This window comes from Mesorhizobium sp. WSM4935 (genome assembly GCF_029625735.1).
Classification (GTDB): Bacteria; Pseudomonadota; Alphaproteobacteria; order Rhizobiales; family Rhizobiaceae; genus Mesorhizobium.
On sequence record NZ_JARTVR010000022.1, the window covers coordinates 1 to 57671 of the forward strand.

Below are 57671 nucleotides of genomic sequence, written 5' to 3' on the forward strand. Positions count from 1 at the left end.
GATGGATGCTGAAGCGTGGTAACTCCAGTCTCCTCGGTCCGGTCCGAATGGACAACCTCTCGAAAGCTCACACCTAGGATGGGTGCTGCCACGCGGCTCGGACTCAGCGTGCATTATCACGTAAATGTTGAGAGAATGAATGGCGCCGCGAAGGGCAATTCCAGCCGTCCAAAGCGACAGGCGTGTCGCGGCCTCGACATTGCAGTGGCGCTTACCTAACACGGCCTCACACTGCCCTCTAAACGGCCCCGAATTTGAACTGACGGCCCCTGGCCGGTTCATCGGGCAGGTCAAGGGCTAGGTGTAGTACACAGGGCTCATAACTTTCAGTTTCTAGTTGGTACGATGGGCCGTGGACGGTCGATGCAGACTTCAAGATGGCGAACGAAGCTCTCCATGCGTGCGTTGTCGAGGCAAGTGCCTTTGCCATGCTCGCGACTGGAGAGATTTCAAAATGAGCCTTGTAAGCGGAGAATGCCGCCGACGCTGTTCGGCTTGCTCGTGCCCTTGACGGCGGTAGGCTCGGCAGGGCCGAGGCCAGAGTTGCCGTAGTGGTCGTAATCGACCTCGGCTGTGACCGTGAAGCCGGGAACGACCATGTAGGCGACGTTTGCAGCCACACCAGCATCCTTGAGCTGATCACCCGAGACCTGAAGGTTGAACGAAGTTTTCTCGTCAAACTCGTAGGTGGCGCCCGCCCAGAAAGCCCACTGGCCGTTCCAGATTTTGTACGAGCCGCGCCCATGATTGGCAATTGCGCCGTTTGAGTCCTCGTTGAGACTGGCATTGGAACCGTAGCCGAAGAGTCCAAACAGCGACAGCTGGTTTGTGACAGCGACGTCGACGCGGATCTTGCCGGCAAAAGCTTCGTAATTGCTGTCATAAGCCGCGACGCCGATGATCGAGCCCCAGCCTTGCGTGTATTTCAAGCCGGCGACAACGTGCGGAATATAGCTGTCGATAGTACCGGCTGAGCCCGATCCTTGTTCGAGCGAAATCACAGTCGAAATGCCGTTGCCGGCGTCGAAGTGGTACTGAGCCACGTTGGTGTCGAAGCCGGCCGACGGAACGAGCATACTATCGAGAACGTTGCCAGCGTAGCTTGCAAACGTATCGAAGGCCGACCCCTCCTTGCCAACTCGCAGGCCTCCCAGCTCGACCCAGGCAGAAGCCAGTGCGAGGCCGCTGTTGAAATCATAGTTCTGAGGACTGTCATGCGAGTTAGCGCTGTTGCCAAAATTCACCTGGGTTTCGGTATAGGTCGTCAACGCGCCGAGCTCGGTCTGCTGGCCGGTCCAAGTTTTGAACGTGAAGCGTGTGCTGTTTCGCCAAGTGCCTTGGTCCTCGCCAGTTCTCACGTCCGAGGTTCTTGCGCTGTCATACGATCGGACGTCACCCAGGCCGATATCGTAACGGACATAGCCGCCGATGCGCAGGCAGGTCTCGGTGTTGGGAATATAGGAATATCCCGAGCCGAGGACGTCGCAGATCTTGATGTACTCGGCCGGTTCCCGCTCGGCGCCAGCTGCTCGACCGACGGAAATGGTCATCAGAGCAGTTAAGCCGAGAAGAGGACTCTTGATGTACATGTCTAGATCTCCATGAAGGAATAAAAAGGATAGAGGCGAAAGAGCAAGCTTTTCCTCTAAATTTTGTGCGTGTTGTCTCCAATATGTGGACGCCAAAGCGCTTGACACGAGAGGTGAGCCAGCGTAAAAGCCACATGTACTTATAATAGTGTTTTCTGCTAGGAGATTCATTATCGTTTACATGTGAAACACTCCGGTCGGACCGCTGCAGCTCTCCGAATAGAGCAGCAAGCGACATGCCAACCTGAAGCGTAGATGCGGCCGACACCAAAATCGGGCCGACGCGCCTTCGTCTCGCTGGAATCACTTTTTTTGAGGGTCACTGCGAAAAGAAATGTGCGACACGGTTCGCCATGTTCGATATGTGACAGTCTCGTTTAACAGCGACGGCTTCCCGTCTGACCGCAACGGAGGCCGCGCCATCCGCTACCGAGAAGGATCACTGCGCGTACGCTCCGCAAGGGCTGCGCCAGGAACAGAGGGCGTGCACGTCCGAGGCGTCGCATGGTGGCCGCAGCACCTTTTCGCCGCTGTAAGTTCGCCGTGCAGGTACATTGCGCGGCCGGAAGCGAGAGGGAGCGCACCCTGAAACGGCTGCCTACGGCTCGCCTCGAGTAATTGGCGATGAACAGTATTCTCGAGAACTTAGTCTCGACGGAAAGAGCAACGAAAGGAAGCCGCTTGGACGAGCACGATCCGAAGGAAGAACCGATCGAGACCATTTTCCGCAACGGCACAATCACTGCCGTGGGTATCCTGCTTGCCTTTTCCCTCGGCTTCCTCACTCATTGGGCCGCGAACCCCTTGCCATGGCAACTCTACGATCTGTTCGCCGTAGTGCCGATCCTGCTCGGCATCGCACTGCAGATGAGAGCGCTGTCCATGCTGCTCGACATGAGTTCCTTGCGGCGCCCCATCTACGAACGCGCCAATCGCATTTTCATGGTCGGCCTCATCCAGACCGCGTGTGGCGTCGGCATGGCCATCTTGGTCGATCTTTTCGGGATATCGGTAGGGGGCACGCTGCCCGGCGCTTGACGACAAGCCACACCGCTCTTCGCTCGAAGCGACGTCAAGCCGGGGAACCTTGTGCACCCCCTAGCGGCGTCCTCCTTTCATCAAATGAGCCGACGTCAGCTTTAGAGCGTCTCGGTGGCTAAAGCCGGTATGGTTTTTCGGCCGGCAGGGAAGGCCGCTGGCTGGACCTGGATGGCGTCTGAACGAGGCTTGACAGGTCCGTTGCGTCGGACATGAATTTCGCATTGCAAAGTTCTTCCGCAGACGCCTCAAGCACACTGCACTGGCGTCACGTACTCAGACGTTGAATGCGGCACCGCACCATCACCTCAGGCGCAACCATGGCACGCGCGCTCCCCGGCGTGGTTGACCCCATCCTGTCCAAACGAGACTGCGACATAAGCGGGACGCACTGACTTAGGTCAGAGACCAGGACGAGCGCGCAACGAAAGAATGATGGATGAGCGACGTGGGATGACAGCTCCTTGCACACCTCAATCCTGACAAAGTACCGGGACCCCCGGCCGCCTTGGTATACCATCTATCCGACTGTGCCAGACTTCTCTGCGGCAGTTGGTGCTGACGATTATGAGGAATGGCTGGGGGGCCTCCCGGCCGACGAATCGGTGTCGCTCTATTTCCACATTCCGTTTTGCCGATCCATGTGCTGGTATTGCGGCTTCCCTACCGCGGTCATCCGTCGCAACGGCCCGATCCTTAATTATTTAGCGGTGCTGCGTCAGGAGATCAGTTTGGTGTCGGAGCAAGTGCGGCAAGGGCTGCCGGTGAGCGATGTGCATTTCGGCGGCGGAACGCCTCACCTTATCGGGCCAGCCGAGCACTTGGCGCTGATGGAATTTCTACGCCGCCACTTCGCTTTCAGCAAAACTGCTGCGATCGCCGTGGAGATCGATCCCCGAACGTTCACACCGGAAATGGCCGAAGCCCTGGCAGCTAACGGTGTCAACCGCGCGAGCATCGGATGCAGAGCTTTGATCCCGATGTGCAAAGGCGATCAATCGGATCCAGAGTAAGGTGCAGACGGCCGCTGCAGTCCAAAATCTCCGCCGGCATGGCGTTGGCCATATCAACTTCGACCTCATCTTCGGTCTACCGAAACAGACTGTGCAGTCCTGCATCCAGACCGCGATGGCTGCGGTCGCCATGCGCCCCAACCGGCTTGCGGTGTTCGGATACGCGCATATTCCTTCCGTGATAAAGAATCAGCGCCTAATCGAGCAGGCAGGTCTACCGGACGGCGATCTTCGCGCCGAACAGGCTGCAACTGTCGCCGAGACACTGGTTGGCGCTGGCTACCGGGAGATCGGGCTCGATCATTTCGCTCCGCCGGACGACGAACTTGCGCTAGCGCCAGAAGACCGGGCGCCTACGGCGTAATTCGCTGGGATACTCGGCCGATACTTGCAAAACGTGATCGGCTTCGGCGCGTCGGCTATTGGCCGAGTCCGCGAGGGGTATGTTCAGAACGAAGTAACACGGGATTCTTACGCCCGGCACATCGCAAGTGGACGTCTGGCGACATCAAAGGGTCACCGTCTGACCGACGATGACCGGGTGCGCGCAGCGATCATCGAGCGACTGATGTGCGATTTGGAGGCCGACGTGCCGACCATCTGTGCCGCCCACGAAATCGAACCAGCTCGTTTTCTCGATTCAGTTGAGAGTTTGGTGACGCTGGCTGAGGAGGGGATCCTGGACGTCGAAAACGGCTTCATCCGCGTGCGGCCGGAGCACCGCTTTGTTGTTCGCGCCGTTGCTGCTGCATTCGATGCTTTTCTCGCGAATCGATGAGTTGAGGCCACGACGCCGAAAGGCATCAGACCTTGTTTGGCGCTCGTCGGCATGGGCTCTCGCAGAAGACTCCGCAAGCGTATGCAGGGGACTTCCACTTGACGCCGCGTTCACCATCATCTCGCCTGGGTGCGCGCGAAAGCGCACAACCCGGAGCACGCTGCTCTCGGTGTGAGGCTGTGCTCTGCAAAGCACCGGTGATCCACCCTGTCCCTGGACAGCAGCTTGATGGCGTCATCTTGGAGGACGAGAAAAGATTGTCGAGGTACGGGTACGAATTGCCTCGGTCGTCCGTTCAATCGAAAGCACTGTCTGCGGAGGCACCTCTCCTTCATGCAGTGACAGGAGATGCTGGGCGACTTCCTTATCTGCTGCGGTGAGTCGATGATTTAGGCGGAGAAAGTCCATCCAGGTGGGGGTGCGGAATGTCTCCGTCCAAAGTGACGGTGTTTGCAGATTTCGCTGGAGCGTCCAGTTTCGTGCACCGGCACGGCTCTGGACGTGTCGCCGCGTGCGCATGGAGCCCAGAAAGGCCTCGATATTTTCCTCCGATATCAAATACTCGACCTTGGCCACGATAGGGCCACTTCTGGGTTTCAGATCGAGAGCCACGTCCGGCGGATGAAAAACTGAACTTTCTTGATCGGTTTCTTCCCAGGGACGGACCGGCAACACGATCCCCGCTGCTGCAACCAGCAACAGAGCGCCTGCGGCGCCCTCCAATGCTGAGGTCAAGGAATAGTTTTGCGCGACAGAACCCCAGATCCAGCTGCCAGCAGCCATACCGCCTGCGCTCAAGGCGTAGTAAATGGAGAGCGTGCGGCCTACAACCCACCTTGGGCTTGCCAACTGCACCGACACGTCAATGCCCGTCCAGGTGATAAGCCAACCCGCTCCGCCGAGCGCCAGCGAAATGGCCGCCACAGGAAGCGACGATGTAAGGGCAAGGGAGAGGCAACAGACTGCACAAGCCACAGAGGCGAAGGCCACCAGCCTGTTTTGAGACGTGACCTTCCTCAAGAAGCCGTTGCCCATACCCGCGATGAAAGCACCCATGCCGAAGCCGGCCAATAAGATACCGTAGACAATTGGCCCACTCTTCAACTGATCCCGGACGACGAGGGGGAGCAACGCCAGAATGGAGATGCTTGCCAACCCGAAAAGAGCGGCTCGGGCGGTCGCTGCCCTGATCTCCAAAGACATCGCCGTAAAGCGCACTCCGTCATGAATTGCCGTCGTCATTCTCTCACGAGGGAGAGGCGAAGAGCGGACCTCCCATTTGGTGCGCCATATCGCGCTTATGGGCGCCAGATCACTCACCGCAGCCAAGGCGAAAGCGGCCAGCGGCCCAAAGACGGCCAGGATCACGCCCCCCAAGGCTGGACCAACGCTGCGCACAATGTTGTATCCGACGGACATAAGCGTCACTGCGGCCGGAATGTCGCGTTTGTGAAGGATATCGCCGACCGAAGCGTGCCAAGCCGGATCATTCAAGGCAAAGCCGCAGCCGGCCAGGAAACCTAACCCGAGAATCAGCCAAGGACTGACAAATCCCAGACCCACAGAAATCATCAGCGTCGTCGACGCCGATGCTATCAGGCAGTGTCCCGCAAACATCACCCACCGGCGGCTGAAGTTGTCGGCAATGGCTCCGGCGAAAACTGAGAGGAAGAACACCGGCAATGTGGATGCGGCCTGGACGAGTGCCACCATGAGGTCGGACGCTGAAATCGTTGCCATAAGCCAACTGATGGCGACCGTTTGCACTAGCCAACCGAGGCTGGAAATCTGGGTGGCCGCCCAAATTGAGCGAAACACCTTGTTTCGAAATGGGGCGAGCGTCTTTGAAACGGGCGGTTGGGGATTTTCGCTCTGCATGAGGTATTGCTGGCCTTCGATGAGCGCTGCGATTTGAGCAAGCGGGTCGATACTTAGACATCGCGGAGCACCGCACGGACCCCAGCTCTATGGAGCTTGCCGGCGACTATTTGCGTATTGAGCCATTCTCATAGTCTCATTCATGAGCAGTCCTGTGCGCAAGCATTGCTTTGCTAAATTCCCACCACAAGCGCGCCGCCGCTGAGACCCGCACCCGCTGCCGCCAAGAGGACTTTCTCGCCAGGCCGAAACGGCTGCGCCCGATGGGCCAGCGACAATGAGAGCGGGATCGTCGCGGCGGAAGAGTTGCCATATTCGGCGATCGTCTTGACGATCGAGTGATCAGCGATGCCGAGGTTCCTGCCGACCGCGTCGAAAATGCGCGCATTGGCCTGATGCGGCACGAAACGATCGAGGTCTTGCGGCCTCAGTCGGGCAGCAGTGAGCGCATCTCTCGAGCAGGCGGTCATCATCTCCACGGCCTTGCTGAATACTTCACGGCCGTCAGTGATCGTCATCCGTGTCTGCGCGAGGTCGAGGTCGGCATGGAACGGAGTGTTGCTTCCCCCGGCGGGAATCTGGATTAGCCCGTAGCGCGAGCCGTCGGAATCCACCGAAGCGCCGAGAATGCCTCGATCCGGGTCATCGCAAGGACTGATCACCATGGCGCCGGCGGCATCGGCAAACAGCACGGCGCTGGCGCGCTCGGCCAAATTGATGCGGTGGCTGAGGATGTTGGCGGCGATGACAAGGCTCGCTTTGCCGTGCAGGCGGGTGAACCCGTCGGCGAACATCAGCGCATAGATGAAGCCGGCGCAGGCGCCGGTCAGGTCGATCGCTCCGGCGCGGCCTAGCCCCAGCCGATGTGCGACCAGCGGCGCGCTTGGCGGCAGAAGGTGATCGGGCGTCGACGTGGCGAGCAAGAGTAGACCGACGTCGCCGCGGTCGATACCGGCATTGGTCAGCGCCATGTCGCCGGCAGAGGCGGCAAGGCCCGACAGCGTGTCTTCGTCTGTTGCCCAGAAGCGCGAGCGAATTCCGGTGCGCCGCTCGATCCAGCCGGGCTCAAGCCCGAGCCGGTCTTCGATTTCCGGGTTCTCGACCTTGCGCGTCGGCGCATGATGGCCGAAGCCGAGAACGCGCGACGATAGGTTCATGGCCGCGAGCCGAAGCGTTCGCCGGCCTCCTCTATCGCGTCATAGAGCCCGTCCAATTCGTCGCTGGTGATGCAATAGGGCGGCAGAAGATAGAGGACATTGCCGAGCGGGCGCACCAACAGGCCGCGCTCAAGGAAAAAAGCGCGCAGTTTTGGCCCGATCTCGGCCAGATAACCGGCTGAGCCGGTGCGTAGGTCGAGTGCCGCGATGGTGCCGGTTGTCCGGCAGTCGGTGAAATATGGATTGTCCCGGAAGCGTTGCAGCCCCGCGGCCTGCCTCGCGCTCAAGACCGCGATCCGCTCGGCCACCGGCTCGTCACGCCAGATCTCGACATTGGCAAGTGCTGCCGCGCAGGCGATCGGATTGGCGGTGTAGGAGCTCGAATGGAAAAACGTCTTCTTGCGATCCTCCGAAAAGTGAGCGTGGAAGATGGCATCGGTGGCGATCGTGGCGGCCAGCGGGATGGTACCACCGGTCAGACCTTTCGAGGTGCACAAGATGTCGGGCGAGACGGACGCCTGTTCGCAGGCAAACATGGTTCCGGTGCGCCCCCAGCCGGTCATCACTTCATCGGCGATCACGAGCGTGCCGGAGGCTTCGGCGATCCTCTTCAATTCGGCAAGAACCCAGGCCGGATACATCAGCATGCCGCCGGCGCCAAGCACCAGCGGCTCGACGATCAGCGCGGCTGCGCGCCGGTCGCGGCTAACGGCCTCGAACCGATCCAGCGTTTCCTGCTCGCGCCCGGCGGCCGGGAAGGGGATGGTGTCGACCTCGAACAGCAAAGGCTCATAGGCGGCGTTGAAGACGCCACGGGCGCCGACGCTCATCGTGCCGATGGTGTCGCCATGATAGCTGTGCTCCATGACGGCGATGCGCGAACGCGACGCGCCGATGTTACGGAAATAGCCGAGCGCCATCTTCAGCGCGACTTCGACTGAGGTCGAGCCACTGTCGGAATAGAACACCCGGTGGAGGCCGGCGGGTGCGATGCCTACAAGCGCCTCGGCCAGCCGTTCGGCCGGCTCGTGGGTGAAGCCCGCGAAGATGATCTGGTCGAGGCTCGAGGCGGTCGTCTCGATGGCCTTCATGATGCGGGGGTGGCGATGGCCATGGGTGACGACCCACCAGGAAGAAATCGCATCGAGGATGCGGAAGCCGTCGGCCTTGTGGAGATAGGCGCCTTCAGTCAGCACGATTTCAGGGAGCGAGGGCTCTAGCGCGTGCTGCGTGAACGGATGCCAGACTCGAGACTCCGCCATCAGTCGCCTCCGGCAATCATGGCCAGGTCGAAGCCGGAAATCATTGCATCTCTCAACGTTTCACCCGTCAGCGGACCGAGGTGCGGCAGCCTGCCCAGCTGCGGCACGCCGCCGAATTCCACGATTGTCCTTTGTGTATCGGCCACCTCTTCGCCAATGAAGGCAATGCCGATGAGCGGGATGGAGCGGGCTCTCAGGGCCTCGATCGACAACAGCGTATGATTGATGGTGCCAAGCGCGGTGCGGGCGCACAGTATGACCGGCAGCCGCCATTGTTCGAATATGTCAATGAACCTTGTCTGTCGATTGAGCGGCACCATCAGCCCGCCGGCGCCTTCGATGACGAGCGGTGTCGGCAGGACCGGAAATGAAAGATCGTCGGCCTCGATCGCGACGCCGTCGATTTCGGCTGATCGATGCGGCGACAGCGGCATCGTCAGTCGATAGACTTCGGGCAGCACGCGTCCGTCGGGCAAGCCGGAAAGCCGGGCGACGACCTCGCTGTCGGTCTCCTCGTTGAGGCCCGATTGCACCGGCTTCCAGTAGAAGCCGTCGAGCAGCCCGGCAAGTCCGGCCGAAAACACTGTCTTGCCAATTCCAGTGTCTGTTCCGGTGACGACGATGCGTTTGGTCATGCTGTGGCCAACACTCCGACGAGAGCCTCGACCATGGCGGAAATGTCGGCTTCGTCGACGTTGAGAGTCAGCGAAATGCGCAGGCGCGACGTACCCTCAGGCACTGTCGGCGGGCGAATGCCGCGTATGTCGAAGCCGCGTGCCTGCAGTCCTGCCGCCACCGCCATGGTGCGGCTGTTATCGCCGATCACAAGCGGCTGGATCTGCGAGCCGCTGGGCATCACGCCGCAGCGTTCGGCCAATTGCCGGCTCGCGAAAGCGACACGCTCGTGCAACTGAGCACGACGCATAGGCTCGTCAGACAGAATAGTCAGCGCCTCACGTGCCGCGACTGCCATCAGCGGCGATGGTGCGGTCGCATAGATGAATGGCCGGCACCGGTTGATAAGATAGTCGCACAGTGTTCGCGGTCCGGTAACGAGCGCGCCGGATGCGCCAAGCGCCTTGCCGCATGTGTGGAGCGTGACGATGTTGTCGCGGCCTTCATACGCGGCGGCCAGTCCCCGGCCGTCCGGTCCCCAGACGCCGGTGGCATGCGCTTCATCGACGACGATGAATGCCTGGTACCGATCAGCCAGCGCGACCAGGCTCTCCATCGGCGCACGGTCGCCATCCATGCTGTAAAGGCTTTCGAAGGCGATCCACACCCGCCCCATGCCGCCTTCGGCGCGCCAGCGGGTGATTGCGTCCTCGACAGCGTCGACGTCGTTGTGCGCGGCCAGCTTGAACTCAGCGCGCCCGGCCTGGGCACCCTCATGCATGCTGGCATGAGCGAGCTCGTCGAGGACCAGCAGGTCGCCTTTCTGCGGCAGGGCCGTCAGCAGAGCGAAGTTGGCGATATAGCCGCTGCCGAAGAACAGTGCACGCTCGGCTCCGAAAAATGCCGCTGCGTCCGCCTCCAGTTGCTCATGTTCCGGTGCATTGCCGCGCAACAGCCGCGATCCGGTGGCGCCCACTGGCGTGCCCCGCGCAATCGCCGTCGAAACCGCATCGCCCAGTCTTTTGGAGGCGGCAAGTCCGATATAGTCGTTCGACGAGAAGTCGAGCCCGGCGCGCGGTGCGAGCGTCCGCAACCGGTCCTTGCGCCCCAGTCCCCGCAAGGTTGCGTCATAGCGGGCAAGAATTGCCTCCTTCATTGCGTGGCGAGTTCCATAGGCTCAATGCCGAGGCGCCGGAACAGAAGGGTATCCTTGTCCTCGCCGGGATTTCCCGCCGTCAGCAGCGTGTCGCCGACAAAGATCGAATTGGCGCCGGCAAAGAAGCACAGCGCCTGCGTTTCGTCGCTCATCGCCGTCCTGCCGGCGGACAGCCTTACATAGGATTTCGGCATCATCACCCGCGCGAGCGCAACGATGCGGACGAAATCGATCGGATCGATGGCGTCGGCCGCGGCAAGCGGCGTGCCTTCGATGGGAATAAGCATGTTGATCGGCACGCTTTCCGGCGGCTCGGGCAGGTTCGCGAGCGTGACCAGCATGTCGATGCGATCGGTCTTTTCTTCTCCCATCCCGACAATGCCGCCGCAGCAGACTTTCATCCCAACCGCGCGCACGTGCCCAAGCGTTTTCAGCCGGTCGGCAAAAGTCCTGGTTGAAATAACCTCGCCATAGTAGCGCTCAGAGGTATCGATGTTGTGGTTATAGTAGTCGAGACCGGCCTGCTTCAGGCGAGCAGCTTGCTCAAGATCGAGCATGCCGAGCGTCATGCAGGTCTCCATGCCGAGGGCCTTGACGCCCTCAATCATGGCGACCACAACGTCCATGTCGCGCTCCTTGGGACTTCGCCACGCCGCGCCCATGCAATAGCGCGTTGCGCCGCCATCACGCGCCTTGGCCGCTTCGTCGATGACATGCTTGACGTCCACCAGCTTCGACGCCTTCACACCGGTTTCGTAATGCGCAGACTGGCTGCAATAGCCGCAATCTTCGGGGCACCCGCCGGTCTTGATGCTAAGGAGCCGCGACAGCTGCACTCGGTTTCGATCGAAGTTCTGGCGGTGGATCGTCTGAGCCAGGAACAGCAGATCGTTGAATGGCATGCCGTAGATGGCCTCGGCCTCTTTGCGGTTCCATCGCGGAGGCGTTCCGTCGACCGATTGCATGGTCTGGTTCACGTCGAACTCCGAGTTCATTCCAATCGTCATCGTCAAACCTTTGTTTGCTAGTCCGGTACGCCTTCTTGGCTTTGGGGCGCACTCGCTAAAGGCGAGCTGCGGCACGTCTTTCCAGCACCTCCTACGCCTGCCGAGCTGATGTTGCTCCTCACGCCGTAATCCTCAGTTCAAGTGCTTGCAGATGTTCTGGTGGTCCGGCATGTCCAGGCCGATGTCGAGGATCGGGGCGCTGTGCGTCAGCCAACCCATGGAGATGAGATCGACACCGGTCGCCGCAATCGCCGCCGCCGTTTTCGGCATCACCCGACCGGACGCCTCGGTGATCGTACGGCCATCCACTATAGAAACCGCGCGGGCAAGATCCTCGACCGACATATTGTCGAGCAGCACCGCGTCAACACCAATCGCGAGCGCTGCATCGAGCTGCTTCAGCGTGTCGACCTCGACCTCGACCTTCACCATATGCCCTGCTGCGGCGCGCGCCCGCTCTATTGCTGTGCGCATATCGCCGGCGATCGCGATGTGGTTGTCCTTTATGAGCACGCCGTCATCGAGGCCGAACCGGTGATTGGCACCGCCGCCGACGCGCACGGCGTATTTCTCCAATGCCCGCAGCCCGGGCGTCGTCTTTCGCGTCGATACAATCCTCGCCTTGTGACCGCGCACGGCCTCAACCATGGCCGCTGTGGCAGTGGCAATGCCGCTCAGCCGGCATAAGAAATTGAGGGCCGTGCGTTCGGCCGTGAGCAGGCCTCGTGCGGGTCCGGACAATCTTGCAATGGTTTCCCCGGCCCCAACCTCGCTGCCATCAGGGCGCCAGATCTGGATGTTGATCGCCGGTTCCACGAGAAGGAAGGCATACGAGACCAGATCGAGCCCGGCAACGACGCCCGCCTGCCTCGCTTTGAGCACCAACGTGGCAGTGCAATCATACGGGATAACCGCATCGGTGGTCAGGTCGCCGGATCTGCCCAGGTCTTCGAGGAGCGCAACGCGCACAATCGGTTCGATCAGGGTCGCGGGGAGGGGGGAGAATGAAGTCATATCAAGTGCTCCGTATGGTAGCCCGGCAATCGAGTGCGGCCGCGGCCCGCATTGCGCTGTGCAGTGTCAGCCGTGATGGGCGCACGTTGGCATCGTGGAGCGGGAAATCGGACCGACAGTGCGCGCCTCGACTCTCTTCCCGCCTCAGGGCCGCCGCGGCGATCATCAGTGAGACCAAAGCCGGACCAGAGGCAGCGACACTATTGGCTGCGATCGGCAGCAGGGTCGCCACCGCTTCGCGCATTGCCTCGCCGTCGCGGATGATACCCAGGGCGGCGGAGACAATCGGGCGGACCACGGAAGCGTCTGGTCGTGGAGGGACGAATGTGGAGCATCTGCGCGGTCGCCGGGTATACGACGTGCCGGCAACGCTTTCGGCAACCCAGCTCGCGGTGACCGCCGCTTCGGTGAGCGAGTTGCTGGCCAGGCGGTTGGCGCCGTGCAGGCCGGTACAGGCCACCTCACCGCAGGCCCACAATCCCTCGATGGAGCTGCGGCCGGCGCTGTCTACGGCGACGCCGCCCATGTGATAATGTGCCGCCGGGCGCACCGGGATCAGGTCGGTCGCTGGGTCGATTCCTGCGCTCCGGCACAATTCGGCGATGCCTGGAAAACGCTTGCCAAATCTCGGGCCGAGACTTTGCCGTGCGTCCAGGAATACGCGGCGTCCAACGGCAAGCTGGTGCCAAATGGCGCGCGCTACGACGTCGCGAGGCGCAAGTTCACCGCCAGGTGTGTCGGCGAGGAAGCGCTCTCCTCGCTCATCGATGAGCACCGCGCCTTCGCCACGCACGGCTTCGCTCACCAGCGGCATCGGCCGGCGCGGACCGTCGAGCGCAGTTGGATGGAACTGTATGAATTCCAAGTCGGCGAGTTCCGCCCCCGCCCATGCGGCGAGCGCCAGCCCGTGACCCCATGAGCCAGCGGGGTTTGTCGTGTCGCAAAACAGCCCGCCGACGCCGCCGGTCGCCAGCACCGCGCGACGCGTGGGCAGAGCGAGCGCGCCGGCTCGTCCTGCTGCGACCACGGCGATGACCGACCCGTCCTGCACGACCAGCCGGCGGACCTCCACATTTTCGATAATGGTGATCGAGGCTGTACGCCGAACCGCGGCGACGAGCGCGCGCACCAACTCGCGACCGGTGGCGTCGCCGGCTGCATGCACAATCCGCCGTCGCGAGTGTGCCGCCTCGAGCCCAAGTCGCAACGCGCGGTCAGGGTGCTGGTCGAAGTCGACGCCGAACCTTTGGATCGTCCTAATCGCTTCGGGTGCAGCTCGTACCACTCGCCGCACCGTGGCCTCATCGCAGAGTCCGTCGCCGGCAGCTATCGTGTCGCAAAGGTGAAAATCTGGGCCGTCGTCGCCCCCGAGACTTGCCGCAAGACCGCCCTGGGCAAGTTCACTGCAGGCTCCGGTTCCAAGCGGCGCGTTGGTCAAAAGCACGACCGGTTCCGGCGCCAGATGAAGCGCCGTCATCAGGCCGGCAATGCCGCCGCCGATGACGACCGGCGCCCCCGCGATTTCGCGAACCTCCAGACTCATAGGGAAAGCATGCGCTCGACCGCGCGGCGGGCGGGGCCGGCAATTTCGGGATCAATCCGGACCTCATGCCGGTTCTGCTCGAGTGCGGCGCGAATGTTGGCCAGGTTGATGCGCTTCATGTGCGGGCACAGATTGCATGGGCGAACGAACTCGACGTCGGGATGCGCGACCGCGACGTTGTCGCTCATCGAACATTCGGTCAGAAGGACGACACGCTTCGGTTTCTCACGCTCGACATAATCCGACATCGCCGCGGTCGAGCCGGAGAACTCCGCCTCCGCGACAACGTCTGGTGGGCATTCTGGATGGGCCAGCACGATGACGCCTGGATGGGCATCGCGCAGTTCCCGGATGTCTGCTGCGGTGAAGCGCTCATGCACCTCGCAATGGCCTTTCCAGGCGATGATCTCGACGTCTGTATCGGCTGCCACGTTCCTCGCCAGATATTCGTCCGGGAGCATCAGCACACGCGCCACGCCAAGCGATTCCACCACCGCCTTGGCGTTGCCGGACGTGCAGCAGATGTCGGACTCCGCTTTTACGGCGGCGGAAGTGTTGACGTAAGTAACAACGGGGACCCCCGGATACCGCAGCCGCATTAGCCGCACGTCGTTTGCCGTGATCGATTCGGCCAGCGAGCAGCCGGCGCGGAGATCCGGGATGAGCACGGTCTTGTTCGGATTGAGCAGTTTTGCCGTCTCGGCCATGAAATGAACGCCGGCAACCACGATGATGTCGGCGTCGACCGTCACCGCCTTGTGGGCCAACGCCAGGCTGTCGCCGACGATGTCTGCCACGCAATGAAAAATTTCGGGCGTCTGGTAATTGTGCGCCAGCACCACCGCATTGCGCTCACGCTTCAGCGCTAAGATGGCTTCAATATCGCCGGCGAACGCGGGCCATTCAACGGGTGGGATCACCCGCCGGACACGCTCATACAAGGACGCAGCCATAGGTAACGCCCCAGTCATTGGCGCCTCGATTATATTCGGTTTGACAATAAGGGAATATATCTACCTTGACTATAAGTATGTCAAGCCCGCGCCAGCGGTAATTTTGTCCCGGCGATAGCCCTGTCGTCGAGGACGGCATGCCGGAAGCGATAAAGCTTCGCCGGTCGGCCGCCCGTGTCGAGGGAGGTCTCCCCGGTCTCCTCAACAAGTTCCTGCTGCTCGACCAATCTCCGGAAGTTCGGCTTGTTGATCAGCCTGCCAGCCAAAGCTTCCACGGTTCGCTGCAGTTGCAGCAGCGTGAAGGAAGGCCGCATAAGCTCGAACACGACCGGCCGGTATTTGATCTTCGAACGCAGCCGCGCGATCCCGGTTGCCAGAATACGACGGTGGTCAGCGACCATTGGTTTGCCAGCCGCGGCCGCAATCGCGTCCCTGCCGCCACCGGCCTCCTCAATCAGAGCAGCTTCATAGAGCAACTCGTAGCGTTGGAGCGTGAGTTCCTCGTTCCAATGGCGGTCGTCGAAGCCGAAGGCTATCGCAGCGCGCTGCCGGCGCTCGCGTTGAGTGGTCGGCTCGCTGGCGCCGCCGGCCCACTCAATCAGGCGGGGCCGCAATCTATCGAGCAGCACAGGCGGCGTGCCGAAGCGGTGGTCCTCCCAGGGAAAATATTCGTACCAACTTTGCCAGCCGCACGCGGCCGAGTTCGTTGCCTGTTCCTTCCTGGTCAATGCGAGATAGCTGATTGAGATGACGCGCTGGTGGCGCTCAGTGCCGATGCGATCGCGATCGGCGAAGGTGTAGAGTTGCTCGATGTATCCAAGTGCATGGCCGGTCTGCTGCTCCACCCACCCCCTCAAACCCGACTGCAGTGATCGATGCTCAAGGGCAAAAGGTCCAGAAGGGAGGGTGTCCGCATGACCGACTGTGAGGACACAGGGCTCACTGTCGTTTACGGCGACCACGACGGCAGTCAGGTCCACTTTGGCTTCGTCAGCTTTGACGGCGGCTTTGCCTTTCTTGGTTCTTCTTGTCTGAGGATCCATGTTTGCGAAAGCGGGTTGGCCCAACGGAGCGCCTTAATCGATTGAATGTAACCTTGGAAGCCAGCACGTCAACACCGGAGTACTCAAGCGCTGTTTTTAGCTCTTCGCAGTCGCACAAAAATATGCCAAACGCGACACCCGCTGTTGGTAACGTAAGGGAAGGGGCCTCGGTTGAGCGCGGCTGGTGAGATAAAAGGGATGACTCCTCCAGATATTCGATCGCGAAAAGGCCAGACGCCACTTGTATGCTTGACGGCCTACACCACGCCGGTCGCGAGGCTGCTCGATCGCCACTGCGACATCGTTCTTGTCGGCGACAGCGTCGGCATGGTGCTGCACGGCCTGTCGTCGACGCTGGGGGTCACGCTCGACATGATGATCATGCACGGACAGGCCGTTCGCCGCGGCCTTGAACACGCGCTGATGGTCGTCGACCTGCCCTTCGGTTCCTACGAGGAAAGCCCAGAGCACGCTTTCGGCAACGCTGCGCGCGTGATGGGTGAGACCGGTTGTTCAGCGGTAAAGATCGAGGGCGGCGAGACCATCGCGGAAACCATCCGCTTCCTTACCGCGCGCGGCGTACCTGTCATGGCCCATGTGGGCCTGACGCCGCAGGCGGTAAACACGTTTGGAGGCTATCGTGTGCAGGGCCGGGGAGCCGATGCAGAGCGGATCAGGCGCGACGCCAGGGCGGTAACTGAAGCTGGCGCCTTCTCCTTGGTGCTGGAAAAGATACCGGAGCAGCTTGCACGGCAGATAACCGCCGATATCGACATACCCACCATCGGCATCGGTGCCTCGCCAGCTTGCGACGGCCAGATTCTGGTGAGCCACGATATGCTCGGGCTCTTCACCTCATTTCGGCCGAAGTTCGTCAAACGCTATGCCGAGCTCGGTGAGCAGGCTGAGGCGGCAATCGCCGCTTACGCCACCGATATGCGGAACCGGCACTTTCCGGCGGTCGAACATCTCTATGTCAACGCCTTGAAGGCCGGTGACTTCACATGAGCGTGCCGATCGCTCGAACCGTGAGCGAGCTGCGCGGCGTCGTTGCGCAATGGCGTCGCTCGGGTGCCACGATCGGTATTGTGCCGACCATGGGAGCCTTGCACGACGGGCATCTGAGCCTCGTGCGGAAGGCGCTCGAAAGGGCCGAGCGGGTGATCGTGACGCTGTTCGTAAACCCCAAGCAGTTCAACAGCCCCGCCGACCTGATTGCCTACCCTCGGACGGAAAGCGACGATGCTGCCAAGCTCGCTCTGCTGGGCACGCATCTGCTCTATGTGCCGGACACAGAGGAAATGTACCAGGTGGGCTTCGCCACGGCCGTTTCAGTGTCCGGCATCAGCGAATGCCTTTGCGGCGCATTCCGGCTCGGCCATTTCAATGGCGTGGCGACGGTCGTGGCCAAGCTCTTCCTGCAGGCCGGCGCTGACTTCGCCTTTTTTGGCGAAAAGGATTTTCAGCAACTTCAGCTTGTCAGGCGCTTGGTCCGGGATCTCGACATTCCGATCACTATTGTGCCCTGTCCGACAGTCCGCGAAGCCGATGGTCTTGCGCTATCGTCGCGTAACGTGCGGCTCTCCCCAGCCCAACGCGCCATTGCCCCAAAACTAGCATCGGTCCTGCTCGATACGGCCGAGCGGCTTGCACGCGGCTCCCCCATCCTGCCTACGCTTGATGAAGCGCGTGCAGCAATTCTGGCTGCCGGCTATCGCGAGCTCGAATACCTGGAGCTTCGCGGAGAAACAGACCTGCAATCGTTAGCAAGCCTTGACCGACCGGCACGCTTGCTTGCTGCGGCTTGGCTTGGCGACACGCGGCTCATCGATAACGTCGCAATATCACCCATCGGTAGTTGGTCAGGTGGGCGGAGCTCTCTCCAATCGGAAGCAGCACAGCAATTGCGGTGATGACGGCGGCGCGTCGTATGCCCTGCAGGGACAGGCCATCATTTAGAACCACGTCTCCGTCGGCTTCCAGCAACCTCCGCGAGGTACGCTAAGCGCAGATGCATCGCGTATTTGAAACCTTGGTCGAGCAACTCTCTGCAAGCGTCGATGCCGTCGATCTCCATGAGGCAATGGCGTCCGCCGCAGCCGGGTTCGACTTTCCGCTCTTCGCTTATTTCACCTACCCATCCGCTTCCGGCGACAGGCCGCGATTGATCTCGAATTATCCATCATCATGGACATCACATTACCTGCAACAGCGCTACCACAGCGTGGATCCCGTGATCCTGCGGGGACTGCGGGGCTGGGATACCTTCGACTGGGGTGTGGACCGCGATCACCGTTATTTGCCGACCTCTCAGCAGGAAGTCCTGGAAAAAGCAGCTGAGTTCGGCATTCGCGGCGGACTGACCATGTCGATGCATGATCATCGCGGCCGGTTCGCCGCACTGACCTTCGCCTCCAACGAGGCGCATCCGCCATTTCTGAGGTCGCTGACGCGCTACGAAAAAGCAATGCAACTGGTTGCGATCAACGTTCATATCCATGCCCGGCGCAGGCTCGCCGAAGATTGCGTGGTAGATGGCATAATGCTCACCCGGCGGGAGTTCGAGTGCCTGAAATGGGCGGCGTGCGGCAAGTCGGCCTGGGATATCAGCCAGATTCTCGGTGTCTCGAAACGCACCGTGACCTTCCATCAGGAAAACGCCAAGGCGAAGCTTGGCGTGCGAACCATCAACCAGGCCGTAGTGCGGATGGCTGCTCGGGCGAGATCCTGATCCTCTCCAAGTCTAGCTGTAAAGGTCTACAGGCTGCATTCATGACGGCTTTGCCCTTCGATTGCGTGGACACATCCCGCACGGAGACGACAATGATGCAGCTGATAACACCCGACTGCTACGCCGAGTTTGCGAGCGAACTCAAGGAAATGCACGGACTTAGGTATCGGGTTTTCAAGAAGCGGCTCGATTGGGAAGTGCAGACCGAAGGCGAAATGGAAACGGACTCGTTTGACAGCCTGAACCCCGTCTACCTGCTTCTCAAGGGGTCCGATTGGCGAACTTGCGGCTGCGTCCGCCTTTTGCCGACCACCGGACCGACAATGTTGCGCGATACGTTTCCGACGCTGCTGGATGAGATGGTGGTCCCTGCGAGTGCCGATATCTGGGAGAGTAGTCGTTTCGCGCTCGATCTCCCTGCGACAGCGCCGAAGGCAGCTGGCGGCCTGGCCCAAGCAACCTACGAGCTCTTCGCGGGGATCATCGAATTCGGCTTGGCCAACAATCTCTCCGGGATCGTAACGGTGACAGATACGCGCATCGAAAGGATCCTTCGTCTCGCGACCTGGCCGTTGTCACGTATCGGACAGCCCAAGCAGGTCGGCAACACCGAGGCAGTCGCCGGCTTCCTCGATATTTCCTACGCCAGTCTCTTGCGCATCCGCTGGAGGGGACGCCTCAACGGGCCGGTGTTGTGGCAACCAGTTCTCATCCAATCGGCATAGCGCCTGCGGATGCTCAGCCGTGACTTGAGTTAAGTCTGCTCACGGCCGCCACCGCCGCCGTGAGGGTGAGCGGACCCGCCCCACGAGCTTTCGACTGTTCCGGTCGATTGGCTCGCGCGGCCGGACTTTGGATTTCCGTAGGCGCAACCCGCAGTCCAGCGTGAGCACGCCAAAATGGCGCCCCTCCGCTTCGTCCAAAGAAGCCAACGTGGCTTCTGAGGTCGTCTTAGAATATTGGACCGGCCGCCGTGAGCGATCGCAACCTCAAAGCTTTGCCGGTATGCCGGTTTGGCCGGACCGTCGGCCAGTCGGAGCAGTCCCCCGATAAGGACCCGAGCTGACGCGCGGTCCAACAGCGCCCGAGCCTATGCTTTGTGCATTACCGTTCGGTTGGCCATGTCGTCCAAGACCGCATGAAGAAGGCTTCCAACCTCCTGCGCAGCGAGCTCTGGCGCAATTCCTACATCGGACAATTGAATGAGCATTTTCTTGGCGGCACAGCGCCAGAACGCGCTCGCCGCCTCGCCGTTCTTGGTCTCGAGGGCCTGGGCGATACTTTCGACCAATATACGTCGCCGATGCAGCGGAAATACGCAAATGTTTGATTCATGCATCAATCACCTCACAGATTCAGTTCCACAAAGAAAAACACCGGCGTCTTCAAAAGAGCCCCGCTAGCGCGGTGACGGTTCGCGGCGACATGACGAGTTCCACTTCCCCATCGACAAGCCATTGGGAGATGAGCCGCCGGACCGCATATCCGGGACCGCACATAAGGTGAACCACCATTGCTCATCCGGCTGCATTTTCCTGGGCCGTTCGACGAGGCGTTCCAGCCGAATTGACGTCCAATGACTTGATCTCTGAAAGGGCAGGGCGGTACGAATCACCCGACTGTTCCGCTGCTTACATTCCTGCGAGCTTGTGTATGAACGATTAAAGCGTGCCCGAGCCGTTCTTGGTGGCCGCCGCAGAAGGGAATCATGTCATCCGCTGCCTATCGTAGGCGGCGCGACTTCTAGCATGACTGCACTGCCCCGACAGGGCTTTGCAATCGCGCGTTTCGAAGCCTATGCTTTGGCATCGGCCGGCATTTACTTCGGTGCAGCCGACAGTAAGACGTACGCGCTCTTGCCCCGTTGGAAGAGAGCCTTGCCCGATCCCTCTTTCGCGACCAGGTGCTGAAGCCCTCACCCCGCAGGACTTCGCGCTTTTGCGACCATCGCTGCATCACGTCGAACCGGGCATCAAGGACAAGTTGGAGGTCGCGCATCAGCCGATCAAGAACGTATATTTTCCCGAGAGGGGCATCGCGTCGGTGGTCGCCACCATGACCGGCGGGCGGCAAGGTGAAGTCGGCATTGTCGGCTATGACGGGATGAAAGGAATTGCCGTCATTCTCGGAAAGGAAAGCACTACCTGGCGCCTGCCGGTTGAAAACCTTCGCCCTGCGATTAGCCCGTCGCTTCGCACCTCAGTGCTGGACTATGCCCACGCGTTCCTCGTCCAATCATGCCGGACGGCACTGGTCAATGGCCACTCCAAGGTCGAAGAACGGCTGGCCCGCTGGCAGCTGATGGTCCACGACCGTGCGGAAGGAGATAAGATCCTCCCGACGCATGAATTTCTGGCGACCATGCTCGCGCCCACCGCCCGGGGTCACCACGGCCCTGCAAATGCTTGAGTATCGAGGACTGGTGCACGCCAAGCGCGGCGAGATCACGATCATCGACCGTGCCGGATTGATAAAGCTCACACATGGCGCTTATGACAAGGAGGAGCAGCGTTATTTCGGCCTGGCCGCTGCCTGAAGCATGTCGGTTGAAACGGGTTCAGCCGACGTCTCCTTGCCCCTCACCAGGTCGCCCAAAAGCATCAGCGGTTTTGAACGAATCGCAGCGATTGTCCGCAATCGGACATAGGCTTGAAGGCGGTCGAATTCGTGCCATAAGTCGGGTTGGTCAGGGTTCAGGGAGGAATTCGTCATGACCAATTCGTTTCACACCGTCACCGTCGAAAAAGCCGCAGAAGCCTATGTCCTTTCCAGGGGAAGGGTCCGCTTTCTCTCCATGGCGCAGGCGATCCGCGCCATCCGAACACTAATGCCGGCATGCAAGGCCACCGACCGCGAGTTGGAGGAACTGTTGGCGGCCGCTTCCTTCGTTCATGGCGTGCCCGTCGCCTTCGACACAAAAACAGCCGATGGTGTAGAACCACGGCTGCATTCCTAAGAGGGCATGCCGCGCCATGCAGACTGTCAGAGGGCATTCGTCAGATGGTAGTCCGCTAACTTAACTGCAGAGTCTAAAGGACGTGTTCCAGCATTGCGAACTCACCGATCGCTTTGTTGCCAAAGCTGCCAGCAAGCGATCGCCTCATCCAGCCGTTTGCACCATCTCATCACAGACATCATCGCGATGCTACCTGTCCAGCATATGTCCAGCATTTCGCAAGGCGGCCAGAAGGAGCCTCGCATAGCCTGTGACATCGATCTGGGCCTGCATCGAAAGGGGCATGCTGGTCCAGTTCTCCAACGGTGCAATGAAAGGTGAGAAGGTGCCATTGACAAGGCAACAACAGCTAACAAGGCCCTCTCGGTCCAATGCCACCACACCGATCTTGTCGCCTGGATATCCAATGGCTGCGACTCGCTGGACCTCCAGGTCACCGTCCACCCGCACGTCAAAAAGAAGGCTACCACGGCTCCTCGTGGCTATCTCAGCCGCCTTCTCATCAAAGCTTGAAGAGAGCAAGCGGACGCTTTCCACCGCCATCTGGAAAATCACCAAATCCAGTTCATTCACGGCCATATGGGCATTTCCGCGCAACGGGTGGTGATTGCAATGACACATACTGCTTGTTCACAGATGTCGGTCACGAACGATCATTCGTCGGGTTCCGGTTCCGACCAACGGTGTCGCCACCTGATCGTGCTGCGGTTCGAACCTTCCGAACGCGAGCCGAGCGCGCTATGAGGTTGGAGTCTAGGTCTCGGACCCTGCCTCGCGGCCTGCTCATCTTTGGCAGACCCGTTGCAACGCCGCCGCGATGGCGCAAACGCCAGATGACGCTGATCCATCGCTTGATCGTGAACTGAGCTTCTGAACACCATTGGGACAGCAGGGTGGAAGGGCTTGACCAACGCTGCCCCCGTTTTCCAAGAGGACCCGTCCTCGATTGAATCTTTCGAGCCCCGTGCAGCGCGCAGCCAAATGATGACCATCTGGACCCAGCTCGCAGACCGCAAGGCAAAGAGGGAACCTTCCAGGCAGCCAAGCTGCGTCGACGCAAAGAGCGGCCTTTGGAGTTCCCAGAATCGACCCTTCCATAGTTGCGACAGGCAACCACTGCACGAGTGTGGGAGAGCGAATCGCAAGCATTGCGTGAGGTCCTGCGCGTTTTCCCCTCTTGCTATTTGGCACATCGTTTGCGCCGAAGTGGGCGCAGCGTTCGACCGGAGCACTGCATGGGAGAGGGAGGAGCCCCACCCCGATCCGGTCAAGGAGAGAGACGGTGTTGGTTCCAAGAGTTCCCCGCGCGATCTTAGCGCCCCGCAAGCGCCATTTTGCCCGGACCTACGTGCAGGTACTTGCCGCCATAATCCTGGGTGCCGCAATCGGCTATTTCCATTTGGAGACCGGCCACAGCCTGAAGCCGCTCTGCGATGCCTTCGTCGATGTCGTCAAGATAATCACCGTACCTGTCATCTTCCTGACAATGGCGACCGGCATTGCCGGCATGAGCGATCTGCAGAAGGTCGGCCGAGTTGCCGCCAAGGCGATGGTTTATTTCCTTACCTTCTCGACGCTAGCACTCCTTGTCGGGCTGATTGTCGCGAATATCGTTCAGCCTGGCGCCGGCCTCAACATCGATCCGGCCTCGCTCGATGTCGAAGCCGTTAAGGGCTATGTGGCCACGGCTCACGAGCAGTCCGTGACCAGCTTCCTGATGAACATCATCCCGTCAACGATTGCCAGTGCCTTCGCGGAAGGCGACATCCTGCAAGTCTTGTTCCTCTCGGTCCTGTTCCTCTCGATCCTGTTCGGCGCGGTCTGCCGCTACAACGGCCGCTCGCTCTTCTCTCTCGTCCGATACATCAAGGACGAGCTGCTGCTCGCAATGTCCTCCTCAGAGGCCGCGCTGGCCTCGCTCATGGAGAAGATGGAAAAGGCCGGCGCCACGCATTCGGTCGTGGGTCTCATTCCATTCAATCTGGACGGCACGAATATGATGCTCGCCGCCCTTTTCATCGCCCAAGCGACGAAAACTGATCTCCCGATCGGCTGCCGGATCCTCATGCTGTTTGTCGCATTGTTCCCTTCGAACGGAACAACCCGCATTACCGGTGCAGGCCTCGTCACAATGGCTGCAACGCTCTTTCTTGTTCCGGCCGCACCGGTCACCTCCGTGGGGCTTATTCTTGGCGTCGATCAGCTTATGTCCGAATGCCACGCGCTGACGGTTTTTCTCCGCAGCGTAGCGGCAACGCTGGCTGTCACCCGGTCCGGGGCGAGCGGGATAAACGACGATTCGGGGAGCGCCTCACTAGCGGACCGTTCAGCGCTCTGGCGGTGGACGGTCAAGTCGCCCGGCGTGGTGAACACAATTCCCCGTGCGAACGACGCTCAGCTATTGGGGTGGACCCGATGGCGCAAAGCCGTATTTGAGAAACCGCCAGATCGCACCGGCACCTGTGCGCCTGTAGCAACTGCGGGGCACGATCAAAACTGACCCATTTTACACCAAAAAGGCGGCCGTTGCTGCCACGCCGTCCATGGATTGGAGACTCATGTCTAAGCCGACTGCCATCACTGTCGCAGCTCTTCTTTTACTCCTCGCCTTGCTGGCGAGCCAATATAGCGCGAACCTGCACCGGCAGGCGTGGTCGACCGACAGGCAAAAGTGGAGCGGCGCATTCGACAACGATCTCCTTCGCCAATCGCCGGCAACCCGCAAGGCGATGCCGTTCTGGTCATATTCAATGACTACCACAACTGTCCGCATTGCAGACTGGCTGATATCAACTACCAAAAAGCCTTCAAGCATGAGCCCAATCTGAAGCTTGTGATCAAACAGTTCCCGGTCCTGGGACCGGATTCCCAATTCCCAGCCTTCGCCGCACTCGCCTCGAGAAAACAGGGAAAGTTCGACGAATTCCACCGCGCCCTTATGATTTCCCCCAGTTGAAGGGTCACTCTCAAGATCGCAGCGCGTGTAGGCCTTGACGTTGAGCAGCTCAAGCGGGAATGCAAGATCCGGCCATCGCAGATGAAATGCGCGCGTCCGCGCACTCGCGAAAGGTCTGCACTTAGACGGTACGCCCGCGTTGGTGGTCGGCGATATAGTGGTCGCCGACCTTGTGGACATGGCCAGCTTGCAACGCTTGCATCGCCGATGCGCGCTCAAAGCGTGCTGGCTCTCGTGCGGGGCAGCATCTGTAGACCGGCCACGCTGTTGTTGCCGGAGCGTGCCGTTTGTGGCAGCTGGCTTTGCTGTCGCTCCTCGTAATCTTGTTGCGGTCATCCAGCTGCCGTGGGCGCCAACAACAATCCTGAGCGCCCGCGCCTGAAGTCGCTGGCCGGGTGCTCGTGAACCGAGCCCGCTTTTCTTCGGCAAGCTCAGGCGGTCTTGGCCCTGCGGCATCGCCCCCTGGCGCGGGGCAGCCTTCGGCTGCTGACGGTCGCCGGCCTGTCGGCCGGCGTCTTTCTATTGTGGCCTTCCCCCTGGCGCAGGGTGGGCAGCACTCCCTTCTAGGCCCGCCGCGGCGTCCCGCAACCCTTCGCTTGTCGCTTTCGGGTCCTCCACTCCGTTCCGGTCCTGCTGATGCAGTCCGCCTCCGACGGCGGGCCTTTCCGGTCGCTTTTGCCGCCCACCCCGCTTCCGGGGAGGGCGCGCGATTGTAGAGCGGAGGACATCACGATGCGTGCAAACAACAAACGTTGCGGCAGCCGACAGGCTGGCGCAGACAGCGGCGGGCGCACCGGCGCCAGCCTTTATCAGGAAATCACCGACCGCATCATTGCCGAACTGGAGCGCGGCACCGTGCCATGGGTCAAGCCGTGGGGCAGGGCAAGGACAGGCCTCGGCCTGCCGCGGAATGCGGCCACCCAGCGCCGATATTCCGGCATCAATATCCTGATCCTGTGGGGCGCGGTCATCGAGCGCGGTTTCCCCAGCCAGAACTGGCTCACCTTCCGGCAGGCGCTTTCGCTTGGCGGCAATGTCAGGAAGGGCGAGCACGGCACCACCATCGTTCACGCTGACCGCTTTGTTCCCAAGAACGAAAAGCAACGCGCCGACACCGATGGCGACGAACCGCAGGCGGTGCCCTTCCTGAAGCGCTTCACCGTCTTCAATGTCGCGCAGTGCGATAATCTGCCCGAACATCTTTACGCCGCCGGCGAGCCTCTGCCTGAGCGCGAGATGGTCCCGCAGGCCGAGGCGCTCATTCATGCAACCGGCGCTGATTTTCGCGTCGGCGGCGAGCGCGCCTTCTACATGCCCGGCAGCGACACCATACAGGTGCCGCCGCAGCCGGCTTTCTTCCACCAGATCGACTATTACCGGACCTGCTTTCACGAGCTTGGCCACTGGACCGGCCACCCGAGGCGACTCGCGCGCGACCTGTCCGGCTCCTTCGGGTCCAACACCTATGCGCGCGAGGAACTGGTCGCCGAAATCGCATCAGCCTTCATCTGCAGCAGTCTCGGCATCGAGCCGACCGTGCGCCATGCCGACTACATCGGCTCATGGCTGACGGTTTTGCGCGAGGACAACCGCGCCATCTTCCGCGCCGCAAGCCATGCCTCGAAAGCCGCCGATTTCCTGCTTGGCCGCAATGTCGATGTCGAAGGCGAGGCACATGCCGAAACCGCCTATGGGAGCGCGCAATCCTCACACGCGACCGCCTTGCGCCTCTGATGACGCAAAGCCGCGCGCAACCAACTCGACAGTTCTTTTGAGGTTGCCCTAACGCCGATGGCCGGCGTTGGCGTCGATCGTTCATCGGACCGAGGTTCGCAAAAAAAGAGGGCGGCATTGATGCCGCCCTCTCGTTGCGAAAGCTGCCAGAGCTGGATTAGAAATCCATGCCGCCCATGCCGCCCATGCCGCCGCCGCCCATGCCGCCAGGCATGCCGCCGCCAGCCGACTCCTTCTTCGGAGCCTCCGCGATCATGGCTTCGGTGGTGACCAGCAGGCCGGCGACCGAGGCCGCGTCCTGAAGAGCCGTACGGACAACCTTGACCGGATCGACGATACCCATGGCGATCATGTCGCCATACTCGCCGGTCTGGGCGTTGTAGCCGAAGGTCGCGCCCTTGTTCTCAAGGATCTTGCCGGCAACGATCGATGCTTCCGCACCGGCGTTGGCCGCGATCTGGCGGGCCGGAGCCTGCAGCGCACGACGCACGATGTTGATGCCGGCGGCCTGGTCGGCATTGACGCCGGTGGCCTTGATGTTGGCCGAAGCGCGCAGCAGCGCGACGCCACCACCAGCAACGATGCCTTCTTCGACGGCCGCGCGGGTCGCGTTGAGGGCGTCATCGACGCGGTCCTTCTTTTCCTTGACTTCGACTTCCGTCGCACCGCCGACGCGGATCACCGCAACGCCGCCGGCGAGCTTCGCCAGACGTTCCTGCAGCTTCTCCTTGTCGTAGTCCGAAGTGGTCTTTTCGATCTGCTGCTTGATCTGGGCAACGCGGCCCTGGATCTCGGCCTTCTTGCCGGCGCCGTCGACGATGGTGGTGTTCTCCTTGGAGATCGACACCTTCTTGGCGCGGCCGAGCATGTTGAGGCCGACGTTCTCGAGCTTGATGCCGAGGTCTTCCGAGATGACCTGGCCACCGGTGAGGATGGCGATGTCTTCCAGCATGGCCTTGCGGCGATCACCGAAGCCCGGCGCCTTGACGGCGGCGATCTTCAGGCCGCCACGCAGCTTGTTGACGACCAGCGTGGCCAGAGCCTCGCCTTCGACGTCTTCCGAGATGATGAGCAGCGGCTTCGAGGTCTGCACGACGGCTTCGAGAACCGGCAGCATGGCCTGGAGGTTGGACAGCTTCTTCTCGTGCAGGAGGATGTAGACGTCCTCGAGTTCGGCAACCATCTTGTCGGCGTTGGTGACGAAGTAGGGCGAGAGGTAGCCGCGGTCGAACTGCATGCCTTCGACGACTTCGAGTTCGGTCTCGGCGGTCTTGGCTTCCTCAACCGTGATGACGCCTTCGTTGCCGACCTTCTGCATCGCTTCGGCGATCATCTTGCCGACCGAAGCATCGCCGTTGCCGGCGATGGTGCCGACCTGGGCAACCTCTTCGGAGGTCTTGATCTTCTTGGCGTTCTTGATCAGGGTCGCAACGACGTCGGTTACCGCGAGGTCGATGCCGCGCTTCAGGTCCATCGGGTTCATGCCGGCGGCAACGGCCTTGTGGCCTTCCTGGACGATCGACTGCGCCAGAACGGTCGCGGTCGTGGTGCCGTCGCCAGCGATGTCGTTGGTCTTCGAAGCAACTTCGCGGACCATCTGCGCGCCCATGTTTTCGAACTTGTCCTCAAGCTCGATTTCCTTGGCGACGGTGACGCCGTCCTTGGTGATGCGCGGGGCGCCGAACGACTTGTCGATGACCACGTTGCGGCCCTTGGGGCCGAGCGTGACCTTCACCGCGTCAGCGAGGATGTTGACACCGCGCAGCATGCGCTCGCGGGCATCGCGGGAGAATTTTACGTCTTTGGCAGCCATTTTTAGCTCCTGGCAGGGGCTTCAATCGAGCCCGGGAATTCAGTTGACGAAAGGGCCTGATATGAGCCGATGATGCCCATGATGTCGGATTCCTTCATGATCAGAAGGTCTTCGCCATTGAGCTTGACTTCCGTGCCCGACCACTTGCTGAACAGGATGCGGTCGCCGGCCTTGACGTCCAGCGGGACCAGCTTGCCAGCTTCGTCACGAGCGCCGAAGCCGACAGCGATGATCTCGCCTTCCTGCGGCTTTTCCTTTGCCGTGTCGGGGATGATGATCCCGCCAGCGGTCTTGGATTCGGATTCGACCCGGCGAACGACCACGCGGTCATGCAGCGGGCGGAACTTCGACTTTGCCATTTTCGGATTTTTCCCTGGTGCGCTGTTGAGGGGTTTTTGTTAGCACTCGCGATGGACGAGTGCTAACGCGATAGTGAGGTAGGCTGTAAGCGGGCACTCGTCAAGACGGACGAGGGCAGGCGAGGAGCTCTGGCCCCCTCCCCGGTGGAACCCAACGCATACGCGGCATCCGCGTTGATGGCTGCGAGCCCCACATTTCCATTGAATTCGGCGTCATGACGCCAACTTGCTCGCGCCGCTTCCAAGTCGTCAGTCGTGCTGCCGTCAGCACGAACATAGGGCTGCGCTTCACTTCCCGTCGAAGCCGCGGCAAGCAGCGTCGCCGTCAGCACGCTCCTTTGCAGATGCTTGCCAAAGGTGGACAGTGAGCGCACCTGCGCCGGGCTGTTGGTGCGAACGTAAGACGTCATTGACAACTCCTTTTTGCAAGTCGAGCCCCTTCTCCACCTTCGGCCGCCGTCGACGCGAAGAAGTCCGCATCGCGTTGAAGACGAGCTGCGAAAAAGAGAAAGATGTGTTTGATGGCTGCGGCCCCAACGGTGCCTTCAGATTTGAGATCACTTCCGCCGCGAGCGGCTGAAGCTCCTCGCAACGTCAAATCGAATCTGCTGCCAAGCCTCCAGGAAAGGAGAGCATTGCTCATCTCGCGCTTGTGCATGCAGTCAACCTTCGATCCGTGTTGCCACATCAAGAGCAAATGCCGTGCCAAAGCTCACTGGGAAGTGAACGCATGGCTCTCCCTGAAAACCTCACAAATCCAGCATGGTCAATTGTGCGGAACCCGACATGCGTCTTCTGCCACTGTCAGCTTTCGGACAGGCATGACGCGTTTCGCGCCGACCACCGGTCGATCGGTTTTGGGGCCGGTCTGTTCGCCTCATAAGAGCGCGTTACATTGCGTAGCGGTTTCCCGAGCGCCGCCACATGACACTGGACCTGCAGGTAGCACCGGCTTCTCATCCAGCCTTACTTTGGCCCCCTCGCGTATCAAATTCCCGCTGGCGAGCCCTGCTTTCATAGATCGCACCATGCCGGATGTCTGCTCTGGCGCCCGACCCGCTGGCACGATCTCGATCCGGCATAAGGGCGCAGCATCTTTGCAGGCCGTTTCATCCCGGCGTCCTGCTTGGCTGACAGACCGCACTTGGCGAGCGGTCTCCATGCTCTCTCCAAGGACCATCCCTGCGGCTGGCTTGTCGACCTATGGGCGGGTCCGGCCGCCCGAAACCCTCGCGCCATCAGCTTTTTTCCCCGCCGCCTGCGGCGGCTTCCTCGCGCCGCTTCGCTCACAAAAAAGCTGCCCGCTCGGGTCCTTCACTGTCGCTGCGGCCCTGTCGGATTCAGGCGGTCCTGACGCGCCCATTACGGTGCGCCATCGCAGGGGATGGTCCCCGGCGAAACCACAAAAGGAGACTTCGAAATGACCGCGATCGGTTACGTCAACAAGCAGGAAAACGGCGCCTACAAGGGCCAGTTCAAGACGCTCAGCGTCCGCGCCGACATCGATATCGTCCCCAACCAGGCCAAGAGCGCCGATAACCATCCCGACTTCCGGGTGCTTACGCAAGGGGTCGAAGTCGGCGCTGGCTGGATCCGCACCGGCGAGACTTCCGGCAAGGATTATGTGAGCCTGTCGATTGCAGCGCCGGAGTTCGGACCGCGCAAGCTCTACGCCAATCTCGGCCGAGCCGCCGGCCAGGACGATCACGACACCTACGCCATCATCTGGAACCCGGCCGACTGACCGGCCGAGATAAGAGCCTCGCGCCGCAGCCCCGGCGCGGGGCTCATTCCCAGGAGTTCCACCCAAACCCCGTCCGCCCTAAAGGGCGGCGAAAACTCTCCCCCGACTCTTCGCCCGTCCCCGAGACGATCTCCCTCGCCCATCCTCGCCCTCGCTTGTCCGAAGCGAAACGAGGATCATCATGGACGACGAAAACGAACGCGCGGCCCGCGCGAAAAAGGGCAGCCCGTTTCTCAGCACAGCCCAAGCCGCCTTCTATATCGGGCTCTCCCAGCGCACGCTCGAAAAGATGCGGCTCAAGGGCGGCGGCCCGAAATTCCGCAAGCACGGCCGCTATGTCCGCTATCACATCGACGAACTCGACCATTGGTCGAAAGGACACCCGCAGCACTCCATCGCCGGCGATGGCAAGGCCGGTTCCGGCCAGGGCGGCACGGGAGGCCGTTCATGAGGCGGCGCCCTTCCATCCATCTGATCGGCAGCCGCCTGAGGCGTGTTCGAGCCCGTAAGACGGTCGCCTTGGCCGCGGCCGGTCTCGGTCTTTTGGGCTTCACGGCGCTGGGAAAGCCCGCCCCTTGGCTGGTCTGGAACGCCTCGGCCAGCGCGCCGATCGGCCTTTACCGCATCGCTGCGGGAGCGCTGGCGCGTGGCGATCTCGTGCTCGTGCGCCCGCCTGAATACGCGGCGTATCTCGCCGCCGAGCGCAGCTATCTGCCTCGCAATGTGCCGCTGGCAAAACGTCTTGCAGCGCTGCCGGACGATAATGTCTGCGCCTTCAATGACGCCATCATCATCGGCGGCGACATCGTCGCGCGCCGGCTCAAAATCGACGCCGAAGGCCGACCTTTGCCATGGTGGAACGGCTGCCGAGCGCTCGGGGATAACGAGGTTTTCCTGCTCGGCAGCGACAAAAACCGCTCCTTCGACAGCCGCTATTTCGGGCCTGTTCCCACTCAAAATGTCATCGGGAGGCTCGTACCACTATGGACCGAGTGACCCTCCTCTTGTTGGGCATGATCGCCATTGCGCCATGCGCCTGTTCCGCCTCGACCGGCGCTGAGCCGGTCGCCATCTCCCAAAGTCCGCAGCTGCGAAAGTGGCAGACGTTGGTATCGGAAGCAAGCCGGCGCTTCCATATTCCCCAAGCCTGGATCTATGCCGTCATGGCTGCCGAAAGCGGCGGCAAGACAATGCGCGGCGGCCGCCCCATCACCTCCCCCGCTGGCGCCATGGGCCTCATGCAGGTGATGCCCGGCACCTATGAAGAGATGCGGGTCGAACACGGCCTTGGGCCTAACCCCCACGATCCGCGCGACAATATCCTGGCCGGCACGGCCTATCTCAGTGCCATGTATGACCGCTTCGGATTTCCTGGCCTGTTTGGCGCCTACAATGCCGGTCCCGAGCGCTACGACGAGCATTTGAAGCGTGGCAAACCGCTGCCAGAAGAGACCGTCGAGTACCTCGACCAACTCAAGGCGGCCGGAGTTTCGGCGGCCGACATCGAGGCGTTCGAAAGCCAATCTGTCGCTCCAAAGGCGCAAATCGCTCCTCTCGGACGGTCGCTGTTCTTCATTCATGACGGTGTTCACTCAGGCGTGCGAAACGGCGATCTCTTCGTGCCGCTCGGCAAGGACGGCGCGCAGCCGAAGGAGCCGGTGCGTTAGCCATGGCGGACGGGGGCGCGTCTGGCGGGGCTGGGCGCGGAAGGCAAGATAAAGGTACCGCCTCCAGGAGGCGGTTAAATCTTTGTCTGCACATCGTTTTTCCGGGAGGCTGCCGCCGGTGCCAAGAGGGTTTGACGTGTAAGTGTCTGATTTTGCTTGATATGTCTGGGAGGCTCGCATTAAGGATGACGAGTTCAGGCCGAAGCTCGGCAAAATCGGGTCGCGCGGCTCGAAGGCCGGCAAACGCTATGCCGGCCAGGTTCGTGCGGCGATCAACCGGGCTGGCGGCCGGCCGCAACGCGGTGGTCGCTTCACAGGAAGCCGGACAGGGCGCGGCGGGGCGGCCGCCGCACTGCTGAAATCGCGCGACCGGTATGCCGCCTTCCGCCAGCGCCGGGTGATCGTCAAGGCGCGGGTCGTCAAGCTCGCCGGCAAGGGCGCGGACGGGGCGCGTGCCCATCTACGCTATCTTCAGCGCGACGGGGTCACCCGCGAAGGTGAACCTGGCGAGCTCTACGGCGCCGACAGCGGCCGCGTCGACGGCAAGGCGTTCATCGATCGCGCGGACGGCGACCGCCATCAGTTCCGCTTCATCGTCGCTGCCGAAGACGGCATCGAGTACGACGACCTCAAGGCGCTGACGCGGCGGCTCATGGCGCAGATGCAGGAAGACCTCGGCACGAAGCTCGACTGGGTCGCGGTCGATCATTTCAACACCGGCCACCCGCACAGCCACATCATCGTCCGTGGCAGGGACGACCGTGGCGAGAACCTGGTCATCGCGCGCGAATATATCTCATCTGGCATCCGCGAGCGGGCGGCCGAGCTGGTCAGCCTCGATCTCGGTCCGCGAACCGACCGCGAGATTGAGCTTCGCCTGCGCCGGGAAATGGAGCAGGAACGCTTCACCAGCATCGACCGTCGGCTGCTCAGCATGCGTGATGATGACGGCCTGGTCTCGCCGGGCGGTCCCGACGCCATTCGCCAGACGCTGCACCAGGGACGGCTGCGCAAGCTCGAGCGGATGGGTCTGGCCGCGGAGGTCGGCGCTGGCTCCTGGCGCCTCGACGATGAGCTCGAAGCCACGCTGCGCCGCACCGGCGAACGCGGCGACATCATCAAGACCATGCACCGCGAACTGACCGGCAAGGGGCTTGCCCGCAGGGCCGCCGACTGGGTGATCCACGATCGATCCGGCGAGCCCGTCCAGTCTCTCGTCGGTCGCGTTGTCGCGCGTGGACTGGCCGACGAGATCAATGACCGCCATTACATGATCGTCGACGCCGTCGACGGTAAGAGCCATTGGATCAACATCGGTAGAGGCGAGGCGATGGAAACGATGCCTAATGGCTGCATCGTGCGTGTCGCGCCAAGGAACACCGAGCCGAGGCAGGTCGATCGTACCATCGCCGAAATCGCCGCCGCGCATGGCGGCCGTTACGACGTCGATATGCACCTGAAGCATGACCCATCCGCCACCGAGAGCTTTGCGCGAACGCATGTGCGGCGGCTGGAGGCGATCCGCCGCGCGACCGGCGGCGTTGAGCGAGAGCCGAACGGCACCTGGCTCATCGCGCCGGACCATCTCGATCGCGTCGCGAATTATGAGGGCCAGCGGGCCAGGGCCGAGCCTGTCGTTGCCGACAAGCTCTCCTCAATGGCGCTGGAGCGACAGGTCAGCTTCAACGGCGCCACCTGGCTCGACCGGGAGCTGGTTGCCGATAGACCCGAGCCTTTGCACGGATCCGGCTTCGGCCGCGACGTGAGAGAGGCGCAAGCTCGCCGGCGGCAGTGGCTGATCGCGCAAGGCCTCGCGCATAAAGAACAGGATGGGATCGTCTATCGAGCCAACATGCTTTCGATCCTGCGCCAGCGAGAACTGAACCGTGTTGCTGGCCAACTGTCGGAGGAACTTGGCCTGCCCTATGCCGAAGCGCGATTCGGAGGACGAGTAGAGGGTACGCTCCGCCGCTCCGTCGAGCTTGCCAGCGGAAAATATGCCGTCGTTGAAAAGTCGCGCGAGTTCACGCTGGTGCCATGGCGGCCGGTGCTTGAGCGCCATGTGGGCAAGGAGGTCTCCGGTGTCGTGAGTGGGGAGGGGATTTCATGGACCGTCGGCCGGCAAAGGAGCGGACCTGGTGTTTCGTGAGATGGTGTACAGCTTTTTAGCCAGCGGCGCGGGCAGCCATGCGAGCCCGCGTAGACCTTATGGCCGCACGCCCGCAATCGGTCGCATGGACCTGCCAGGCGGGGCGGCTTTGGAGCGTTCGGACCCGACACGCTGCGTGAGTGGCCAGACTTCGAGCGCTCGAAGATGCGGACTGTTGTCTGCTGGCCGGCGTTATTCCGGCTGGCCTATGACCGCGGCGCAACAGTTCACCGCTGAAGTTGCCACGGGCGAACATCGACAAGAGAAAAAACACCATTGCGCGTTACAAATCGCCGTTGAAAGCGTTTAGGTTGCATGCGCTTCGCCAAGTAAACGGATACCCCAGAAGAGAGCCATGACCACGGCCCGCCATATCGTGACGCTGCTTAAAAGCCACATTGCCGGCGACGAGGATCGTTTCCTCTCTATCGCGATGCAGCTTGCTGCGCATGAGGCACGTCAAGGCCATGGCAAGCTTGCTCAGGAGCTCAAGGATCTGGTCGACGCAGCCAAGAGCAGGGACGCCCGGATTGCCAAGAGCAGTCGGCCGGTTCCCCTTTTTCAGCCAAAGGGCGAACTCGCAGGCCTCCTGCATGTGCGCTATCCGGACCTGCGACTGACGGACATGATTTTGCCGGACAGTCTGCGCTCGCGCCTGCACCGCGTGCTGGGAGAGCAGCGCCAACAAGCAAGCTTGCGCGAGCACGGGCTTGTTCCCCGTCGCAAACTGCTTCTGGTCGGCCCGCCAGGATCAGGCAAGACGATGACCGCATCGGCATTGGCCGGGGAGCTTCATCTGCCCCTTTTCATGATCGTCCTCGATGGTTTGATCACCAAGTTCATGGGAGAGACTGCCGGAAAGCTGCGGCTTGTTTTTGATGCAATGCAGGCGACGCGGGGCGTCTACTTCTTTGACGAATTCGATGCCATCGGCGCGCGTCGAGGCGAACGCCAGGATGTTGGCGAGATTCGGCGCGTGCTGAATTCGTTTCTGCAGTTTCTCGAGCAAGACGACAGCCACAGCCTGATTATTGCGGCAACAAATCATCCCGAGCTGCTCGACAGAGCTTTGTTCCGCCGTTTCGACGATGTCATCGAATACGCCGTGCCCGATCGGCCGATTATCGAGGCGCTGCTTCGGGCTCGACTCGACCGCTTCGACACCAGAGGGCTTGCCTGGAACGAGGCGATCTCTCAGGCAGAGAGACTGTCGCAGGCCGAGATCACCCGCGCGGCCGACGACGCTGCAAAAACCATCATATTGCGGGGGGGGAAGCGGATCACCTCGGAAGCGCTCATCGACGCTCTGAAGGAACGCCGGCAGGCTTCGCTGTCTGAGTAGCGACAGCACAGATCATAATGGCAGACGATTTTCCGCGCGACCGCGCCCATATCCACCTTCGCAACAACGGCATTCGGGAAGCCTATCGGCGGCCCAACCAACTTATACATGCACCGCCGCTGCCGGCGCGTGATCGGGCGTCGCATGCTGCGGCCTTGACGCAATCCATCGAACAAGCGGTCGAAAGTGCACGCCAGCAGATTGCGGCGCGTGACCCCCAGCTGTCGGTCGGCACGCCTGGCTTTTACCTCGAGATCGATCTGCCCATGTCCGGACGGGCGGCCCTCGACCAGTTGGCCGATCGTCGCCAGCACATGGAGCTGGTCGCCGTCCATGAGCCAACTCAACCCGGTGCTCCCATCACAGCGTCGGTGTTCCTGCCGCAAAGCGCGCAAGCCTATTATTTGCGGAAAGTCGAGGCGTATCGAGACGTTGACACTGACCGCGGCAGACCGCGCAACGAGCCGCTCGTCTCCCGCATGGAGACAGTCAGGCTGGCGACTGCACGATCGTTGTTTACCGACCACGACGACCTCTTCCCCCAGGCCGCTGACGAGCAGGTGTGGTGGGAAGTCTGGCTGCGCGACGGTCGCCGCGAGAACTTCGAGCACATTGCCGAAGCCCTGAACATCACTTTGCGCACGCATGCGGTCAGGTTTCCGGAGCGGGTGGTCATGCTGGCACTCGCCAGCACGGCAATGCTCGACCGCATGATTGCGCACAGCGATGTCGTCGCCGAGCTGCGGCGCGCGAAGGATACGCCGTCCTTCTTCATGGGCCTTGGCGGCGCGGAGCAAAGGGACTGGAGCGACGAGCTTCTCGGGCGCGTCAGACCGCCTCAATCCGATATTGCGGTCTGCATTCTCGACAGCGGCGTACGTCGCACCCACCCGTTGATCGAACCCGCACTTGCCGTTGAAGACTGGCACACCGTCAAACCGGCATGGGGCAGCGACGACACACCTGCGTGGAGCGGCCACGGGACGCGAATGGCAGGTGTCGGCCTGTACGGTGATCTGGTCCCGCTCCTGGTCGGAGGCGATCCAGTTCCATTGCCCTTTCGGCTGGAGAGTGTCCGTATCCTTCCGCCAGAAGACGAGGCAAACGATCCAGAACTCTATGGCTCGATCACCGCGGAAGCGATCGCCCGCGCCGAGGTGCAGGCGCCGGAGCGCCGCCGCGCGATCGCAATGGCTGTGACAAGCGCCAGTCCGGCGCGTGGAAGGCCCACATCGTGGTCTGCCGCTATCGACCAACTCTGTTTCGAAGAGGAGCAGCGACGCTTGATCGTTCTCTCTGCCGGCAACATCGGCGATGACCTCATGCCGGCCGAGCATTTGACGCGCAACGATCTGGAAGCAGTCGATGATCCTTCTCAGGCCTGGAATGCGCTGACGGTCGGCGCTTTCACAGAAAAGGTCGATATCATTGACACCGACTTTGCGGGCTACGCTCCGATCGCGCCGGTCGGCGAGCTCTCGCCGCGCAGTCGCACTTCGGTCGTTTGGGACAGGCAGTGGCCGGTGAAGCCCGAGGTCGTCTTCGAAGGCGGCAATCTCGCCCATGACGGTGTGTTGCCTGGCGAGCCGATCGACGATCTGCAGATATTGACCACTTTCTATCGACCCGAACTGCGCCACTTCACCACCCTCGGAGATACGAGCGCGGCAACGGCCCATGCCGCACGGATGGCGGGACTAATTCTATCAGCGCGCCCCGAGCTGTGGCCTGAAACGGTTCGCGCCCTGATCGTCCACTCGGCCGAATGGACTCCGGCGATGCGCGCACGCATCGATGCGTGCAACGGAGCGAAGGGCGAGATCCAGGCGCTCGTGCGGCGCTATGGTTACGGCGTGCCAGATCTTGGGCGCGCGCTTCTGTCAACGGTGAACGACCTCACGCTTATCGTTGAAGATGAGCTTCAGCCTTTCCAGCGCGAGGGCGGCGCGGCTGCCAAAACGCGTGACATGAAGCTGCATCGCCTGCCTTGGCCGAAGGAGCAGCTCGCGGCGCTCGGCGCTGCCCAGGTCGAGCTCCGCGTCACGCTGTCCTATTTCATCGAACCCAACCCCGGTGAACGCGGATGGACCCGCCGGCATCGTTACGCGTCCCATGGTCTTCGGTTCAGAGTAAAGTCAGCGACCGAGACAGTCGACGAATTCCGAGCCCGCATCAATCAGGCCGCTCGGGACGAGGAGGAAGGGGCGCCTGCTGGAGGCGGAGAAGAGTGGCTGCTCGGCACCTTCCGCGATCGCGGCTCGTTGCACGCCGATTTCTGGTCGGGCAGCGCCGCCGATCTCGCCGAGCGTGATGCGATCGGCGTGTTCCCGGTCGGGGGCTGGTGGAAGGAGAAGCCTTACCTGGAACGCGTCGACGCTCTGGCTCGGTACGCCCTGATTGTGACGATGCGGGCGCCTGGGGTCGATGTTGACATCTTCACACCCGTCGAAGCAGCCCTGACTGTCGAGACGTCGGTCGAGACCTGATGCAGCACTGTCCAAATCGGCCAACAACGGAGGTTTGACCAGCCTCTGGTGCCATGGCGGCTGGTGCTGGATCATCACGTCGGCAACAGGGATCATGCGCGGAGGACGATAGGCCGGCAAAGGAGCGGGCCAAGCGTGTGATAATGGCGCCCATGGTCACGCCCACAAGCCGCGCCCCCTGCGTCTACGGAGAGGTGCGCGTCTGTTTAGGCGGCCGAGACATCGCTTACCTGATCAACGCGCTCGCCGTATTTGCGCCTGTAAGCGGCAATGAAATCGTCGTCGCTACAGATGCAGCGGCCGCTGGAGTCCTTGGCCTTCGGATCGTGCAAGTGAGAGCCAAGGGGGCGCAGAAGATTCACCCGAGTGCTCGTCGTCGGGCTCATGGGAAACCCCGCACTATGTTTGACCAAATCCGCGGCAAGCATAATCCCGGCAAGCACCGACTGAAAGGCCATCGGAACCACAGTTCGAACGCGGCGACTTCCTTCGCTAAGCTGGAACACCAGACCGCCGCAGATAGCCTGCTGATAAAAGGAGCGCAGGGGCTGGCCGACAAACGGGGCTAGCGGTTCAAACGGCACAGCCATCGCTGTAGCCACGCGAACTACAAAGTCGTTGGGAACTCCGGCATTGGTCTGCAGGAGCGTTTTCACCTGCTCGTGTGCTTCCGGTATTCCGAGTTCCTCGGCAATCAGCTGGTGCTCGTCCTTGGATTTTCCGGATGGCAGGTACATGCAACAAAGGCAAGCCTGGCCGTCATCGAAACCATGCCGGGAGATACCGAGATCGTGCTCCTGCGTCCAAGCGTTTGCGATCCATCGCGGCAGTGCACCTTGGACAGCCAGACGGTCGGCGGCGGTGTCAAGCGCCACACCCACTTGGTCGAAGACCCAATTGCCCCGGCGCGCAACATATTCTGCCCACGTCAGAGGGTGCGCCTCGACCTCAAGGGCAGTCGATCTAAGGGCGGTGGCTGCAAGAACCGCTTTGGACATACCAATCTCCGCCTGGCCAGCCAATGCGTAGCGCTGCAGGTTTGAGAGTTCGATCGCTTCGTGATCGATTACATGCAGACGACCTTTGAGATCGGGTTGTCTCGCTAGCGCCCAAAGCGAGCCATGGCCTATCGCACCGAGCCCAACGAGGTGGGTTTCGCCAAGGTCGACTGGGAAGTCGATCGGGCCAGGCTCTCCGGCTTTGGTCTTGTCGTAGCTGCATAGCGAGAGGTCGATGGTTTCGTCCAACTCGGCGCCGGTCAACTGGGCAGCGAAGATAGTTCGAAAGACGTTGGCGGCGCCGAAGCAACTGGCGGCGCCAGCTCCATAAGGCAGCAGACTTGGGCCAGAGCCCACCGGGTCCGTACGCGACAGCTTTGCCGCCCAACCGTCCGATCCCACGAAAAAGATCGGGCACCGGAGTGATGGGCGCGTTACCCCTGCAACGACGCAGACGGTGGCAGACTTGCCGGAACGCCGGATGCCGACTTTTGGATTGATCGACTTTGCCAAGCGCTCCAGCGCTTGGGCTTGAGAGCTCGCCGCGCTGTCCAGCGGGAGTATCGCCAGAACCGGGTAGAGCCTAGCGAGCAATCTCACCGCAAGATCTAGTGTCGCCTGGCCTTCGGCGCAGGAAGCGGCCTGATGGTCGAAGGCGACTGCCACGACCTGCTTTTCAAGAGCTGCTTTGAAGTCTCCCAGATGAAAATCGGCCAGGACCTGAGATGCCGCCGTGGCGGCGCGATCGATGAAGTTAGCGAATGCCATTGTTCAACTCGATATCATGATCATTCGCGACAGTGCCGCGGGAGGGAGCGCATTCCATTTGGCCTTTTCGTCAAGCCGATAGGCGGCGACCCGAGCAAAATCGAAAGGCTCGCGGGCGAAATTCGGCACTACCAGCGACAGACACCCAACCGTGGTAGCAACCGCATAAGCGTCGTCCGTCGTCGAATGGTAGGCGCGGCCCGGATGGCTGTGAATCTGGGCCAAGAGTTTCAGGCCGCTTTTGTAGAGCCAGACATTGAGCCGGTGCAGTTCTTCGGCCGCAACGATCACGCAAACGCCATCGTTTGTCCGAATGTGACGCTGCGCCGGGATAACCGTCTCTGTTACGGCAAAGTGCCGCTCTTGCTGAACGCCGACCCAGAGCGCCATCCCCTCATTGCCCTCGCGACCAACTGAGCGCAGATGCCCATGCGTGGTCGAGATGCAGCCGCGCGGGAGAGTCACGATCGTTACATCTCTCAAACCAGTCATTCTTGTATCGCCTGAGGGGATACCACCATTCCTACGATTGTCGGTTGGAGTTGAATCTGCAACTGCTCTATAGGAACGATTCCGTACTTGATGATCTTGTCCAGGATGAAGGCCAAACAGCCTTCGCCAGAACCCCGATGAAGCAGCCATGGATCACCTGAATGGGCTGGATTGTCGTGGTATTCCCGGACGCCCGCCATGCACAGGAATGGTTCGTCCTCGGGACTGTTGGCCTGGATGAAGTCCGTCAGCGGCACGGCGTTCTGCTGGATGAGAGCTCCTATCATCTCCGGCGGCGTTCCGGGCAGCGGCGGACGTCTAAGCATTTTCAGGTATAGATCTTTCCGGGCAATCGGATGACGCGTAAACGGATCGACGAAGACCACGGACGGTGGTCTTAAGTCGTAGTCGGTGAAGTCGACCTCGCTCGCTGCGCTGACCACCCGTGGCTTTAACTTGGGGCTGGCGAAAATGAAGAAAGCGCGCGGAAAGGTCGCCTCGATCAAGAAGCAGCCCTGAGCCCGATAGACATCAGCATATGGCCGGAACCGGCCGATCTCCCGATCAAACTTCGCTCGGGAGACCTCCGGATCCACACTTTGGTGTTTAGGCACCTGCGACGCCCGCCTTCAGGCTGAGGAACAGGGTCACAGTATTCGGGAAACCGAAGTCGCCAAGCTTCTTGTCGACATCGAGCAAGTTGCCGGCCTCATCCTTGAATTCCCAATTCTCGGCTGGTTGGGCGACATTCTGCGTGTTCTCAAGGGCTTTGGTACGAATGACGTGAAGCGGCTGGTTGGGATTGGCTTCGACCTGCGTGGGCTGGCCGTTCACCACCACCGTGATCTCGATCTTGCCCGGTCCGCCGCCGTGATTATCGCCCTTACCCGAATCCTTCGACATTGTCCTACTCCTGTGGCTTGCCAACCGCCCCACGCCCTGGCGCCCACCTGCGAGTGAGACCGGCGGTCTTCAATCGTTCACCCGGCGCCACGGCCGCGAGTACGCGAAAGACAGGGGATAAGCTACCGAATCGGTGCTTGCCTTCTTTTATGGGTGACTTGAGCCGCAAGTAAATGGTCTCAAATTGCTCCTCACAACTATAATCGATTAGAGCAATGCAAAAATATTGGCGACACGCCTATTCATCTGCTCTCTCACTCGCCTGCTCCGTGCTTGGCAAGGGGAGCTTTGACTGCGTCACGCGTCCCCCAAGCAGCCGATTGCGCCGGCAGCGCCGTAGGAACCGTCGTTCAGAGTCTTCACCACTCAAGCAGCCGCATGGATGCAGCCGACGCTCGTCTCCACAAACAGCGCAAGTGGTGCCTTGTTGGATAAGGTCGCCTCGTCCCTGGTGCAGCATCTGTCGGAACGGGTCCGCTGCGAGACCATGCCTCATCATCGCGCATGCGCAGCAGCCGGCGGTCGATGCTCGTAAGGCGTTCTGCTCATTTCGTGGCGAAGGCGCTGCTCGACTCGCGGACATATGCGGGCACCGAGGCGGAGGCTGACCAGTCGGCGCCGCGTTCGCGGATGTCGCTTGCAATGTGCTCGCGTGCGTTTGCCGCCGGCGACCTTGCCGTCCTCGCCTGCTATGGCGAGCCGGCGCAAGCGGATTGCTCGATACTGCCGGCGAGGCTGCGGGCCGGTCCTAACGGCCGTTCACAAGAGCTTGCATCAGCAACTGGCAATCGGATCGATAACTTCGCGATCGCCGTTATGGCGCGGAGATGCGGTCTCGCCGGGTTGTGGCTGGCGCTTCGTTGTGGGCGGCGCGTCGTAGCCGAGGGAGCAGGGGCGGCGCCATGATCCAGACCGAACGCGCGCTGCAGCAGGTGCTTGAGTGGGGGCGTGCCCTGACCGGTTTCGCGGATGAGCATGCTGAGGAAGCGGTAAGGGGCGGCCAGTATATCCTGCAACGCATTCACCCGAGCCTGCGCGACACCAGCGCCCGCACCGGCCGCGATCCGCAGGACGAAACGCTGATCGTGGCGTTCTATCGCGAACTGGCGCTGCTGTTCTGGCTAGACGATTGCAACGACGTTGGCCTGATCGCGCCGGAGCAGCTCGCCGCCCTGGAGCAGGCGCTGGGGCACGGCGTACCGTGCGTGCTCTCCGGATTCGAGGGCTGCGCTCAGCTGCGCGCTTCGCTGGCTGCGCTCGCTTACGATCGTCACGACTATGCTCGGCTTCTCGACTATACCCGGTGCTACTGCGCGGCGCTGCGCGCCGGACACGCGCAGGCGGCAGGGGCGCGACGCTGGTCTTACGCCGAGTACCTGCACAACGGCATCGATTCGATCGCTTACGGGACCGTGTTCTGTTGCCTGTCGCTGCTGTGGGGGCTGGACATGGCGACCTTGCGCGCGCGTCCAGCGTTTCGCCAGGTCCTGCGGCTCATCTCAGTGATAGGGCGCCTGCAGAACGATCTGCATGGACGCGACAAGGACAGGTCGGCCGGCGATAACGCGGCGATCCTGCTTCTGCAGCGCTATCCGGCTATGCCTGTGGTTGAGTTCCTCAACGACGAGTTGGCCGGCCATACGCGCATGCTGCACCGGGTGATGGCGGAAGAATGCTTTCCCGCGCCGTGGGGACCGTTGATCGAGGCGATGGCGGCGATCCGCGCGCAGTACTACCAGACTTCGACCAGCCGCTATCGCAGCGACGCTGCAGGGGGAGGCCAGCGTGCGTCGGCCTGGACGCGCCGGAGGCGGCGGCTTGGGCGCGCTGCCGTCGGTTCGATCCGACGCAACGCCGTCGCCCGCTGCTACGGATGGAGCGAGCATGAGCGACACCGCCCTGAGCCGGGGAAGGACGAACATCTGGACATCGTGCTGGATCGGCGAACGGCGCCGGCCACGGTGGCCGCTGGCTGGGAGTACATCCATCTCGAACACTGCGCACTGCCCGAGTTGGACCTGACGCAGATCGACCTGCGCGCCTCGCTGCTGGGCAAGGCTATGCGCGCGCCGCTGCTGATCAGCTCTATGGCCGGCGGCATGCCACGGGCCGAGGCCATCAACCGGCATTTGAGCGAGGCAGCGCAAGCCTTGGGGATCGCCATGTGCGGTTCGCAGCGTGTGAGCCTGCAATCCCGCAACTCCCAGGGGCTAACGCGCGCGCTGCGCCGCCTGGCGCCAGACATTCCCTTGCTGGCCAATATCGGCGCCGCGCAACTGCGGGAGGCCGACGGCCTGGACCTGGCGCGTCGCGCGGTGGACGCGCTGGAGGCCGATGGGCTCATCGTCCATCTCAATCCGCTGCAGGAAGCGGTACAGCCGGAGGGCGACCGCGAACTGGCGCGGCGTCCTGGCGCTGATCGCTGGCGCCGCGCGCATCGTGGGCGTGCCGATGGTGGCCAAGGAAGTGGGGGCGGGCCTGTCCGCCTCGGTGCCTGTGCGCTCGTCGAGGCGGGCGTGGCGGTAATCGATGTCGCCGGCGCCGGCGGCACCAGTTGGGCCGCAGTGGAGGGCGAGCGCGCCCGCAATGCCGCCGACCGTGCAGTGGCGATGTCATTCGCCGATTGGGGGATTCCACCCTGACCAGCGTGCAGGCGGTGCGTCGGGCGCTGCCAACGGTGAAGCTGATCGCGTCGGGCGGGATCCGCGATGGCGTCGACGTGGCCAAGGCCATCCGCCTGGGCGCGGACATCGCCGGGCAGGCGGCCAGCGTGCTGGGCGCGGCGACAGTGTCCACCGGGGCCGTTGTCGCGCATTTCGAGATCGTCATCCGCCAGTTGGCCGTCGCCTGCTTCTGCACGGGCTCGGCTGATCTGGCGGCGTTGCGTCAGGCGCGCTTGTTGCCCTCGTCGCATTTGTCCGCCGGTTGATGTCGGCGTCGTCCGCACGCTAACAGCAGGCTGCTGAAATACCTACGCCAAAGACAGACTATTGATCCCCCTGGCGAGACGGCTCGATTGACGGGAGCGATGTGTTCATGGAGCAGCTGTTCACGATGAAGCGGTTGGAAGATTTCGTTCCAGCCGGTCATCCTGGTGCCCGCACCGGCTGATGATCAATGGAGCGCTGGTGCGGCTAGACGGCATCCTTTCCGGCATGTACGCCTGCAGTGCCAAAGGCGGTCGCCCCAGCGTTGCGCCGGAGAAATTGCTGCGGGCCGTGTGTTGCAGGTGTTCTACAGCGTCCGTCGGAATTGATGCAGCAGGTGCTGCTGTGGCAAGGCCAAGACCCGGGAATGCCGTCAGCTTTGATCAGGCGCTTCGGGCCGTCGGAAACGCGCGAAGAGTCCGGCTTTCGAAAAAGGCCGAACGCCTCAGATAAAGCCAGAACTCCTTGGGTCACCATCAAACCAATTTGACGCCCCGGGACAATTTCGTCCGGCATTGTCCGGTGTGCGACGATGTTGGGGATGCGACATAGGCGGATTGCCGTGTATTTAAACCGCTTTTCCTTTGGCACGCATATTGCGCCCTATCGGTAAACCTCGTCATGGGCCGGCGGCAATCGCTCGGAGATTGTCGAAATAGCACAATGATTTCTGCCGGGGTGACATCCGGCCCGACTAGAGCAGGACCTTTCAGATGATGCAGAAAAGCAAGCGGCCATACTCGCGGGGAAATAGTCGCGTCAGGGCTGCATGGACGCTCTTTCCTGGTTGTTTCGGCGGCGGACGCCAACTCTTCAATCGGCACCCGAACCAGTGCCTGGATGTCCAAGGAGCGCCCCTGTTGCGCGTGCCTGGCTGCACCCGCGTGCTGGCTCTCCTCCAAGGCGACGCTTCGGCGCTGCTGCAGACCGGCGACGAGAACCCAACTTCAAAATTAGCATTCCGAAAACCGAAAGAAGTGAACAGGTATGTCCAGGATCGGCGCTTTGACGCGCGCCGCATGGCGATCGGCAACTCAGACGCTGGCCAAGGGTTCGAAAAGTTTACACCCGACGCTAGCGCCGGCCGATTTCAAGCGCGCACTTACGATCAACGATCGATATGGCGGGCTCACTGTCAATGTCCCCAAAATGCCTTTCTGGCTGACCGGGGGTGAAGCCTTCGTCTACCGCCGGACTAGCCACGGCGAGCAGCAGTTCATGCAGGTCGATGCTGCCACGGGTTTCAAGCGGCCCGCTTTCGATCAGGCGCGTCTGGCGGCAGCGCTAAACAAGGTGAGCCATGAGAGCTATCAAGCCGGCAATCTTCCGTTCGACCGTTTCGAACTGAGTGAGGATGGTCGCAGGCTCGACTTCCAGATTGAAGACACCCGGTGGAGCTGCGACCTTGCAAGCTATGACTGTACCAGCACCACATTCGATGCAAGGAAAGGGGACCGTAGGGAGCTCAGCCACCGCTACACGCCGCCAGCGGAGAACAACCCCGACAAGAGCAACGCGTCGCCCGACGGCAAATGGATCGCCTATATCAAGAACTGCAACGTTTTCCTGCGCAGCGAGGACGGATTGCAGGATGTTCCTCTGAGCCGGGACGGAGCCGAAGGCAATTGCTACGTCTTTTCGACGCTGAGCTGGTCGCCGGACTCGCGCCACCTCGCCGCTTACCTTGTTCGCCCCGGCTATAGGCGAGAGGTCCGCTACCTCAATTCTTCGACGGACCAGTTGGAGCGGGAATATTCAACAAAATTCTATCCCAGGCCGGGCGATGTCCTTCCGCTGCCCCAGCCAGTCCTGTTCGACATTGCCGGCCGGCGCCAGATCGTGATTGACGGTGCCCTCTTCTCGAACGTCTTCGAACTTTCCCCTCTCCGGTGGTGGGCGGACAGCCGCGGCTTCACTTTCGAATATAACCAGCGCGGGCATCAGCTTTATCGCCTGGTCGAGGTAGACGCCGCCTCGGGCCGCGGGCGCTCCCTGATCGATGAGACCAGCGAGACATTCGTTGATTATTTGCCGCTGGGGCATGGCCAGGAGGATGCCGGAAAAATCTTCCGTTACGATGTCGATGACGGGAAGGAGATCATCTGGGCATCAGAGCGCGACGGGTATGAGCATTTGTATCTTTTCAACGGCCGGACAGGCGCGCTCGAAAACCAGATCACGCGAGGTGAGTGGGTCGTCCGGAGGGTCAACCATGTCGATCCGGTCAAGCGTCAGATCTGGTTCGAGGCGAGCGGGATGAACTCGCAGGAGGACCCCTATTGGGTCCATGCTTACCGCATCGGCTTTGACGGCAAGGGACTGACTGCACTGACGCCCGAACCGGCCAACCACCATATCGAGTTCTCGCCTGACAGGCGCTATTATGTCGATCTCTGGTCACGCATCGATCTGCCCCCGCGCATGGCACTCTACCGCGCCAGCGACAATGCCAAGCTCCAGCAGATCGAGACGGCCGACATTTCTGAGCTCGTCGCCGCAGGCTGGCAGCCGCCGCTCAGTTTCCATTCCAAGGGGCGCGACGGCAAAACTGACATCTGGGGCGTGCTCCACCTGCCAGCCAACTTCGACCCGACGAAGAAATACCCGGTTGTGGAGAATATCTATGCTGGACCCCACGGCTCCTTCGTCCCAAAATCCTTCTCGCGGTGGACAGAGCCGCTCACGCAGCTGGGCTTCGTCGTTGCTCAGATCGACGGCATGGGCACCAACAACCGCTCCCGCGCCTTCCATGATGTTGCTTGGAAGAATCTGAAGGACGCAGGATTTCCCGATCGCATTCTGTGGCACAAGGCGGCGGCCGCGCAATATCCATGGTACGACATATCCAACGTCGGCATTTTTGGCGCATCCGCCGGCGGCCAGAGTGCAGTCAGCGCGCTGCTCTTTCACCCCGATTTCTACAAGGTCGCCGTCGCCAAAAACGGCTGCTTCGACAACAGGATAGACAAGACCTGGTGGAACGAACTTTGGATGGGGTGGCCGGTCGGCATTGAATATTCGCAATCCTCCGCCGTTGACAATGCTCACAGGCTGCAGGGCAAGCTGATGATCGCGGTCGGCGAAATGGATGATAATGTCGATCCGTTTTGCTCGTTCCAGCTTGCCGATCGACTCATCAAGGCAGGAAAAGATTTTGACATGGTCTACGTTCCTGGTGCCAATCACCATACTCTAGGCACCTACACCGAGCGCAAACTCCTAGACTTCTTCGTTCGCAACATTCTCGGTCAGACCCCGCCCGACTGGAACACCAAACCGATCGAGCTGGAATAGCTTGTGGCTCTTGCAATTGTTAGCTCGCCTTATCAGCTGTAATCAGGGCGAGGCGCGAGCAAATCTGCACCGAAGGACGATCGTGGAGTCTAGGACTTGCGCTGCGTATTGAGGATCGGCTCGCCGCGACGTTGGTCTGAGCAAACTGCTTGATAGGCACGCCTGCAGACCGCGTGTGTGCGATTGCAAGATCCCCTATCAGCCTGGTGTGAAGCGTTCAGGGGAAAAGCCGCACCCAACGCCGCTTCCGCTCGCCGTAACGCTACGGCGGTGCGGCCCACCGATCCGCTCGACGAGCATTGGAACACATAGGTCCCCGAACGGACGATTGCCTTGGCAATAGAAGACCCTCGTCGGTCATCGCCGCTGTGGGTGGCAGCCCGTCGGTCTGGAGCTGCCACGATTCTCATCCTCGCGTCACATATGAGCTGAAGCTTTCCGGATCGGGTATCCAATCGGCATCCAGTTGCTCGGCGATATGGTTGAATTCTGCCCTCAGGACAAGAGTGAGTAGAGCAGCCCCGCTACGAAAATCCCATCCTGGTTCGTTTGACGCATCGACTATTCAGATTGATTGGCGTGATACCCGGCGCGGCCGCAACACGCGAGGCCGTCAACCGCTGAGCAGAAAACCAGCCTTCGCCTTCCGCGGCGGCGGACCTCGTCAGCCTCTCGAAAGCTTGCCTGAGTAGGTTGCTCATGTGATCTGTGGAAGTGAGGATAGCGTGCACCCGTACAAACTAGACATTCATCGTGGCAGCTTGGCTGCAGGTGCAGCACGCCGTACCGCACGAGCAAGCGGACAGGCCGGCCAAGCCGGTTTTGAGCAGCACTTGGGCGAACTGCAGGCGGCGGACGAGTTGATGGGTGCGCTAGGCGAGGAGGTCCTCGTCAATGGCTCGCATGGTAAAGGTGAGTTGAGACCAACGAAGAGGCAGAGGATCCAAAGCAATCTGCAGCATGCTGTCACTGAGCGGCAACCAGGTGAGGTTGGCAACTCAGGCGCTCGCGTGATGATGCAACTCCCCACCGATCAGGTGGGTACATCGGAACGGGAGGCGCAACTTGTGATGCAGGGGGACGAGCACGAATACACCCCAGCACCGCATCTCGACGGGTCGATGCCCTCGACAGTGCAGCCGGATCGTCCAATTGTGGTCCCCGACGGTGCCGACAAGCGTCCTGTTTATTCCAACGATGCCACCGCCATCGAAGGGCTGAAGTCAGCACTCCTTGCGGGTAAAGCCAGGCCGGACACGGTCACTCGCAGCACAAATTCTCTTTTCGGCTTTAGTCGTTGGCTCTTTCAAAACAACAAGCCAGGGCTTGCTGCTCGGCTTTACCATCCGTCGCTGAGCCAGGATCTCGAGGAGTACGAGAGTAGGGGTGGTTCCTCCACCGTGGCTGGCGCACTGCGTCAATTGATGAAGTCGATGGGCGGAGCCGGCCCGATTGTGGGTCGCGCTGTCCTGAACCCCCATCCTGACGACGCCGCGCTCACCAGACATTTCAGATCCGCGAGCGGCTACGCAACTGCTCTTAACCATTTCAGTCATTACCTACGTCAAAATGACAAGCTCGGAATTGCGGGTCGCATTTACGATAAATCGCTGGATAAAGATGTTGAGAGCTACAAGGCCGCCTCCTCTAATGGTGGAGCTCCGATCGAATCTGCGCTGGTTTATCTCCGCAAGAACCCGCCGCGCGTTATACTCGGGAATCATCTGGAAAACGCGGTCAGCATGGAGGCTCGTCCCCGTGGCGACGCTGCTCAGCATACCGCACCACAGCAGGGATTCGATTGGCCAGAGGAGCTCCTGCCGGTAGGTTATAAGGAGGGCACCGATCTACCATTGTCTCTCGCCCCAACCGCGCACCAACACCAAGCGCCCGACTTTGGAGAGGCCGTCCCTCACTTGAACTGGCGCCACGGCGACCAGGGCGCCCCGGAGGAGCTGGTAGCTGCACGGGACAGGAGCAGCCCGCTGCCAAGCGAGGCGGTGCCACATAAATCTGGACGGGGACTCGCTACGCAGCCCAGATTGTGGGCGGAGAAATCCGCCTCGCCAGAGCTCTTTCGACGGCGGGCGGAGCAGGCTCTGCCGGCGTCCGCCAGAGGTGTGGAGACATCCTCCGCGGTTGATGAAGCCGCGCAGGCCGCTCGCCAAGCTTTGGCTTGGTTGCAGCAGGAGATGGAGGGGATCGAACCGATGCAGGATCCTCATGAGGTGGCTACACCGGAATGTGAGGCGCAGCTCGTCAGGCAGAGGGATGAGCACGAATCCACCCCAGCACCGCATCCCGGAGGTGGTGGGTCGATGCCCTCGACAGTGCAGCCGGATCGTCCAATTGTAGTCCCCGACGGTGCCGACAAGCGTCCTGTCTATTCCAACGATGCGACCGCTATCGAAGGGCTGAGGGCAGCATTCCACGCGGGTAAGGCCAAAGCGAACACGGTCACTTACAATGTAAATTCTCTTTTCGGCTTTAGTCGGTGGCTCCTTCAAAACAACAAGCCAGGGTTTGCTGCTCGGCTTTACCATTCGTCGCTGGATCAGGATCTCAAGGAGTACGAGAGTACGGGTGGTTCCTCCACCGTGGCTGGCGCACTGCGTTACCTCAAGAAGTCGACAGGCGGAGCCCCGATTATGGCTCGCCCTGTCGTGATCCCCTATCCTGACGATGCCGAGCTCATTAGAAATTACAGAGCCGCTTCGACCAAGGAGTACCTGGCAGCGCCTGCGACCGGACGGAATCCAGATACCGTGGGCGGCTATACAAATTTTCTTAGACATTTTAGTCAGTACCTGCGTCAAAATAACAAGCTTGGGATTGCGGCTCGGATTCACGACAAATCGCTGGATAAAGATGTTGAGAGCTTCAAGGCTGTCTCCTATGGTAATAGGCTAAGTATCAGTTCTGCATTGGCTCACCTCCGGGATATCCTGCCGCGCATTGTGCTCGGGCGCGAAACTGTCCTTTCTGCTCATCCGGCAGACGCAGTCACCAGGCGCGTTGGGGCCGCTGCTGAAGCTGGGCCAGCGGCACCGGCAAGAGCTCCCCAACCCGCCTCGCCAGCAACCGCTAGGCTGCCAGGCACCTACCGCGGCCTTCCACTGGTTGATGTGACCACACTGACTACCAGTTCCTCTGGGGCTCAGATCGGGGCGCTCGATCCGACAGCCCCGTCCAACGTTGCAACGGGGCGGGTGCTCGGCGCCGCCGAATGGCTGAGCGACGCCCATATCCAGAGAGATTACAATTTGCTGGAGGGGCAACTGCAGGGGATCAATCCGGCGCTCGCTGCCCGGACTCGGCTGGTGGATCCTTCCGTATCCCATCTACTGCGACACACGTCGCCGCAAGACGCTCGAGGCATATTGCAGTCCATCTATAATCAAAACAACGCCACAGCCGACTTCCTGTTCTTGCCAGTGAATAATGGCACGGCTACTAGCCCCGGCACCCATTGGTCGCTGCTGCTCGTTGATCGCCGCGACCCGGAAAGGCGGTTCGCCTATCACTACGACTCCCTCCAGCGAGAGGGATATAACGACGTGCCTGCAAAACAGCTCGCAGGACTGCTGAATGCCACCTTGGCGCCAGCCCCCATGGCCAGACAGACGAACCATTATGATTGCGGCGTATTTGTCCTGGAGGGCACGTGGGCGCTGGTTGAACGATTGGTGAAAGGGCAGCGGCCAGACCACGAGCCGCTGCCCCTCGACAACCTCGTTGCCGATCGGCAGGCGCTGCAAGACCGGCTAAGGAGGCGCTTGCCGCACGAGGAAGAGCCGCGGCAGCTGCTGGAGGATGAACCCGCCTCCCCACCGATGATGGCATTCGAGCCAGGGGAACTGCGGCAACTGTTGGAAGACGAGCCTGCCTCCCCACCAATGATGGCGTTCGAGCCAGGGGAACTGCGGCAACTGTTGGAGGACGAACCTGCCTCCCCACCAATGATGGCGTTCGAGCCAGGGGAACTGCGGCAACTGTTGGAGGACGAGCCTGCCTCCCCACCAATGATGGCGTTCGAGCCAGGGGAACTGCGGCAGCTGTTGGAGGATGAACCCGCTTCCCCACCGATGATGGCGTTCGAGCCAGGGGAACTGCGGCAACTGTTGGAGGATGAACCCGCTTCCCCACCGATGATGGCGTTCGAGCCAGGGGAACTGCGGCAACTGTTGGAAGACGAGCCTGCCTCCACTTGGGCACAAATCAATTCGACCCCACATGCGCGAGCGGACGGTGTTCATCAGCCAGCCCAGGCGCCGTGGCTCCCTGAACGCAGAAGATAACTTTGCGGAGGAGCGGTCACGCAACTGTCGGCGGCGCCGGGCCTCAGGGTGAATGGAAAGGATGGAGTGGCGGATGGTGTCGCGTGAAGGCGCAACACGCGTGCTGACCGACCTGCATACGTAGGAAGTCGTTCATTGCTCCCAAATCGTATGTGAGGAACATTCCTGTCCCGGCTGCGCCGCGCGATGCTAGGTCGCGTTGTTCAGCGGGCCAAGCCGATGACACCTACGAAGCTACTGATCGGGCAGATCGCCGTTGTGTGCGCAATTGTCATTATCGGCGTATGGACGGCAACCCAATGGTGCGCTCAAATGCTGACCTACCAGACGCCTCTCGGCGCACCATGGTTTCTCTTCGCCGGCTGGCCAATCTACAAGCCGTGGAAGCTGTTTGAATGGTGGTTCCACTTCGATGCTTATGCGCCGGAGGTCTTCGACAAAGCCGGTACGCTTGCAGGCGCCAGCGGATTCCTGGGTTGTGCCGCCGCAATCGCTGGCTCGCTTTTGCGCGCGCGACAGCGCGGGTCGGTTACGACCTATGGGTCTTCACGGTGGGCCACGACTCATGAGGTCGAGACGGCAGGGTTGTTACGGCCGGCGGGCGTTTTCCTCGGTAGGCTGAACGATCGCTATCTGCGCCATGACGGCCCGGAGCACGTCATGGCATTTGCGCCGACGCGTTCGGGCAAGGGCGTGGGGCTGGTTGTTCCAACGCTACTTTCCTGGACCGGGTCTGCCATCATTCATGATATAAAAGGCGAAAATTGGCAGTTGACCTCCGGCTGGCGGTCGAAATTCTCGTACTGCCTTCTGTTCAATCCGACCGACCCGAGATCGGCACGCTACAACCCGCTGCTGGAGGTGCGCAAAGGCCCAGATGAGATCCGGGACGTTCAAAACATCGCCGACATCCTCGTCGATCCCGAGGGCGCGCTGGAGCGACGGAACCACTGGGAGAAGACCAGCCATTCACTCCTAGTTGGCGCCATTTTGCACGTGCTCTACGCTGAAGAGGACAAGACGCTGGCCCGCGTCGCCACCTTCCTGTCGGACCCGCAACGCTCGTTTGCCGCAACGCTACGGCGGATGATGACGACAAACCATCTCGGGACGGGGCATAACCCTCAGGTCCATCCCGTAGTGGCCTCGGCGGCTCGCGAACTCCTGAACAAGTCGGAAAACGAGCGCTCAGGCGTCCTCTCGACCGCCATGTCCTTTCTCGGGCTTTATCGTGATCCAACGGTCGCGGCGGCCACTTCGTCCTGCGACTGGCGCATCGCTGACCTAGTGGATGGAGAGCGACCGCTGTCGCTCTATCTGGTCGTGCCGCCTTCGGATATCTCGCGCACCAAGCCTTTTGTGCGACTGATCTTGAACCAGATCGGCAGGCGGTTGACGGAGCGTCTGGAGGGGGACCCGAAGAAGAGCCGTAAGCATCAGCTGCTCATGATGCTGGACGAGTTTCCGGCGCTCGGTCGCCTCGACTTCTTCGAAACGGCGCTCGCCTTCATGGCAGGTTATGGCATTCGCTCCTATCTGATCGCACAATCTTTGAACCAGGTTTCAAAGGCCTATGGCGAGAACAATGCTATTCTCGACAATTGCCACGTGCGAATTGCCTTTTCCTCCAATGACGAACGCACGGCCAAGCGCATCTCGGATGCCCTCGGCACCGCAACCGAACTTAGGTCGATGCGCAACTATGCGGGCCATCGGCTTGCGCCCTGGCTTTCACATGTCATGGTGAGCCGCCAGGAAACCGCGCGCCCGCTCCTGACGCCAGGCGAGGTGATGCAATTGCCGCCGTCAGACGAATTGGTCCTGGTTTCTGGGTTGCCGCCGATCCGCGCCAAGAAGCTGCGCTATTATCAGGATCAGAATTTCACAGATCGGGTGCTGCCTGCGCCGGTGCTGCACGACGGACCCTATGCGGACTGCCCTGCATCACGCCCGGACGGCTGGACTGGACAAGTGTGCAGCGTCGATAGCCGACTTGCTGCGGACGAGGAAAGCGCCGACGCGCCAGTTGAAGACGAGGGAGGCGTTCAGCAGCAACGCCATCCAAGCCTGCCCGAAGAAGACGTTGTTGTCTCTCAAGAGCCCGATCAGGCCGATCTGTACAAGCCCGCAGACGATGACAGCGAAGCGCTCGCGGACAAGCGTGTCATGGATCGGATTTCCACTGCGGCCCGCGTCTACGGTATCAACGAGGGCAGGGGCGACGATGTCATTCCCGGCTTCTGAAGTCCGCTGAGTTGCAGAGCGCACCTCAGCGTAGATAACGGCCATAAGCAATTTTGAGCGTCTGGCCGATGCTTCTCCCGTCGCCGGCGCAACGCCGGGCCGTCGGAACGATCCGCATGAAGCCGCACCGCATTCGCCATCAGTTTCTGCTTGAGCCGGAGCTCAGCGAGAAACTGGACAACCTCAGTCGCGATCCGTCAACGACCAAATCAGCGATCGTGGGGAAGGCGATCGAGGCGTTCATCGAGCGGCGTGGCGAGAGCGAGTTCGATCGGCGCTACGGCGTAAGGCTTGACCGGCTCTCCCGCGATCTTGCCCACGTCAGGCGCGATTCCGAGGTGATCCTGGAGAGCCTGGCGCTCTTCATCCGCTTTTCGATCACCCTTCACGCCCACACGCCGGTCCCGGATCGGGCAACGCAGGCTATTGCCCAAGAGCGTTTCGAGAAATTCGTTGAGAAGGTCGGCCGCCAGATCGCTTCCGGCAAAAAGTCGCTTAGCAAAGACAATGGTGGGGGAGGGGAAGGATGAGCTCTCATCCCGAGGCCGACCACCGGCGGCGTGTCATGCTGCGCACCGCCATGGGTCCGGCAATCACCGAAGCCCTGGCCGATCCGTCCGTCATCGAGGTGATGGTCAATCCCGACGGCGCGCTGCGACTCGACCGGTTAGGCGAAGGTCGGGTCGATACCGACGTTCACATGCACCCGTCCGAGGCAGAACGTATCATCCGCCTGGTTGCTTCGCACGTGCGCGCCGAGGCGCACGCCGACAACCCGATCGTCAGTGCCGAATTGCCGTCTGGCGAACGCTTCGAAGGCCTGCTGCCACCTGTGGTGTTGGCGCCATGTTTTGCCATCCGCAAGCCCGCCGCGAAAGTCTACACCCTGGCCGACTATGTTGCCGAACGCATCATGCTGCCGCTGCAGGCCGATGCGCTGAAAAAGGCCGTCCGCGAGCGGCGCAACATGCTGATCGCCGGCGGCACTTCCTCGGGGAAGACAACACTCGCCAACGCTCTGCTGGCTGAAGTCGCCGAATGCGACGATCGGGTGATCCTGATCGAGGACACACGCGAACTGCAGTGCGCGGCCAGGGACTGCGTTGCCCTGAGAACAAGGCGGGGCTCGGTCACCCTTGCCGATCTCGTGCGCTCGACGCTGAGGCTCAGGCCGGACCGCATCATCGTGGGCGAGGTGAGGGGCGCGGAAGCGCTCGACATGCTGAAGGCATGGAACACCGGGCACCCAGGCGGCATCGCTACCGTACACGCCAATTCCGCGCGCTCGGCTCTCTATCGCATTGAGCAACTCGCCCAGGAAGCGGTGGTCACCGTTCCCCGCCGGCTCATCGCTGAGGCGATAGATCTGATCGTCTTCATAGCGGGACGCGGCTCGTCGCGCCACATCGACGCAATCGCCGAGGTCACCGGTCTCGACGGCAGCGGCGATTACGCCGTTGCCCCGCTCACGCTTTCGCAACTCCAGCAGCTTTGAAAGGCCTTCCTCATGCGCAAGAAGCTTCGCTTTCTTTCGTCCACAGCGCTCGCGTTTCTTATCACGGCCCCGGTTTATGCCGCCGGCTCCGGCATGCCGTGGGAGCAGCCGCTGCAGCAGATCCTGGAGTCCGTGCAGGGACCGGTCGCCAAGATCGTTGCGGTGATCATCATTATCACCACCGGCCTGACGCTTGCCTTCGGCGACACCGCCGGTGGTTTTCGGCGCCTGATTCAGATCGTCTTCGGTCTGTCGATCGCCTTCGCGGCATCGAGCTTCTTCCTCTCCTTCTTCTCCTTCGGTGGTGGGGCGCTCGTCTGATGGCCGCCGGGGAGCAGCATATCGAGGGCTTCGCAGTACCGGTCCACCGGGCGCTGACCGAGCCGATCCTGCTCGGCGGGGCTCCGCGCGCGGTGGCGATCCTCAACGGTACAGTGGCCGCGGCCATTGGCTTCGGCTTGCAGCAATGGATTGCTGGTCTGGTGCTTTGGATCGCAGGCCACTCGTTAGCGGTGTTTGCCGCAAGACGCGATCCGGACTTCGCCAGCGTGCTTGTGCGCCACCTACGTCTGAAGGGGTGGCTTGCATGCTGAACCTTTCGGAATATCGAAGCAAAGCCGACCGGCTTGCCGACCATCTACCCTGGGCTGCCTTGGTGGCGCCCGGCATCGTGCTCAACAAGGACGGCAGCTTTCAGCGGACGTTGCGGTTCCGCGGCCCGGATCTCGAAAGTGCGACGGAGGCTGAACTCGTCGGCATTTGCGCCCGGGCGAACAATGCTCTCAGACGCCTTGGCTCTGGCTGGGCATTGTTCTTTGAGGCCGAGCGCACAGAAGCGCTGGGCTATCCGAACTCGCATTTTCCTGACGCCGCGTCGTGGCTGGTCGACGAAGAACGCCGCGCTGCTTTCGAGGGGAAGGTAGCGCACTACGAGAGCCGCTATCATCTGACCTTGGTGTTTATGCCACCGCCGGACGCCCAGGCGCGCGCAGAAAGCACGCTCGTCGACTCTCATTATTCCCGAGGAGAAAGAGACTGGCGCCAGGATCTGGCGAGGTTCCGTGACGAGACCAACCGCGTGCTCGATCTCTTCTCGGGTTTCATGTCCGAAGTACGCGTCCTCGATGATGCTCAGACGTTGACCTACCTCCACGGCACGATTTCGCCTCGTCGCCATCCTATCATGGCCCCGGAAACGCCGATATATCTGGATGCAATCCTGGTCGATGCGCCGCTTACCGGTGGCCTGGAGCCGATGCTGGGTGAGCAGCATCTTCGCACACTGACCATCCTCGGCTTTCCGAACCTCACCCGGCCCGGAATCCTCGATACCCTCAATCATCAGGATTTCGCCTATCGCTGGATGACGCGCTTCATTCCGCTCGAGAAAACGGAAGCCACGAAGACGCTGACGCGATTGCGCCGGCAGTGGTTTGCCAAGCGCAAATCGATCGTGGCAATCCTACGCGAGGTCATTACCAACGAGCCGGTCCCGCTTGTCGATAGCGATGCCGACAACAAGGCGCTCGATGCCGACGAAGCCCTTCAGGCATTGGGCGGTGATCATGTGAGTTTCGGCTATCTCACCACCACCGTGACGGTGTGGGGCGAGGATCGCCAAGCCGCTGCAGAGAAGCTTCGCGCGGTCGAGCGCATCATCAATGGGCTCGGCTTCACCACGATCCGAGAAGGCGTCAATGCGGTCGAGGCTTGGCTCGGCTCATTGCCTGGCCATGTCTACGCTAACGTTCGCCAACCGCTCGTTCATACATTGAACCTTGCCCATCTCATGCCGCTGTCGTCGGTTTGGGCCGGTCCTGCGACAAACGAGCATCTCGCGAAAGTCACCCAAACCGAAGCGCCACCGCTTTTCGTTGCCGAGACCAGTGGGTCGACACCGTTTCGGCTTTCCACCCACGTCGAAGATGTCGGCCACATGCTGGTTGTTGGTCCGACCGGCGCCGGCAAGTCGGTTCTGCTTGCTCTGATTGCTCTGCAGTTCAGGCGCTACGCCGGCGCCCAGGTTTATGTCTTCGACAAAGGCAATTCGGCCCGTGCTGCAACACTTGCCATGGGTGGAGAACACCACGCGCTAGGAGCGGACGGTTCCCTTGCCTTTCAGCCACTGCGCAGCATCAACGACCAGGCTAGCCGAAGCTGGGCGGCCGAATGGATCGCCAGCCTTGTTGCCCACGAGAACGTCACCGTCACGCCGGAGGTGAAGGAGGCTATTTGGTCAGCGCTGGCCAGCCTTGCCACCGCGCCGGCG

The 57671-nt window shown here is 61.4% G+C and carries 45 protein-coding genes and 5 pseudogenes (1 of these 50 running past the window's edge); 29 read left to right on the top strand and 21 right to left on the bottom strand.

What is annotated here, in order from left to right:
- Positions 1–449: 449 nt before the first annotated feature.
- Complete coding sequence (locus tag P9273_RS29805) at positions 450–1589, bottom strand: porin (RefSeq protein ID WP_063169258.1); 1140 nt, start codon at positions 1587–1589, stop codon at positions 450–452.
- A gap of 681 nt (positions 1590–2270) precedes the next feature.
- Between P9273_RS29805 and P9273_RS29810 the strand changes: the two genes are divergently transcribed.
- Together P9273_RS29810 and hemN are read left to right on the top strand one after the other, a co-directional pair.
- Positions 2271–2627, top strand: coding sequence for a hypothetical protein (locus P9273_RS29810; RefSeq protein ID WP_024505577.1), 357 nt, complete (start codon positions 2271–2273; stop codon positions 2625–2627).
- Between the two features lie 464 nt (positions 2628–3091).
- A pseudogene (hemN, locus tag P9273_RS29815) lies at positions 3092–4418 on the top strand (oxygen-independent coproporphyrinogen III oxidase).
- A gap of 234 nt (positions 4419–4652) precedes the next feature.
- On the opposite strand, the gene P9273_RS29820 reads toward hemN, so the two are convergent.
- From P9273_RS29820 to P9273_RS29865, 10 genes are all read right to left on the bottom strand, one after another.
- Complete coding sequence (locus P9273_RS29820) at positions 4653–6296, bottom strand: MFS transporter (protein ID WP_063169257.1); 1644 nt, start codon at positions 6294–6296, stop codon at positions 4653–4655.
- A 173-nt stretch (positions 6297–6469) separates the two neighbouring features.
- Complete coding sequence (locus P9273_RS29825) at positions 6470–7453, bottom strand: beta-ketoacyl-ACP synthase III (protein ID WP_063169256.1); 984 nt, start codon at positions 7451–7453, stop codon at positions 6470–6472.
- The gene (locus tag P9273_RS29830; RefSeq protein ID WP_063169255.1) at positions 7450–8715 is read right to left on the bottom strand and encodes an adenosylmethionine--8-amino-7-oxononanoate transaminase; all 1266 of its coding nucleotides are present in this window, start codon (positions 8713–8715) and stop codon (positions 7450–7452) included. The genes P9273_RS29825 and P9273_RS29830 overlap by 4 nt, the downstream gene beginning before the upstream one ends.
- A complete protein-coding gene (gene bioD, locus P9273_RS29835; RefSeq protein WP_063169254.1) occupies positions 8715–9350 on the bottom strand; it encodes a dethiobiotin synthase in 636 nt (211 codons plus the stop codon). The genes P9273_RS29830 and bioD overlap by 1 nt, the downstream gene beginning before the upstream one ends.
- The gene (locus P9273_RS29840; protein ID WP_024505572.1) at positions 9347–10486 is read right to left on the bottom strand and encodes an 8-amino-7-oxononanoate synthase; all 1140 of its coding nucleotides are present in this window, start codon (positions 10484–10486) and stop codon (positions 9347–9349) included. Before P9273_RS29840 ends, bioD begins: the two co-directional genes overlap by 4 nt.
- Complete coding sequence (gene bioB, locus P9273_RS29845) at positions 10483–11451, bottom strand: biotin synthase BioB (RefSeq protein WP_224570943.1); 969 nt, start codon at positions 11449–11451, stop codon at positions 10483–10485. The genes P9273_RS29840 and bioB overlap by 4 nt, the downstream gene beginning before the upstream one ends.
- A 174-nt stretch (positions 11452–11625) precedes the next feature.
- The gene (gene nadC, locus P9273_RS29850) at positions 11626–12507 is read right to left on the bottom strand and encodes a carboxylating nicotinate-nucleotide diphosphorylase (RefSeq protein WP_063169252.1); all 882 of its coding nucleotides are present in this window, start codon (positions 12505–12507) and stop codon (positions 11626–11628) included.
- A 1-nt stretch (position 12508) separates the two neighbouring features.
- Positions 12509–14050: an L-aspartate oxidase gene (locus P9273_RS29855; protein ID WP_063169251.1), complete on the bottom strand. Its 1542-nt coding sequence runs from the start codon at positions 14048–14050 to the stop codon at positions 12509–12511.
- Positions 14047–15021, bottom strand: coding sequence for a quinolinate synthase NadA (nadA, locus tag P9273_RS29860; protein ID WP_063169250.1), 975 nt, complete (start codon positions 15019–15021; stop codon positions 14047–14049). The genes P9273_RS29855 and nadA overlap by 4 nt, the downstream gene beginning before the upstream one ends.
- Positions 15022–15083: 62 nt before the next feature.
- Positions 15084–16046 carry an NUDIX hydrolase gene (locus P9273_RS29865; RefSeq protein WP_024505567.1) on the bottom strand — a complete coding sequence of 321 codons (963 nt, stop codon included), beginning with the start codon at positions 16044–16046 and terminating at the stop codon, positions 15084–15086.
- Positions 16047–16217: 171 nt separating this feature from the next.
- Here P9273_RS29865 and panB point away from each other — a divergent pair, with 171 nt between their 5' ends.
- The 4 genes from panB to P9273_RS29885 all read left to right on the top strand — a co-directional run bounded on the left by panB (position 16218) and on the right by P9273_RS29885 (position 19502).
- Positions 16218–17054, top strand: a complete 837-nt coding sequence (gene panB, locus P9273_RS29870; protein WP_063169249.1) for a 3-methyl-2-oxobutanoate hydroxymethyltransferase — start codon at positions 16218–16220, stop codon at positions 17052–17054.
- Positions 17051–17959, top strand: a complete 909-nt coding sequence (gene panC / locus P9273_RS29875) for a pantoate--beta-alanine ligase (RefSeq protein ID WP_063169248.1) — start codon at positions 17051–17053, stop codon at positions 17957–17959. Before panB ends, panC begins: the two co-directional genes overlap by 4 nt.
- A 98-nt stretch (positions 17960–18057) precedes the next feature.
- Positions 18058–18777, top strand: a complete 720-nt coding sequence (locus P9273_RS29880) for a LuxR family transcriptional regulator (protein ID WP_063169247.1) — start codon at positions 18058–18060, stop codon at positions 18775–18777.
- 92 nt (positions 18778–18869) lie between these two features.
- Positions 18870–19502, top strand: coding sequence for an acyl-homoserine-lactone synthase (locus P9273_RS29885; protein WP_063169246.1), 633 nt, complete (start codon positions 18870–18872; stop codon positions 19500–19502).
- Positions 19503–19867: 365 nt separating this feature from the next.
- Here P9273_RS29885 and P9273_RS29890 read toward each other — a convergent pair whose 3' ends face one another.
- A complete protein-coding gene (locus P9273_RS29890) occupies positions 19868–20116 on the bottom strand; it encodes a DUF6074 family protein (RefSeq protein WP_063169245.1) in 249 nt (82 codons plus the stop codon).
- A gap of 599 nt (positions 20117–20715) precedes the next feature.
- Here P9273_RS29890 and P9273_RS29895 point away from each other — a divergent pair.
- The 3 genes from P9273_RS29895 to P9273_RS29905 all read left to right on the top strand — a co-directional run bounded on the left by P9273_RS29895 (position 20716) and on the right by P9273_RS29905 (position 21733).
- On the top strand, positions 20716–21186 hold the full coding sequence (locus tag P9273_RS29895) for a Crp/Fnr family transcriptional regulator (RefSeq protein ID WP_224570941.1): 471 nt from the start codon (positions 20716–20718) through the stop codon (positions 21184–21186).
- Positions 21179–21313: a hypothetical protein gene (locus P9273_RS29900; RefSeq protein ID WP_256754986.1), complete on the top strand. Its 135-nt coding sequence runs from the start codon at positions 21179–21181 to the stop codon at positions 21311–21313. The genes P9273_RS29895 and P9273_RS29900 overlap by 8 nt, the downstream gene beginning before the upstream one ends.
- Before the next feature lie 174 nt (positions 21314–21487).
- Positions 21488–21733: a hypothetical protein gene (locus P9273_RS29905; RefSeq protein ID WP_063169243.1), complete on the top strand. Its 246-nt coding sequence runs from the start codon at positions 21488–21490 to the stop codon at positions 21731–21733.
- 189 nt (positions 21734–21922) lie between these two features.
- Here the strand turns inward: P9273_RS29905 and P9273_RS29910 are convergent, their stop codons facing one another.
- Positions 21923–22312: a hypothetical protein gene (locus P9273_RS29910; protein WP_024505560.1), complete on the bottom strand. Its 390-nt coding sequence runs from the start codon at positions 22310–22312 to the stop codon at positions 21923–21925.
- 703 nt (positions 22313–23015) lie between these two features.
- On the opposite strand from P9273_RS29910, the gene P9273_RS29915 reads away from it, so the two are divergent.
- Positions 23016–24233 (top strand): cation:dicarboxylate symporter family transporter, encoded by a 1218-nt coding sequence (locus P9273_RS29915; RefSeq protein WP_082826565.1) that lies wholly within the window; start codon positions 23016–23018, stop codon positions 24231–24233.
- A 6-nt stretch (positions 24234–24239) separates the two neighbouring features.
- On the opposite strand, the gene P9273_RS32460 is transcribed toward P9273_RS29915, so the two are convergent.
- Entirely contained in the window at positions 24240–24662 is a 423-nt protein-coding gene (locus P9273_RS32460) for a hypothetical protein (protein WP_063169242.1), read from the bottom strand.
- 759 nt (positions 24663–25421) lie between these two features.
- On the opposite strand from P9273_RS32460, the gene P9273_RS29925 reads away from it, so the two are divergent.
- Entirely contained in the window at positions 25422–26423 is a 1002-nt protein-coding gene (locus P9273_RS29925) for an ArdC family protein (protein ID WP_063169241.1), read from the top strand.
- Positions 26424–26580: 157 nt separating this feature from the next.
- On the opposite strand, the gene groL is transcribed toward P9273_RS29925, so the two are convergent.
- The 3 genes and pseudogenes from groL to P9273_RS29940 all read right to left on the bottom strand — a co-directional run bounded on the left by groL (position 26581) and on the right by P9273_RS29940 (position 29005).
- Positions 26581–28236: a chaperonin GroEL gene (gene groL, locus P9273_RS29930; protein ID WP_063169240.1), complete on the bottom strand. Its 1656-nt coding sequence runs from the start codon at positions 28234–28236 to the stop codon at positions 26581–26583.
- Positions 28237–28301: 65 nt separating this feature from the next.
- Positions 28302–28595, bottom strand: a pseudogene (gene groES, locus P9273_RS29935) (co-chaperone GroES); the annotation flags it as partial.
- A 62-nt stretch (positions 28596–28657) separates the two neighbouring features.
- Positions 28658–29005, bottom strand: coding sequence for a hypothetical protein (locus P9273_RS29940; protein ID WP_063169239.1), 348 nt, complete (start codon positions 29003–29005; stop codon positions 28658–28660).
- A 1010-nt stretch (positions 29006–30015) separates the two neighbouring features.
- On the opposite strand from P9273_RS29940, the gene P9273_RS29945 reads away from it, so the two are divergent.
- From P9273_RS29945 to P9273_RS29975, 7 genes are all read left to right on the top strand, one after another.
- Positions 30016–30339, top strand: a complete 324-nt coding sequence (locus P9273_RS29945; RefSeq protein WP_024505644.1) for a DUF736 domain-containing protein — start codon at positions 30016–30018, stop codon at positions 30337–30339.
- 181 nt (positions 30340–30520) lie between these two features.
- A complete protein-coding gene (locus P9273_RS29950; protein ID WP_024505645.1) occupies positions 30521–30790 on the top strand; it encodes a helix-turn-helix transcriptional regulator in 270 nt (89 codons plus the stop codon).
- Positions 30787–31335: a S26 family signal peptidase gene (locus tag P9273_RS29955; protein ID WP_024505646.1), complete on the top strand. Its 549-nt coding sequence runs from the start codon at positions 30787–30789 to the stop codon at positions 31333–31335. Before P9273_RS29950 ends, P9273_RS29955 begins: the two co-directional genes overlap by 4 nt.
- Positions 31323–32006, top strand: a complete 684-nt coding sequence (locus tag P9273_RS29960) for a lytic transglycosylase domain-containing protein (protein ID WP_024505647.1) — start codon at positions 31323–31325, stop codon at positions 32004–32006. Before P9273_RS29955 ends, P9273_RS29960 begins: the two co-directional genes overlap by 13 nt.
- Positions 32007–32184: 178 nt before the next feature.
- Entirely contained in the window at positions 32185–34155 is a 1971-nt protein-coding gene (rlxS, locus tag P9273_RS29965; RefSeq protein ID WP_063169238.1) for a relaxase/mobilization nuclease RlxS, read from the top strand.
- A gap of 355 nt (positions 34156–34510) precedes the next feature.
- A complete protein-coding gene (locus tag P9273_RS29970) occupies positions 34511–35497 on the top strand; it encodes an AAA family ATPase (protein ID WP_024505649.1) in 987 nt (328 codons plus the stop codon).
- A 17-nt stretch (positions 35498–35514) separates the two neighbouring features.
- Entirely contained in the window at positions 35515–37983 is a 2469-nt protein-coding gene (locus P9273_RS29975; RefSeq protein WP_063169237.1) for a S8 family peptidase, read from the top strand.
- 206 nt (positions 37984–38189) lie between these two features.
- On the opposite strand, the gene P9273_RS29980 is transcribed toward P9273_RS29975, so the two are convergent.
- The 4 genes from P9273_RS29980 to P9273_RS29995 are packed head-to-tail and all read right to left on the bottom strand — an operon-like array spanning position 38190 to position 41144.
- Positions 38190–39749 (bottom strand): E2 ligase fold family C protein, encoded by a 1560-nt coding sequence (locus P9273_RS29980; RefSeq protein WP_024505651.1) that lies wholly within the window; start codon positions 39747–39749, stop codon positions 38190–38192.
- Between the two features lie 3 nt (positions 39750–39752).
- Positions 39753–40241 (bottom strand): Mov34/MPN/PAD-1 family protein, encoded by a 489-nt coding sequence (locus tag P9273_RS29985; protein WP_024505652.1) that lies wholly within the window; start codon positions 40239–40241, stop codon positions 39753–39755.
- Complete coding sequence (locus P9273_RS29990; RefSeq protein ID WP_024505653.1) at positions 40238–40855, bottom strand: putative metal-binding protein; 618 nt, start codon at positions 40853–40855, stop codon at positions 40238–40240. Before P9273_RS29990 ends, P9273_RS29985 begins: the two co-directional genes overlap by 4 nt.
- Entirely contained in the window at positions 40848–41144 is a 297-nt protein-coding gene (locus P9273_RS29995) for a DUF2604 domain-containing protein (protein ID WP_024505654.1), read from the bottom strand. The genes P9273_RS29990 and P9273_RS29995 overlap by 8 nt, the downstream gene beginning before the upstream one ends.
- 902 nt (positions 41145–42046) lie before the next feature.
- Here P9273_RS29995 and P9273_RS30000 point away from each other — a divergent pair.
- The 11 genes and pseudogenes from P9273_RS30000 to trbE all read left to right on the top strand — a co-directional run.
- Positions 42047–42940: pseudogene (locus tag P9273_RS30000) on the top strand (terpene synthase family protein); the annotation flags it as partial.
- An 88-nt stretch (positions 42941–43028) separates the two neighbouring features.
- Positions 43029–44073: pseudogene (fni, locus tag P9273_RS30005) on the top strand (type 2 isopentenyl-diphosphate Delta-isomerase).
- Between the two features lie 86 nt (positions 44074–44159).
- Positions 44160–44391 (top strand): annotated as a pseudogene (locus tag P9273_RS30010) (IS5/IS1182 family transposase); the annotation flags it as partial.
- 667 nt (positions 44392–45058) lie between these two features.
- A complete protein-coding gene (locus P9273_RS30015; protein WP_063169235.1) occupies positions 45059–47365 on the top strand; it encodes a S9 family peptidase in 2307 nt (768 codons plus the stop codon).
- An 833-nt stretch (positions 47366–48198) separates the two neighbouring features.
- Positions 48199–51663 carry a Ulp1 family isopeptidase gene (locus P9273_RS30020; RefSeq protein WP_063169234.1) on the top strand — a complete coding sequence of 1155 codons (3465 nt, stop codon included), beginning with the start codon at positions 48199–48201 and terminating at the stop codon, positions 51661–51663.
- Between the two features lie 219 nt (positions 51664–51882).
- On the top strand, positions 51883–53907 hold the full coding sequence (locus P9273_RS30025; protein WP_063169233.1) for a conjugal transfer protein TraG: 2025 nt from the start codon (positions 51883–51885) through the stop codon (positions 53905–53907).
- Between the two features lie 116 nt (positions 53908–54023).
- Entirely contained in the window at positions 54024–54437 is a 414-nt protein-coding gene (locus P9273_RS30030; RefSeq protein WP_063170364.1) for a CopG family transcriptional regulator, read from the top strand.
- Positions 54434–55402, top strand: coding sequence for a P-type conjugative transfer ATPase TrbB (trbB, locus tag P9273_RS30035; protein ID WP_024502850.1), 969 nt, complete (start codon positions 54434–54436; stop codon positions 55400–55402). The genes P9273_RS30030 and trbB overlap by 4 nt, the downstream gene beginning before the upstream one ends.
- A gap of 12 nt (positions 55403–55414) precedes the next feature.
- Positions 55415–55723 (top strand): TrbC/VirB2 family protein, encoded by a 309-nt coding sequence (locus tag P9273_RS30040; protein WP_024502851.1) that lies wholly within the window; start codon positions 55415–55417, stop codon positions 55721–55723.
- Positions 55723–55995: a VirB3 family type IV secretion system protein gene (locus P9273_RS30045; RefSeq protein ID WP_024502852.1), complete on the top strand. Its 273-nt coding sequence runs from the start codon at positions 55723–55725 to the stop codon at positions 55993–55995. Before P9273_RS30040 ends, P9273_RS30045 begins: the two co-directional genes overlap by 1 nt.
- On the top strand, positions 55989–57671 hold the 5' portion of the coding sequence (gene trbE, locus P9273_RS30050) for a conjugal transfer protein TrbE (protein WP_063169232.1). Its footprint extends 768 nt past the window's final position; only the first 1683 of its 2451 coding nucleotides appear in the window; it begins with the start codon at positions 55989–55991; its stop codon lies beyond the right edge, outside the window. The genes P9273_RS30045 and trbE overlap by 7 nt, the downstream gene beginning before the upstream one ends.

What these genes read in the sequence shown, in the direction of transcription:
- P9273_RS29805 (WP_063169258.1), bottom strand. Translation starts at nt 1,589, where the DNA reads ATGTACATCAAGAGTCCTCTTCTCGGCTTAACTGCTCTGATGACCATT.
- P9273_RS29820 (WP_063169257.1), bottom strand. Translation starts at nt 6,296, where the DNA reads ATGCAGAGCGAAAATCCCCAACCGCCCGTTTCAAAGACGCTCGCCCCA.
- P9273_RS29825 (WP_063169256.1), bottom strand. Translation starts at nt 7,453, where the DNA reads ATGAACCTATCGTCGCGCGTTCTCGGCTTCGGCCATCATGCGCCGACG.
- P9273_RS29830 (WP_063169255.1), bottom strand. Translation starts at nt 8,715, where the DNA reads ATGGCGGAGTCTCGAGTCTGGCATCCGTTCACGCAGCACGCGCTAGAG.
- bioD (WP_063169254.1), bottom strand. Translation starts at nt 9,350, where the DNA reads ATGACCAAACGCATCGTCGTCACCGGAACAGACACTGGAATTGGCAAG.
- P9273_RS29840 (WP_024505572.1), bottom strand. Translation starts at nt 10,486, where the DNA reads ATGAAGGAGGCAATTCTTGCCCGCTATGACGCAACCTTGCGGGGACTG.
- bioB (WP_224570943.1), bottom strand. Translation starts at nt 11,451, where the DNA reads ATGCAATCGGTCGACGGAACGCCTCCGCGATGGAACCGCAAAGAGGCC.
- nadC (WP_063169252.1), bottom strand. Translation starts at nt 12,507, where the DNA reads ATGACTTCATTCTCCCCCCTCCCCGCGACCCTGATCGAACCGATTGTG.
- P9273_RS29855 (WP_063169251.1), bottom strand. Translation starts at nt 14,050, where the DNA reads ATGAGTCTGGAGGTTCGCGAAATCGCGGGGGCGCCGGTCGTCATCGGC.
- nadA (WP_063169250.1), bottom strand. Translation starts at nt 15,021, where the DNA reads ATGACTGGGGCGTTACCTATGGCTGCGTCCTTGTATGAGCGTGTCCGG.
- P9273_RS29865 (WP_024505567.1), bottom strand. Translation starts at nt 16,046, where the DNA reads ATGGATCCTCAGACAAGAAGAACCAAGAAAGGCAAAGCCGCCGTCAAA.
- panC (WP_063169248.1), top strand. Translation starts at nt 17,051, where the DNA reads ATGAGCGTGCCGATCGCTCGAACCGTGAGCGAGCTGCGCGGCGTCGTT.
- P9273_RS29880 (WP_063169247.1), top strand. Translation starts at nt 18,058, where the DNA reads ATGCATCGCGTATTTGAAACCTTGGTCGAGCAACTCTCTGCAAGCGTC.
- P9273_RS29885 (WP_063169246.1), top strand. Translation starts at nt 18,870, where the DNA reads ATGATGCAGCTGATAACACCCGACTGCTACGCCGAGTTTGCGAGCGAA.
- P9273_RS29890 (WP_063169245.1), bottom strand. Translation starts at nt 20,116, where the DNA reads ATGCATGAATCAAACATTTGCGTATTTCCGCTGCATCGGCGACGTATA.
- P9273_RS29900 (WP_256754986.1), top strand. Translation starts at nt 21,179, where the DNA reads ATGCTTGAGTATCGAGGACTGGTGCACGCCAAGCGCGGCGAGATCACG.
- P9273_RS29905 (WP_063169243.1), top strand. Translation starts at nt 21,488, where the DNA reads ATGACCAATTCGTTTCACACCGTCACCGTCGAAAAAGCCGCAGAAGCC.
- P9273_RS29910 (WP_024505560.1), bottom strand. Translation starts at nt 22,312, where the DNA reads ATGGCCGTGAATGAACTGGATTTGGTGATTTTCCAGATGGCGGTGGAA.
- P9273_RS29925 (WP_063169241.1), top strand. Translation starts at nt 25,422, where the DNA reads ATGCGTGCAAACAACAAACGTTGCGGCAGCCGACAGGCTGGCGCAGAC.
- groL (WP_063169240.1), bottom strand. Translation starts at nt 28,236, where the DNA reads ATGGCTGCCAAAGACGTAAAATTCTCCCGCGATGCCCGCGAGCGCATG.
- P9273_RS29940 (WP_063169239.1), bottom strand. Translation starts at nt 29,005, where the DNA reads ATGACGTCTTACGTTCGCACCAACAGCCCGGCGCAGGTGCGCTCACTG.
- P9273_RS29945 (WP_024505644.1), top strand. Translation starts at nt 30,016, where the DNA reads ATGACCGCGATCGGTTACGTCAACAAGCAGGAAAACGGCGCCTACAAG.
- P9273_RS29950 (WP_024505645.1), top strand. Translation starts at nt 30,521, where the DNA reads ATGGACGACGAAAACGAACGCGCGGCCCGCGCGAAAAAGGGCAGCCCG.
- P9273_RS29955 (WP_024505646.1), top strand. Translation starts at nt 30,787, where the DNA reads ATGAGGCGGCGCCCTTCCATCCATCTGATCGGCAGCCGCCTGAGGCGT.
- P9273_RS29960 (WP_024505647.1), top strand. Translation starts at nt 31,323, where the DNA reads ATGGACCGAGTGACCCTCCTCTTGTTGGGCATGATCGCCATTGCGCCA.
- P9273_RS29970 (WP_024505649.1), top strand. Translation starts at nt 34,511, where the DNA reads ATGACCACGGCCCGCCATATCGTGACGCTGCTTAAAAGCCACATTGCC.
- P9273_RS29975 (WP_063169237.1), top strand. Translation starts at nt 35,515, where the DNA reads ATGGCAGACGATTTTCCGCGCGACCGCGCCCATATCCACCTTCGCAAC.
- P9273_RS29980 (WP_024505651.1), bottom strand. Translation starts at nt 39,749, where the DNA reads ATGGCATTCGCTAACTTCATCGATCGCGCCGCCACGGCGGCATCTCAG.
- P9273_RS29985 (WP_024505652.1), bottom strand. Translation starts at nt 40,241, where the DNA reads ATGACTGGTTTGAGAGATGTAACGATCGTGACTCTCCCGCGCGGCTGC.
- P9273_RS29995 (WP_024505654.1), bottom strand. Translation starts at nt 41,144, where the DNA reads ATGTCGAAGGATTCGGGTAAGGGCGATAATCACGGCGGCGGACCGGGC.
- P9273_RS30015 (WP_063169235.1), top strand. Translation starts at nt 45,059, where the DNA reads ATGTCCAGGATCGGCGCTTTGACGCGCGCCGCATGGCGATCGGCAACT.
- P9273_RS30025 (WP_063169233.1), top strand. Translation starts at nt 51,883, where the DNA reads ATGACACCTACGAAGCTACTGATCGGGCAGATCGCCGTTGTGTGCGCA.
- P9273_RS30030 (WP_063170364.1), top strand. Translation starts at nt 54,024, where the DNA reads ATGAAGCCGCACCGCATTCGCCATCAGTTTCTGCTTGAGCCGGAGCTC.
- trbB (WP_024502850.1), top strand. Translation starts at nt 54,434, where the DNA reads ATGAGCTCTCATCCCGAGGCCGACCACCGGCGGCGTGTCATGCTGCGC.
- P9273_RS30040 (WP_024502851.1), top strand. Translation starts at nt 55,415, where the DNA reads ATGCGCAAGAAGCTTCGCTTTCTTTCGTCCACAGCGCTCGCGTTTCTT.
- P9273_RS30045 (WP_024502852.1), top strand. Translation starts at nt 55,723, where the DNA reads ATGGCCGCCGGGGAGCAGCATATCGAGGGCTTCGCAGTACCGGTCCAC.